58 protein-coding genes (2 of these 58 cut by a window edge) are annotated in these 55,751 nt (G+C 60.1%); 25 read left to right on the top strand and 33 right to left on the bottom strand.

Annotated features, from left to right (window positions below; translation table 11 throughout):
* The 9 genes from DXT96_RS22280 to DXT96_RS22240 all read right to left on the bottom strand — a co-directional run.
* Nucleotides 1–223, bottom strand: partial view of an urease accessory protein UreD gene (locus DXT96_RS22280; protein WP_371418971.1) — the beginning only. It extends 629 nt beyond the left edge of the window; only the first 223 of its 852 coding nucleotides appear in the window; its start codon is at nt 221–223; the stop codon falls past the left edge of the window.
* On the bottom strand, nt 130–1,383 hold the full coding sequence (locus DXT96_RS22275; protein WP_153516510.1) for a PHB depolymerase family esterase: 1,254 nt from the start codon (nt 1,381–1,383) through the stop codon (nt 130–132). The genes DXT96_RS22280 and DXT96_RS22275 overlap by 94 nt, the downstream gene beginning before the upstream one ends.
* Before the next feature lie 254 nt (nt 1,384–1,637).
* Complete coding sequence (gene urtE / locus DXT96_RS22270; RefSeq protein WP_153516509.1) at nt 1,638–2,333, bottom strand: urea ABC transporter ATP-binding subunit UrtE; 696 nt, start codon at nt 2,331–2,333, stop codon at nt 1,638–1,640.
* Between the two features lie 14 nt (nt 2,334–2,347).
* Nucleotides 2,348–2,866: a hypothetical protein gene (locus tag DXT96_RS22265; RefSeq protein ID WP_153516508.1), complete on the bottom strand. Its 519-nt coding sequence runs from the start codon at nt 2,864–2,866 to the stop codon at nt 2,348–2,350.
* Nucleotides 2,867–2,942: 76 nt separating this feature from the next.
* A complete protein-coding gene (gene urtD / locus DXT96_RS22260; RefSeq protein WP_153516507.1) occupies nt 2,943–3,704 on the bottom strand; it encodes an urea ABC transporter ATP-binding protein UrtD in 762 nt (253 codons plus the stop codon).
* 4 nt (nt 3,705–3,708) lie between these two features.
* Complete coding sequence (gene urtC, locus DXT96_RS22255; RefSeq protein WP_153516506.1) at nt 3,709–4,881, bottom strand: urea ABC transporter permease subunit UrtC; 1,173 nt, start codon at nt 4,879–4,881, stop codon at nt 3,709–3,711.
* Nucleotides 4,878–6,491 carry an urea ABC transporter permease subunit UrtB gene (gene urtB, locus DXT96_RS22250; RefSeq protein ID WP_153516505.1) on the bottom strand — a complete coding sequence of 538 codons (1,614 nt, stop codon included), beginning with the start codon at nt 6,489–6,491 and terminating at the stop codon, nt 4,878–4,880. Before urtB ends, urtC begins: the two co-directional genes overlap by 4 nt.
* 277 nt (nt 6,492–6,768) lie before the next feature.
* The gene (urtA, locus tag DXT96_RS22245; RefSeq protein WP_153516504.1) at nt 6,769–8,058 is read right to left on the bottom strand and encodes an urea ABC transporter substrate-binding protein; all 1,290 of its coding nucleotides are present in this window, start codon (nt 8,056–8,058) and stop codon (nt 6,769–6,771) included.
* A 351-nt stretch (nt 8,059–8,409) separates the two neighbouring features.
* Nucleotides 8,410–8,616 (bottom strand): DUF2735 domain-containing protein, encoded by a 207-nt coding sequence (locus DXT96_RS22240; RefSeq protein ID WP_174373243.1) that lies wholly within the window; start codon nt 8,614–8,616, stop codon nt 8,410–8,412.
* 481 nt (nt 8,617–9,097) lie between these two features.
* Between DXT96_RS22240 and DXT96_RS22235 the strand changes: the two genes are divergently transcribed.
* From DXT96_RS22235 to DXT96_RS22215, 5 genes are all read left to right on the top strand, one after another.
* Nucleotides 9,098–10,132, top strand: coding sequence for a glutamine synthetase beta-grasp domain-containing protein (locus DXT96_RS22235; protein ID WP_153516503.1), 1,035 nt, complete (start codon nt 9,098–9,100; stop codon nt 10,130–10,132).
* 157 nt (nt 10,133–10,289) lie between these two features.
* A complete protein-coding gene (locus tag DXT96_RS22230; protein ID WP_153516502.1) occupies nt 10,290–11,060 on the top strand; it encodes an SDR family oxidoreductase in 771 nt (256 codons plus the stop codon).
* A gap of 31 nt (nt 11,061–11,091) precedes the next feature.
* Nucleotides 11,092–14,490, top strand: coding sequence for an ATP-binding protein (locus DXT96_RS22225; protein ID WP_153516501.1), 3,399 nt, complete (start codon nt 11,092–11,094; stop codon nt 14,488–14,490).
* Nucleotides 14,487–15,416 carry a response regulator gene (locus DXT96_RS22220; protein WP_153516500.1) on the top strand — a complete coding sequence of 310 codons (930 nt, stop codon included), beginning with the start codon at nt 14,487–14,489 and terminating at the stop codon, nt 15,414–15,416. Before DXT96_RS22225 ends, DXT96_RS22220 begins: the two co-directional genes overlap by 4 nt.
* Nucleotides 15,417–15,681: 265 nt before the next feature.
* On the top strand, nt 15,682–16,215 hold the full coding sequence (locus DXT96_RS22215; protein WP_153516499.1) for an AAA family ATPase: 534 nt from the start codon (nt 15,682–15,684) through the stop codon (nt 16,213–16,215).
* 203 nt (nt 16,216–16,418) lie between these two features.
* Here the strand turns inward: DXT96_RS22215 and DXT96_RS22210 are convergent, their stop codons facing one another.
* The 6 genes from DXT96_RS22210 to DXT96_RS22185 form a co-directional block, all read right to left on the bottom strand.
* On the bottom strand, nt 16,419–17,537 hold the full coding sequence (locus DXT96_RS22210; RefSeq protein ID WP_153516498.1) for a branched-chain amino acid ABC transporter substrate-binding protein: 1,119 nt from the start codon (nt 17,535–17,537) through the stop codon (nt 16,419–16,421).
* A 117-nt stretch (nt 17,538–17,654) separates the two neighbouring features.
* The gene (locus tag DXT96_RS22205) at nt 17,655–18,008 is read right to left on the bottom strand and encodes a DUF6867 family protein (RefSeq protein WP_149899890.1); all 354 of its coding nucleotides are present in this window, start codon (nt 18,006–18,008) and stop codon (nt 17,655–17,657) included.
* A gap of 170 nt (nt 18,009–18,178) precedes the next feature.
* On the bottom strand, nt 18,179–18,907 hold the full coding sequence (locus DXT96_RS22200; RefSeq protein WP_153516497.1) for an ABC transporter ATP-binding protein: 729 nt from the start codon (nt 18,905–18,907) through the stop codon (nt 18,179–18,181).
* Nucleotides 18,907–19,809, bottom strand: coding sequence for an ABC transporter ATP-binding protein (locus tag DXT96_RS22195; protein ID WP_153516496.1), 903 nt, complete (start codon nt 19,807–19,809; stop codon nt 18,907–18,909). Before DXT96_RS22195 ends, DXT96_RS22200 begins: the two co-directional genes overlap by 1 nt.
* Entirely contained in the window at nt 19,809–21,206 is a 1,398-nt protein-coding gene (gene livM / locus DXT96_RS22190; RefSeq protein ID WP_153516495.1) for a high-affinity branched-chain amino acid ABC transporter permease LivM, read from the bottom strand. The genes DXT96_RS22195 and livM overlap by 1 nt, the downstream gene beginning before the upstream one ends.
* Nucleotides 21,207–21,210: 4 nt before the next feature.
* Nucleotides 21,211–22,113, bottom strand: coding sequence for a branched-chain amino acid ABC transporter permease (locus DXT96_RS22185; protein ID WP_046797796.1), 903 nt, complete (start codon nt 22,111–22,113; stop codon nt 21,211–21,213).
* 333 nt (nt 22,114–22,446) lie between these two features.
* On the opposite strand from DXT96_RS22185, the gene cysQ reads away from it, so the two are divergent.
* The 4 genes from cysQ (at nt 22,447) to DXT96_RS22165 (ending at nt 25,595) form a co-directional block, all read left to right on the top strand.
* Nucleotides 22,447–23,235: a 3'(2'),5'-bisphosphate nucleotidase CysQ gene (cysQ, locus tag DXT96_RS22180; RefSeq protein WP_153516494.1), complete on the top strand. Its 789-nt coding sequence runs from the start codon at nt 22,447–22,449 to the stop codon at nt 23,233–23,235.
* Nucleotides 23,236–23,580: 345 nt separating this feature from the next.
* Entirely contained in the window at nt 23,581–24,624 is a 1,044-nt protein-coding gene (locus DXT96_RS22175) for a DUF2793 domain-containing protein (protein WP_153516493.1), read from the top strand.
* 191 nt (nt 24,625–24,815) lie between these two features.
* Complete coding sequence (locus tag DXT96_RS22170; protein ID WP_004430042.1) at nt 24,816–25,091, top strand: DUF1153 domain-containing protein; 276 nt, start codon at nt 24,816–24,818, stop codon at nt 25,089–25,091.
* 222 nt (nt 25,092–25,313) lie between these two features.
* Nucleotides 25,314–25,595, top strand: coding sequence for a GNAT family N-acetyltransferase (locus DXT96_RS22165; protein WP_153516492.1), 282 nt, complete (start codon nt 25,314–25,316; stop codon nt 25,593–25,595).
* A gap of 231 nt (nt 25,596–25,826) precedes the next feature.
* Here the strand turns inward: DXT96_RS22165 and DXT96_RS22160 are convergent, their stop codons facing one another.
* Nucleotides 25,827–26,030, bottom strand: coding sequence for a DUF1059 domain-containing protein (locus DXT96_RS22160; protein ID WP_142840532.1), 204 nt, complete (start codon nt 26,028–26,030; stop codon nt 25,827–25,829).
* Nucleotides 26,031–26,316: 286 nt separating this feature from the next.
* Nucleotides 26,317–26,667, bottom strand: a complete 351-nt coding sequence (locus DXT96_RS22155) for a flagellar export protein FliJ (RefSeq protein ID WP_149899887.1) — start codon at nt 26,665–26,667, stop codon at nt 26,317–26,319.
* Between the two features lie 479 nt (nt 26,668–27,146).
* Between DXT96_RS22155 and ctrA the strand changes: the two genes are divergently transcribed.
* Both ctrA and DXT96_RS22145 read left to right on the top strand, forming a co-directional pair.
* A complete protein-coding gene (ctrA, locus tag DXT96_RS22150) occupies nt 27,147–27,851 on the top strand; it encodes a response regulator transcription factor CtrA (protein WP_006314973.1) in 705 nt (234 codons plus the stop codon).
* Between the two features lie 137 nt (nt 27,852–27,988).
* Entirely contained in the window at nt 27,989–28,504 is a 516-nt protein-coding gene (locus tag DXT96_RS22145; protein ID WP_153516491.1) for a GNAT family N-acetyltransferase, read from the top strand.
* Between the two features lie 71 nt (nt 28,505–28,575).
* Here DXT96_RS22145 and DXT96_RS22140 read toward each other — a convergent pair whose 3' ends face one another.
* From DXT96_RS22140 to chpT, 3 genes are all read right to left on the bottom strand, one after another.
* Complete coding sequence (locus DXT96_RS22140) at nt 28,576–29,622, bottom strand: alpha/beta fold hydrolase (RefSeq protein ID WP_153516490.1); 1,047 nt, start codon at nt 29,620–29,622, stop codon at nt 28,576–28,578.
* A 106-nt stretch (nt 29,623–29,728) separates the two neighbouring features.
* Nucleotides 29,729–30,268: a GNAT family N-acetyltransferase gene (locus tag DXT96_RS22135; protein ID WP_153516489.1), complete on the bottom strand. Its 540-nt coding sequence runs from the start codon at nt 30,266–30,268 to the stop codon at nt 29,729–29,731.
* Between the two features lie 83 nt (nt 30,269–30,351).
* Nucleotides 30,352–30,999, bottom strand: coding sequence for a histidine phosphotransferase ChpT (gene chpT, locus DXT96_RS22130; protein WP_149899883.1), 648 nt, complete (start codon nt 30,997–30,999; stop codon nt 30,352–30,354).
* Nucleotides 31,000–31,250: 251 nt separating this feature from the next.
* On the opposite strand from chpT, the gene DXT96_RS22125 reads away from it, so the two are divergent.
* Together DXT96_RS22125 and DXT96_RS22120 are read left to right on the top strand one after the other, a co-directional pair.
* Complete coding sequence (locus DXT96_RS22125; RefSeq protein WP_174373231.1) at nt 31,251–31,847, top strand: DUF1134 domain-containing protein; 597 nt, start codon at nt 31,251–31,253, stop codon at nt 31,845–31,847.
* A 310-nt stretch (nt 31,848–32,157) separates the two neighbouring features.
* Nucleotides 32,158–33,393: a hypothetical protein gene (locus tag DXT96_RS22120; RefSeq protein ID WP_371418970.1), complete on the top strand. Its 1,236-nt coding sequence runs from the start codon at nt 32,158–32,160 to the stop codon at nt 33,391–33,393.
* Between the two features lie 248 nt (nt 33,394–33,641).
* On the opposite strand, the gene DXT96_RS22110 is transcribed toward DXT96_RS22120, so the two are convergent.
* Together DXT96_RS22110 and DXT96_RS22105 are read right to left on the bottom strand one after the other, a co-directional pair.
* Entirely contained in the window at nt 33,642–34,502 is an 861-nt protein-coding gene (locus DXT96_RS22110; RefSeq protein WP_153516487.1) for an RNA methyltransferase, read from the bottom strand.
* Nucleotides 34,492–34,884 carry a hypothetical protein gene (locus DXT96_RS22105; RefSeq protein WP_153516486.1) on the bottom strand — a complete coding sequence of 131 codons (393 nt, stop codon included), beginning with the start codon at nt 34,882–34,884 and terminating at the stop codon, nt 34,492–34,494. Before DXT96_RS22105 ends, DXT96_RS22110 begins: the two co-directional genes overlap by 11 nt.
* 38 nt (nt 34,885–34,922) lie before the next feature.
* On the opposite strand from DXT96_RS22105, the gene DXT96_RS22100 reads away from it, so the two are divergent.
* The 3 genes from DXT96_RS22100 to rpoH all read left to right on the top strand — a co-directional run bounded on the left by DXT96_RS22100 (nt 34,923) and on the right by rpoH (nt 38,126).
* On the top strand, nt 34,923–35,945 hold the full coding sequence (locus tag DXT96_RS22100; protein ID WP_149899878.1) for an RluA family pseudouridine synthase: 1,023 nt from the start codon (nt 34,923–34,925) through the stop codon (nt 35,943–35,945).
* A gap of 285 nt (nt 35,946–36,230) precedes the next feature.
* Nucleotides 36,231–37,055, top strand: a complete 825-nt coding sequence (locus DXT96_RS22095; RefSeq protein WP_153516485.1) for a class I SAM-dependent methyltransferase — start codon at nt 36,231–36,233, stop codon at nt 37,053–37,055.
* 168 nt (nt 37,056–37,223) lie between these two features.
* Nucleotides 37,224–38,126, top strand: a complete 903-nt coding sequence (gene rpoH / locus DXT96_RS22090; RefSeq protein ID WP_149899876.1) for an RNA polymerase sigma factor RpoH — start codon at nt 37,224–37,226, stop codon at nt 38,124–38,126.
* Between the two features lie 439 nt (nt 38,127–38,565).
* Here rpoH and DXT96_RS22080 read toward each other — a convergent pair whose 3' ends face one another.
* Together DXT96_RS22080 and DXT96_RS22075 are read right to left on the bottom strand one after the other, a co-directional pair.
* Nucleotides 38,566–40,857, bottom strand: coding sequence for a hypothetical protein (locus DXT96_RS22080; RefSeq protein WP_153516483.1), 2,292 nt, complete (start codon nt 40,855–40,857; stop codon nt 38,566–38,568).
* Between the two features lie 70 nt (nt 40,858–40,927).
* The gene (locus DXT96_RS22075) at nt 40,928–42,226 is read right to left on the bottom strand and encodes an adenylosuccinate synthase (protein ID WP_153516482.1); all 1,299 of its coding nucleotides are present in this window, start codon (nt 42,224–42,226) and stop codon (nt 40,928–40,930) included.
* A gap of 241 nt (nt 42,227–42,467) precedes the next feature.
* On the opposite strand from DXT96_RS22075, the gene DXT96_RS22070 reads away from it, so the two are divergent.
* The gene (locus DXT96_RS22070) at nt 42,468–43,355 is read left to right on the top strand and encodes a DMT family transporter (protein ID WP_371418969.1); all 888 of its coding nucleotides are present in this window, start codon (nt 42,468–42,470) and stop codon (nt 43,353–43,355) included.
* A gap of 54 nt (nt 43,356–43,409) precedes the next feature.
* On the opposite strand, the gene DXT96_RS22065 is transcribed toward DXT96_RS22070, so the two are convergent.
* The gene (locus tag DXT96_RS22065) at nt 43,410–43,943 is read right to left on the bottom strand and encodes a transglutaminase-like cysteine peptidase (protein ID WP_149899872.1); all 534 of its coding nucleotides are present in this window, start codon (nt 43,941–43,943) and stop codon (nt 43,410–43,412) included.
* A 671-nt stretch (nt 43,944–44,614) separates the two neighbouring features.
* Between DXT96_RS22065 and DXT96_RS22060 the strand changes: the two genes are divergently transcribed.
* The gene (locus DXT96_RS22060; protein ID WP_153516481.1) at nt 44,615–45,199 is read left to right on the top strand and encodes a hypothetical protein; all 585 of its coding nucleotides are present in this window, start codon (nt 44,615–44,617) and stop codon (nt 45,197–45,199) included.
* A gap of 73 nt (nt 45,200–45,272) precedes the next feature.
* Here the strand turns inward: DXT96_RS22060 and DXT96_RS22055 are convergent, their stop codons facing one another.
* From DXT96_RS22055 to DXT96_RS22035, 5 genes are all read right to left on the bottom strand, one after another.
* Nucleotides 45,273–45,887 (bottom strand): alpha/beta hydrolase, encoded by a 615-nt coding sequence (locus tag DXT96_RS22055; protein ID WP_153516480.1) that lies wholly within the window; start codon nt 45,885–45,887, stop codon nt 45,273–45,275.
* A 255-nt stretch (nt 45,888–46,142) separates the two neighbouring features.
* Nucleotides 46,143–47,087: a VOC family protein gene (locus DXT96_RS22050; RefSeq protein WP_153516479.1), complete on the bottom strand. Its 945-nt coding sequence runs from the start codon at nt 47,085–47,087 to the stop codon at nt 46,143–46,145.
* Nucleotides 47,088–47,251: 164 nt separating this feature from the next.
* Nucleotides 47,252–48,328 carry a siderophore-interacting protein gene (locus DXT96_RS22045; RefSeq protein WP_153516478.1) on the bottom strand — a complete coding sequence of 359 codons (1,077 nt, stop codon included), beginning with the start codon at nt 48,326–48,328 and terminating at the stop codon, nt 47,252–47,254.
* Between the two features lie 70 nt (nt 48,329–48,398).
* The gene (ung, locus tag DXT96_RS22040; protein ID WP_153516477.1) at nt 48,399–49,112 is read right to left on the bottom strand and encodes a uracil-DNA glycosylase; all 714 of its coding nucleotides are present in this window, start codon (nt 49,110–49,112) and stop codon (nt 48,399–48,401) included.
* A gap of 30 nt (nt 49,113–49,142) precedes the next feature.
* On the bottom strand, nt 49,143–49,538 hold the full coding sequence (locus DXT96_RS22035) for a VOC family protein (protein ID WP_153516476.1): 396 nt from the start codon (nt 49,536–49,538) through the stop codon (nt 49,143–49,145).
* A gap of 252 nt (nt 49,539–49,790) precedes the next feature.
* Between DXT96_RS22035 and DXT96_RS22030 the strand changes: the two genes are divergently transcribed.
* A complete protein-coding gene (locus DXT96_RS22030; protein ID WP_153516475.1) occupies nt 49,791–50,147 on the top strand; it encodes a YbaN family protein in 357 nt (118 codons plus the stop codon).
* A gap of 11 nt (nt 50,148–50,158) precedes the next feature.
* Here DXT96_RS22030 and DXT96_RS22025 read toward each other — a convergent pair whose 3' ends face one another.
* Genes DXT96_RS22025 through DXT96_RS22015 form a run of 3 tightly spaced genes read right to left on the bottom strand, consistent with a single transcriptional unit; the run spans nt 50,159 to nt 52,916 of the window.
* Nucleotides 50,159–50,941, bottom strand: a complete 783-nt coding sequence (locus DXT96_RS22025) for a heme ABC transporter ATP-binding protein (RefSeq protein WP_153516474.1) — start codon at nt 50,939–50,941, stop codon at nt 50,159–50,161.
* Entirely contained in the window at nt 50,938–52,026 is a 1,089-nt protein-coding gene (locus DXT96_RS22020) for a FecCD family ABC transporter permease (RefSeq protein WP_371418968.1), read from the bottom strand. Before DXT96_RS22020 ends, DXT96_RS22025 begins: the two co-directional genes overlap by 4 nt.
* Nucleotides 52,023–52,916, bottom strand: coding sequence for a hemin ABC transporter substrate-binding protein (locus DXT96_RS22015; protein ID WP_153516473.1), 894 nt, complete (start codon nt 52,914–52,916; stop codon nt 52,023–52,025). Before DXT96_RS22015 ends, DXT96_RS22020 begins: the two co-directional genes overlap by 4 nt.
* 196 nt (nt 52,917–53,112) lie before the next feature.
* Here DXT96_RS22015 and DXT96_RS22010 point away from each other — a divergent pair, with 196 nt between their 5' ends.
* From DXT96_RS22010 to DXT96_RS21985, 6 genes are all read left to right on the top strand, one after another.
* Entirely contained in the window at nt 53,113–53,460 is a 348-nt protein-coding gene (locus DXT96_RS22010; RefSeq protein WP_149899862.1) for an antibiotic biosynthesis monooxygenase, read from the top strand.
* 10 nt (nt 53,461–53,470) lie between these two features.
* On the top strand, nt 53,471–53,995 hold the full coding sequence (gene hutX, locus DXT96_RS22005; protein ID WP_153516472.1) for a heme utilization cystosolic carrier protein HutX: 525 nt from the start codon (nt 53,471–53,473) through the stop codon (nt 53,993–53,995).
* A 194-nt stretch (nt 53,996–54,189) separates the two neighbouring features.
* Complete coding sequence (locus DXT96_RS22000; protein WP_246670628.1) at nt 54,190–54,576, top strand: hypothetical protein; 387 nt, start codon at nt 54,190–54,192, stop codon at nt 54,574–54,576.
* 141 nt (nt 54,577–54,717) lie between these two features.
* On the top strand, nt 54,718–55,257 hold the full coding sequence (locus tag DXT96_RS21995; protein ID WP_153516471.1) for a DUF2975 domain-containing protein: 540 nt from the start codon (nt 54,718–54,720) through the stop codon (nt 55,255–55,257).
* 9 nt (nt 55,258–55,266) lie between these two features.
* A complete protein-coding gene (locus tag DXT96_RS21990; RefSeq protein WP_371418967.1) occupies nt 55,267–55,509 on the top strand; it encodes a helix-turn-helix domain-containing protein in 243 nt (80 codons plus the stop codon).
* 83 nt (nt 55,510–55,592) lie between these two features.
* On the top strand, nt 55,593–55,751 hold the 5' end (the start) of the coding sequence (locus tag DXT96_RS21985; RefSeq protein WP_153516470.1) for a YbaY family lipoprotein. Its footprint extends 618 nt past the window's final position; 159 of the gene's 777 nt are visible here — the first part of the coding sequence; it begins with the start codon at nt 55,593–55,595; its stop codon lies beyond the right edge, outside the window.

Raw genomic sequence — 55,751 nt, 5'->3', positions numbered from 1 at the left:
CAGTCAGCCCGCCGGAGGAGTTGATGAGAATGGCTTCCATCTCATTCGAAAACGTATCCGGCAGGCGGATTTTGGCGCAGCCTTCCTGAAACAGCTGGTCCAGCCGGCTGCGCCCTTCGACGGCTTTGGTTACAATGCGTCCTCTGCCACGGGCGCGCTGCTGCCGGACAGGTTCAGCGTCTTCACAACCGGAAGAGCCGATGGCTTGCTGTTGCTGCTGCACGCGGTCTCCGATGTACTTGCGGAAGCGGACGAGGCCTTGGCGCCACAATCCTTCTTGACGACGGCGTCCACCACCAGCTGCCCTTCCGTGTTGCGGAAGAAATCCCACATTCTTTCGGCCGCATCAACCGTGCGCATCACTTCGCCTGTGGGCATCTTGCGCTCCACCGCGGGTTCGGCCTTCGGCGTCTGCTCGCCACCGGGCTTGCGGGTAACCACGGCGCTCGCGGCCAGCACTTCCGCCTTCATGGTGGCGCGCGGCCAGGCATGGTCCCAGTTTTCGATGACATAGGACTGAATGCGCGCACCGCCCTTGCAGACATCATAGGAATTAACGGTAAAGCTCTCGCCCGGCTTGCTTTTCGCGCCGCCCTTGCAACCGTCCATTTCGGCCCAACGCTTCAGCGCCGTTTCACCGCCATATTGCCAATAGGACTTGCCGCCGCCCTGATAGGGATTGGCAGGATCCTTCAGGCCCGCAAAGGCGATGATCGACATCGGCCGCGCCGGCTGGCAGCTTGCCGTATCCGGTCCCCATTTGCCTTCGGTCTCCAGCGGATAACCGGCGCGCAGCGATGCGACAAAGCCGGCGGCGTTAAAATCCTTGGCTCCGGTGCAGATGAATTGCGACAGCATGCGCCCGCCGCCGGAATAACCTGAACCGTAAAAGCGCTCTTCATCCACGCAGAATTTGCCCTTGACCATGTCAACCGCATTGCGAATGAAGCTCACTTCATCCAGCCCGCCCGGACGCGTGGTAACACCCGGAACATTCCAGGCGTGAGTGCCGGGCATTTCGCCATTAAGGCTGCCCGCCAGCGCCACGACCATCAGACCGTCGCGCTCGGCAAGCTTGTCCCAGCCGCTGCGGTTCAGCTGGCCGTGCGGATTGCTGTTGGAGCCGTGGAAATCGAATACCACCGGCAACGGCTTTTTTCCGTCATAGGCCGATGGAACGAAATAGACGCCGTCGCGTTTCTGACCGTTAGAGAGAATGGAAAAATCATGCCGACCTGGCTCCATGCCGGGTCCGGGAAGCTGACCGCAGGTCGAGGCCGACGCTGCGGCGCCAGCGCTCGCACATATCACAAAGCCCAGAACCAGGGTGCGGGCGGAGCGGAACAGCCGGGCGGCCCGGCCAAGGGCAAAGTCTTGATGCATTGACACGCCTTTATTGGCACTATGTCTCCGACGATACGTCGAAGGTGCATGGAATGTAAGGGATCAACTGTCGCGGCGTGCGAATAGACTTTTCCTGTGTCTCGCATGCAGCATTTGCGCTGCCAATATCACAGCCTTTTATTCAACGAAATACTAAAATTGCGCATAAAAGCCATGCTCAGGCGCATAGGCTTTCAAAATATTAATCGGCCGTTCGCACGCCGTGATCGGCGCGCAGCATTTTTAGTCTCGATTTATACTGTCAAATGACGCCGCGCTTCCGGTGTATCCAGCGTTTCAGCCATCCCCTCATGCACGATTTCACCGCGATCCATGATGTAGACGTAATCTGCAAGTTCACGGCAGAAATCCAGATATTGCTCGACCAGCAGGATCGCCATGCCGGTAGAATCGCGCAGATATTTGATCGCCCGGCCGATATCCTTGATGATCGATGGCTGAATGCCCTCGGTCGGCTCATCTAGGACGAGGATTTTCGGCCGCGTCACCAGCGCCCGGCCAATGGCAAGCTGCTGCTGCTGGCCGCCGGAGAGATCACCGCCGCGCCTCCCCAGCATGATTTGCAGCACCGGAAACAGGCTGAAAATATCGTCAGGAATGAAACGCTCCTTGCGCGGCAGCGGCGCATAACCGCTTTCGAGGTTCTCCTGAACGCTGAGCAGCGGAAAGATCTCCCGCCCCTGCGGCACATAACCGACACCGCGCTTGGCCCGGTGGTACGGCGCCAGCCCATCCAGCGGCGCGCCGCCGAAACTGATCGAGCCGGCACTGATGGCGTGCTGGCCGGTCACGGCGCGCAACAGCGAGCTTTTGCCGACGCCGTTGCGGCCGAGAACGCAGGTGATCTTGCCCATCTCCGCATTGAGCGACACGCCGCGGAGCGCTTGCGCTGCGCCGTAGTGGAGGTTGATGTTTTCGACTGTCAGCATGTCATCCACCTGTTCTAGTTCAGTAATGTTCGTCGCAACGCCTGCAGGGCAAGGTCCTGCCCGGAGGTCTTGTCACCCCCCACCCGGCTTACCTCTTCGGCAATATCGATCAGTTGGCGTCTCTCATCGAAATCGAGCGCATTTGCCCACAAATCGCGAAATCTGCGGATAGGGTCTTCGGGATTAACGACATTTCTGGACGCCCATTCTCCAAAGACGATCACTTCCTCCATATCCGCGGGCGGGATGATGCCTTTCATCCTGTCGCGAACGACATTTTTGGCCATGTCGAGATACATCGGCTTTTCGTTCGCAAGGCACATGAAGAATGCCACCGCAGCAATGGCGGGATCGCGGATGGAGGCTATCGGAGCAACTTCGGCCTTCTTGCGAAACGATCTGCGCTTATAGGCGCCGCGCATTTTCTCGACGGTATCGATGATTTCGCTACCTGCCTCACGCACCATCTTCAACCGCCAATACCAGACTGCTGCAGCACCGATTGCCATAACCAGAATTCCAATCAACGCCATTAGATCAACTCCAGATTTTAAATTTTTCAACTTAAATCCGGTTATTATTACAGGCACAAGTAGAGGCCAGCTCTTTCTATCGCCCCAGATAATTCTCGATCACCTTCGGATCGCTGGACACGAAATCGATAGACCCTTCAGCCAGCACCGAACCTTCGGCAAGACACGTCACCTTCACGCCCAACTCGCGGATGAAGCCCATGTCGTGTTCCACCACCACCACCGAACGGGTCTTGGCGATTTCCTTCAAGAGCACGGCGGTTTCGGCCGTTTCCGCATCCGTCATGCCCGCCACCGGCTCGTCCACCAAGAGCAGCTTCGGCTCCTGCGCCAGCAGCATGCCGATCTCGAGCCATTGTTTCTGGCCGTGCGAAAGGTTGGCGGCGAGGTCGCTGCGGCGGTGGGCAAGGCGCACGGTGGCGAGGATTTCCTCGATGCGGGCCTTGTCTTCCTGCGTCAGCCGGTAGAACAGCGTGGCGAACACCCCGCGCTTGCGGTTCAGCGCCAGTTCCAGATTGTCCCAGACGGTGTGGCTTTCAAACACCGTCGGCTTCTGGAATTTCCGGCCGATACCGAGCTGGGCGATGTCGGCCTCGTCCTTTTTAGTGAGGTCGATACTGTCTTCGAACAGCACGGTGCCGCTGTCAGGCCGCGTCTTGCCGGTGATAATATCCATCATCGTCGTTTTGCCCGCGCCATTCGGCCCGATGATGGCGCGAAGCTCGCCCGGCTCCACCACGAAGGAGAGGGAATTCAATGCCCTGAACCCATCGAAGGAAACGGAGACGCCATCGAGATAAAGCAGGCTTTTGGTTCTGTTTTCGGAAACCGTGTTCATGAGCTTACTCCGCCGCCTGTTGCGCAACCGCGCTGTCATTGCCCGGCTGCTCACCGGCGCTTGCCGCCCGCGCAACCCGCTTGTCGCGTCGTCCGGCCAGATAATGCTGCACCGTGCCGACGATGCCCTTGGGGAAAAACAGCGTTACCGCGATGAACAGACCACCCAGCGCAAACAGCCAGAATTCTGGAAATGCCCCGGTGAAATAGCTCTTGCCGCCATTGACGAGAATGGCGCCGATGATCGGCCCGATCAGCGTGCCGCGCCCGCCTACAGCCGTCCACACCACCACCTCGATGGAATTGGCGGGCGAAAATTCGCCGGGATTGATGATGCCCACCTGCGGCACGAACAGCGCGCCGGCAATGCCTGCCATCATGGCCGAGACGACGAAGGTGAAGAGCTTGATGTTTTCCACCCGAAAGCCGAGGAACCGCACCCGGCTTTCGGCATCACGCACGCCCACCAGCACCTTGCCGAATTTGGAATTGACGATGCCGGACGCAATCAGCAGCGACAGCGCCAGCATGACGGCCGTCATGGCAAACAGCACGGCGCGGGTGCCATCCGCCTGCACGGAAAAGCCGAGGATATCCTTGAAATCGGTGAGACCATTATTGCCGCCGAAACCCATATCGTTGCGGAAGAAGGCAAGCAGCAGGGCATAGGTCATGGCCTGCGTGATGATCGAGAGATAGACGCCGTTGACCCGCGAGCGGAAAGCGAACCAGCCGAACACGAAGGCCAGCAGGCCCGGCACGACAAGCACCATCAGCGCCGCAAACCAGAACATGTCGAAGCCCTGCCAGAACCACGGCAGTTCCTTCCAGTTGAGGAACACCATGAAGTCAGGCAGCACCGGATGGCCATAAACCCCGCGCGTGCCGATCTGCCGCATCAGATACATGCCCATGGCATAACCGCCGAGCGCGAAGAAGGCGGCATGGCCGAGCGAGAGAATGCCGCAATAACCCCAGACCAGATCGAGCGCCAGCGCAAGCAGCGCATAGGCCAGATATTTGCCCAGCATCGACATGATGTAGGTCGGGATGTGCAAGGCGCTGTCTTGAGGCAACAGCAGGTTGGAGGCGGGCACCAGCACGGCAATGGCGAGAATGATGCCGATGGCGATGGAAATGCGGCGATCAAGCGCGCGCAGGAGGAAGCCGGTAATCATGCTTCGATCGCCCTTCCCTTGAGTGCGAAGAGACCGCGCGGCCGCTTCTGGATGAACAGGATGATGAGGACGAGCACGAGGATCTTGCCGAGCACGGCGCCCACCGTTGGCTCCAGAAACTTGTTGAGCACGCCGAGCGACAATGCCCCGACCAGCGTTCCCCAGAGATTGCCGACACCGCCGAACACCACCACCATGAAACTGTCGATGATGTAGCTCTGGCCAAGATTGGGCGAGACATTGTCGATCTGCGACAGCGCCACCCCGGCAAGGCCGGCAACGCCGGAGCCGAGCGCGAAGGTGAAGGCATCCACCCACGGCGTGCGGATGCCCATGGAAGACGCCATGCGGCGGTTCTGGGTCACGGCGCGCATCTGCAAACCGAAGGCGGAGCGCTTCAGAAGCACCAGCAGCGCGAAAAACACCGACAGCGAGAAACAGACGATCCACACCCGGTTCCAGGTGAAATTGAGATAACCGACGCTGAAGGAACCGGACATCCAGCCGGGGCTGCCGACTTCCCGGTTGGTGGGGCCGAAAATGGAGCGTACGCCCTGTTGCAGCAGGAGCGAAATGCCCCAGGTGGCCAGCAGCGTTTCCAGCGGCCGCCCGTAGAGATAGCGGATGACGCCACGCTCCATCACGAGACCGACAAACGCCGTCACCAGAAAGGCGGCGGGCAGCGCGATGGCCAGCGACCAATCAAACAGGCCGGGGAAATGCGAACGGATCACCTCCTGCACCATGAAGGTGGAATAGGCCCCGATCATCACCATCTCGCCATGCGCCATATTGATGATGCCCATGACGCCGAAAGTGATGGCAAGGCCGATGGCGGCAAGCAGCAGCACGGAACCGAGCGACAGGCCATACCAGATATTCTGCACGTAATCCCAGAAGGCGAGCGCGCTTTCAATGCTGGAAATCGCTTCATCGACATTGGGCTTCAGGCTCGGATCGACGGATGGCGTCGCCGCCATCAGGATACTGATCGCATCGCGCCCGCCAAGCTTCTTGATGGTGGCGATCGCTTCTTTCTTCAACTCGAGGGGGCGGTCGGAGGAGAGCAGCGAGACAGCCCGCGCCTCCTCCATCCGGGTCCGCACCTCGTTGTCAGTTTCCTTTGATATGGCCGTTTCCAGCAATTCGAGATTTTCAGCGCTGGGGGCCTTCAACACGGCGTCTGCCGCCGCAAGCCGCACGGATTTTTCCGGGCTGAGCAGCGTCAGCCCGCCAAGGGCAGCGCGGATGGCGCGGCGCAGAGTGTTGTTGACCCTGATCTTGGAAACGGCAGCCTTCGGTGCTTCGCCGGCGCTTTCGCCGGTCAGCGGATCGACAAGCGTGAAGCTGGAGCCGGCGGGCTTGGTCATGAAAACGAGATTGTCGGATTTGCGCACGTAGAGATCGCCCGCAGCGAAAGCCTCCAGCGCCGGAACCACGCGAGCGTCGCCGGTGGCGGCGATCTGGCCGATCAACACTTCGGCCTGCTTGAAGTCGGCCGTGCCGAGCTGGTCGACCAATTGTTTTGGGTCGCTTTGCGCCAGGGACTGGGCTGCGATCCCCATGGTGAGCCAGAGGAAGATGGCTCCGAGAAAAGATCGGATCGTCATGTGGGGGTCCTTGGAGCGGCGGTGTATTTTATCTGGCGATGAGTATGCTGCGTTACCCCCCTCTGCCCTGCCGGGCATCTCCCCCACAAGGAGGGAGATCGGCGAGGTGCGCTCGCATCGCTCTATCTCGACCGAAGAGAAATGCGAGACCTCGCCACTTGCCGATCTCCCCACCTGTGGGGGAGATGCCCGGCAGGGCAGAGGGGGGCACGCTTGTTCAGTTTTCAACTATCGAAGCACCGCCCCCACCAAAGGGAGCGGCACCCAACCCAACTAATCAGCTACCCTTGCCACCGCACTTACCCGTGGCCACATTGAAGTTCCCGCAAGACATCGGCTTCCTCCAATCCGAAATCAGATCCTTGGAGTCCGGCAGATAATCCGACCACTCATCACCCACCACCTGCGGCGTCTGCTGCACGATCTCGAATTGCCCATCGGCCTGGATTTCTCCGATCAGCACCGGCTTGGTGATGTGGTGGTTCGGCATCACAGTCGAATAGCCGCCCGAGAGGTTCGGCACGGAAACGCCGATGATCGAGTCCAGCACCTTGTCCGTATCGGTGGTGCCGGCGGATTCGACGGCCTTTACCCAGGCGTTGAAGCCGATATAGGCGGCTTCCATCGGGTCGTTGGTCACGCGCTTGTCGTTCTTGGTAAACGCATGCCAGGTCTTGATGAACTCGGCATTAACAGGAGCATCAACGGACTGGAAGTAGTTCCAGGCGGCAAGGTGGCCGACCAGCGGTGCGGTATCGAGACCGGCAAGCTCTTCTTCGCCAACCGAGAAAGCGACGACCGGAATGTCTTCCGCCTTGATGCCCTGGTTTGCCAGTTCCTTGTAGAACGGCACGTTGGCGTCACCATTGATGGTGGAAACCACGGCGGTCTTCTTGCCGGCTGAGCCGAATTTCTTGATGTCGGACACGATCGTCTGCCAGTCGGAATGGCCGAACGGCGTGTAGTTGATCATGATGTCCTCTTCCTTGACGCCCTTCGACATCAGGTAGGCCTTCAGGATCTTGTTTGTGGTCTGCGGATAGACATAGTCCGTGCCGGCCAGAACCCAGCGCTCCACACCTTCGGTGCTGGCAAGGTAATCAACGGCCGGAATGGCCTGCTGGTTCGGCGCCGCACCCGTATAGAAGATGTTGCGGGAGGATTCTTCACCCTCATATTGCACGGGGTAGAAAAGCAGCGAATTCAGTTCTTCAAACACCGGCAGCACGGATTTGCGCGACGACGACGTCCAGCAACCGAAAACGGCGGCGACCTTGTCCTGCGAAATCAGCTGGCGGGCCTTTTCGGCAAACAGCGGCCAGTCGGAAGCCGGATCGACCACCACGGCTTCGAGTTTCTTGCCGAGCACGCCGCCCTTCTTGTTCTGCTCGTCGATGAGCATCAGCATGGCGTCTTTCAGCGTCGTCTCTGAAATCGCCATGGTGCCGGAAAGCGAATGCAGCACGCCGACCTTGATCGTATCGTCAGCGGCGAACGCACCGTGGAAGGCGGTGGTGGACATGATCGCGCCGAGCAGCGCGGCGCTAAGCGTCTTGCGGAATATCATCGGAAGAACCCCTCTCCTTGTTGGCCTCTTGTGAAGGCTCAGCGGCATCTGCGGCCGCTGCTGGAGGGGACTATCGGTCTCACTGATGCCAAACCGTATACGTCAATTGACGTAGGCTGGGTGGCGAAAGCTGCAGGGGTGTTTGGGATTAAAACAGAAGAACGTTCACATATGAACGAGCGGCTTCCGCTTGTTTCTTCTCCCCGCCGGGGAGAAGTCCGCGGCAGCGGGATGAGGGGGCAAGGGTGCTGTCAATCGCTGGCGTTGCCCCCTCATCCGACCCTTCGGGCCACCTTCTCCCCGGCGGGGAGAAGAAATGCGCGGCGACGTCTCAGATCAGGAATGCGGCCATCAAGAATGCGGCTTGCCGTCCCGCTCTTCATCCCGGATCGCGTCATCATGATACCAGGAGCCAAAATCCACATGCGGCTCCCGTGCCTGACGCTCAAGCTCGCTAAGCCCGCTATTGTGGAACTTGGAAAGGCCCGCGCGCCCGCCGACCGGGAATTGATAGATCGTTGCCGTCTCGCGATGAAAGCCAGTTGCCATTTCGATCATCTCACTTTGGTTGCATCGAAGCACTTTGTTCAGGAAGCAAACCCACAAAGACCGGATTCGCTCCGTTTGATTAAAAAAAAATCACGTTGCGAAAAATATAGGCATTAAACGGCCAATCAGCAAGAAAAACCATTCCGAAAGCGCCGGTTTTTGGGGCAAATGCCGATCCATCGCGCGCAATCGAAATCACTGCACCGCAGCAGGGCATTTGAGGGCAAGGAGCCGGCTATCTATAAGGATTCAATGATGAAACTTGAGGGACGAATTTGCCTGCTGCGGCGCAACAAGCGGAGAAGGGAGCGGTAATGCGATGGGCTTGAGAAAGAGCCGCTGAAAGATTTTTCGAATAATTCGTCGGATATCGCCAATCTGGCACGCGGCATGCATCTAAGGGGTCAGCCCTTGAACGCGAATGTGCTTCCGGTGGCAAACGCCACGGCAAGCCTCAAGGCTTCGCATTGTTACCTATGAGAGGTTCGTAATGACTAAGTTCAAACTCGAGTACATCTGGCTGGACGGATACAAGCCGGTCGCAAACCTGCGCGGCAAGACACAGGTCAAGGAATTCGACGAATTCCCCACGCTCGAGCAGCTGCCGCTTTGGGGTTTTGATGGCTCCTCCACCCAGCAGGCTGAAGGCCATTCGTCGGATTGCGTGCTGAAGCCCGTCGCGATCTACCCCGACCCGGCCCGCACCAACGGCGCGCTCGTCATGTGCGAAGTCATGATGCCCGATGGCGTTACCCCGCATGCCTCGAACAGCCGCGCCACCATCGTCGAGGACGAGGATGCATGGTTCGGTTTCGAACAGGAATATTTCTTCTATCAGGACGGCCGCCCGCTCGGCTTCCCGGAACAGGGCTACCCGGCTCCGCAGGGTCCTTATTACACTGGCGTCGGCTTCAAGAATGTCGGTTCGGTTGCCCGCGAAATCGTTGAAGAGCACCTCGATCTCTGCCTCGAAGCCGGCATCAACCACGAAGGCATCAATGCCGAAGTGGCCAAGGGCCAGTGGGAATTCCAGGTATTCGGCAAGGGCTCCAAGCGCGCCGCCGACCAGATCTGGATCGCCCGTTACCTGCTGCTGCGTCTGTGCGAACAGTACGGCATCGACGTGGAATTCCATTGCAAGCCGCTCGGCGATACCGACTGGAACGGTTCCGGCATGCATTGCAACTTCTCCACCAAGTTCATGCGCGAAGTTGGCGGCAAGGAATATTTCGAAGCCCTCATGGCCGCTTTTGCCAAGAACTGGCAGGAACACATCGACGTTTACGGTCCGGACAACCATCTGCGCCTGACCGGCAAGCACGAAACCGCGCCGTGGAACAAGTTCTCCTACGGCGTGGCAGACCGTGGTGCCTCGATCCGCGTCCCGCACTCCTTCGTCAACAACGGCTACCGTGGTTACCTCGAAGACCGTCGTCCGAACTCGCAGGGCTGCCCTTACCAGATCGCTTCCGTCGTTCTGCAGACGATCGCAGAAGTGCCGCTCGCCAAGTCGGCTGCTGCCTGATAATCCAAGACATGGCGTCGCCCAACCGGGCGACGCCATTTTTGTGTCCAGCGAACGGACAGGCCGGACAGGCGACCTTTCGCCCCCTGCCCCGCGCGGCATATTCTTCCTTCGCAAACTCCAAGAAGTTGCAGCACGTCAAGCAAGAAGGTGAGCGATGGGCATTCTCCAGAAATTCTCTCTCGAAAACCGCATCGCCGTCATTACCGGCAGCGGCCGTGGTCTCGGTTTCGAAATCGCCAGCGCCTTTGCTGAGGCAGGTGCGCATGTGTGGCTGACCGGCCGCAACCCCGAGACGCTGCAACAGGCGGTCGACACGCTTCGCCAGGTCGGCGGAAAAGCCGACTACGCCGCTTTCGACATCGCCGATACCAAAGCCGGCAGCGCTCTTGTCCGCCGTATCATGGACGAATTCGGCCATCTCGATATTCTCGTCAACAATGTCGGCGCGCGCGACCGCCGCCCGCTTGCTGAATTTAATGACGAGAACGTGCTGGAGCTGATCCGCACCGACCTCACCTCCTCCATTTCGCTGTCGCGCGACGCGGCCGAGGCCATGAACACCAATGGTTACGGCCGCATCATCACCATCGCCTCCATTCTCGGCCATATCGTCCGGCCGGGGGATGCGATCTATCCCGTCGCCAAACAGGGGCTGACCGGGCTGATGCGGGCGATTGCCGTGGAATATGGCGCGCGCGGCATCACCAGCAACGCCATTGCGCCGGGCATGTTCGCCACCGAAACCAATGCCGCCCTTGCCGAAAACCCCGACATGGTCGCCTTCGCCAAGCTGCGCGTGCCGCTGGAGCGCTGGGGCCGGCCGGATGAAATCGCCGGTGCGGCTTTGTTTTTGGCCAGCGATGCGGCCTCCTTCGTCAACGGCCATGTGCTGACGGTGGATGGCGGCATGTCGGTGCGGCTGTGAGAGGCCCGTTGCGGAAAGGTGCTCGATAGGCATGGCCGCACGGCAACGCATCATCCCCGTCAGGCGCGAATATAACCGCTGGGTCGCCAACCAGACGCTGGAAGATTATGCGCTGCGCTTCACCGCCAAAAGCGCCCGGCAATTTTCCTCAAACCGCATTTCCCACACCGCCATCGGCGCGATTTCTTTTCTGGCGCTGGAAGCCATCGGCGGCGCGATCACGCTGTCCTACGGCACCACCAACGCCTTCTATGCCATCATCGTCGCCGCCATCGCCATGCTTGCCGTCGGCCTGCCGATCAGCCGTTATGCCATCCGCCATGGCGTCGATATCGATCTTCTGACGCGCGGCGCGAGCTTCGGTTACATCGGCTCCACCATCACCTCGCTGATCTATGCCGCCTTCACCTTCATGCTCTTTGCCATCGAGGCGTCGATCATGTCCGGCGCGCTGGAACTGGCGCTCGGCATTCCGCTCTGGATCGGCTACATCATCTCCGCCGTCATGGTCATTCCGCTCGTCACCCATGGCGTGCGCCTCATCAGCCGTTTCCAGATCATCACCCAGCCGTTCTGGATCGTTCTGAACGTTCTGCCCTTCATCTTCATCGCCTTGATGGACTGGGAAAAATACGATCTCTGGCGGGCCTTTGCCGGCATTCACCATGCCTCCGGCCCGCCGGGCACAGTCGCGGATTTCAATCTGGTGGAATTCGGCGCGGCGTCTGCCGTCATTCTGGCACTGATGTCGCAGATCGGCGAACAGGTGGATTTCCTGCGCTTCCTGCCGGCCGAAGGCCAGAGCCGGTTTCGCCACCGCATCGCGGTGTTTCTGGCCGGGGCCGGCTGGGTCGTCGTCGGCGTGCCGAAGTTGCTGGCCGGCTCCTTTCTCGTGGTGCTCACCTTCAGTTCCGGCGTCTCGGTAGACCGCGCCGCCGATCCGGCGCAGATGTATCTCACCGCCTTCGGTTACATGATCCCCAACGAAACCGCCGCCATGCTGCTGATGGTCGCTTTCGTGGTGGTCTCGCAACTGAAGATCAACGTCATGAACGCCTATGCGGGCTCGCTCGCCTGGTCGAATTTCTTCTCGCGCCTCACCCACAGCCACCCCGGCCGCGTCGTCTGGCTGGTCTTCAATGTGGCGATTGCGCTGCTGTTGATGGAACTCGGCATCTACCGCCTGCTGGAAGAAACGCTCGGCATCTTCTCCATCATCGCCATGGCGTGGCTCTGCACCATTTCCGCCGATCTTTTCATCAACAAGCCGCTCGGCCTTGCCCCGCCGGGCATCGAATTCAAGCGCGCCCATCTTTACGATATCAATCCGGTCGGCGTCGGTTCCATGGCGCTTTCGGCCACCATATCGCTGATGGCGCATTTCGGCACCTTCGGTCCGCTGGCCGCCTCGTTGGCCCCTTATCTGACGCTCATCGTTGCCTTCATCGCCTCCCCCGCCCTCGCCTTCGCCACCAGGGGCAAGTTCTACCTCGCCCGCAAGCCGCGCCAGCAATGGCGTAAAGAAAGCAGCATCACCTGCTCGATCTGCGAACACCCGTTCGAGCCGGAGGACATGGCGTGGTGCCCGGCCTATGCCGCGCCGATCTGTTCGCTCTGCTGTTCGCTGGACAGCCGCTGCCATGACATGTGCAAGCCGAAAGCCAAGCTCAATTATCAGGTCGCCACCGTCGCCAAAACCTTCCTGCCGCGACAACTGGTGGCCAAGCTCGCCACGCGCCTCGGGCGTTACGGCATGGCGGCGGCCATTGCCGTCACCGCCATCGGTGGCATATTGGCGCTCATCGCCCACCAGGTCGGCACCGCCTCGCCGGCGACGGCAGATGTGGTCAACCGCACCATCCTCATCGTGTTTTTCGTCTTCGCCGTCATTGCCGGCATCGTCTGCTGGTTCCTGGTGCTTGCCCATGACAGCCGGGTGGTGGCGGAAGAGGAATCCTCGCGCCAGAACACGCTGCTCCTCAAAGAAATCGCCGCCCACAAGAAAACCGACGCCGCCCTTCAGGACGCCAAGGAAACGGCTGAGGCCGCCAACCGCGCCAAGAGCCGCTACGTGGTGGGTCTCAGCCATGAACTGCGCACCCCGCTCAACGCCGTCCTGGGTTACGCCCAGATCCTCGAACGCGACGAGACGATCCCTCCACCCCGGCAATCGGCCATCCGGGTCATCCGCCGCTCCGCCGATCATCTCTCGGGCCTGATCGACGGGCTTCTGGATATTTCCAAGATCGAGGCGGGCCGCCTGCAGGTCTATTCCAACGAGATCAATATCAAGGATTTCCTCGACCAGATCGTCGATATGTTCCGCCCGCAGGCGCAGGCCAAGGGGCTGGAATTCCGCCATGAGCGCACCGCCGCTTTGCCGCAATATGTCCGCACCGATGAAAAGCGGCTGCGCCAGATTCTCGTCAACCTGCTCTCCAACGCCATCAAATTCACCGATGAGGGTGCCGTCACCTTCGATGTCGCCTATCGCAGCCAGGTGGCCAGTTTCACCGTGTCCGATACCGGCCGTGGCATTGCCGAAAAGGACCTCGCCCGCATCTATGAACCCTTCCAGCGCGGTGAGGCCGAAAGCGTGCGGCCCATGCCGGGCCTCGGCCTCGGCCTCACCATTACAAGGCTTCTGACCAATACGCTCGGCGGCGAGATTTCCGTCTCCAGCGAAAAGGACGAGGGTTCCACCTTCCGCGTCCGCCTCATGCTATCAGCCGTCCACCGGCCAAGCACGGCACCCGCGCCGGAGAAGACCATCCGCTCCTATTCCGGCCCGCGCCGCACCATCGTCGTGGTGGACGATAATGAGGATCACCGCGAGCTGATGCGGCAGGTGCTCTCGCCGCTTGATTTCGTGGTGCTGACGGCGCAGAGCGGGCCGGAATGCCTGACGCTCATCGAAGGCGTAAAGCCCGACCTCTTCCTCATCGATATTTCCATGCCCGGCATGTCCGGCTGGCAGCTCGTGACGAAGCTGCGCGAGGCCGGCCAGACCGCCCCGCTCATCATGCTCTCGGCCAATATCGGCGACGGGACAGTTGCGGGCGCGGGAGAGGACAATCACAATGACGCCATCGCCAAGCCGGTCGATATCCGCCACCTTTGCGACAGGCTCGCCGTGCATCTCGGCCTCAAATGGATTTACGAGGCCGACCTGCCCCCGGCACCTGCCCCGCAGCCAACGCCGCAGATCATCCATCCCGGCGCAATCCATATCAAGGATTTGCAGCAGCTTGGCGAAATCGGTTACATACGCGGCATCGAGGCGAAACTCGCCGATCTTGCCCGTAACACGGAAAACCTGCCCTTCACGCAGGAACTTGGCGCCTATGTGCAGGCCTTCGATCTCACCGGTTACGCCGATTTTCTCAAGCGATTTTCTGACGACAACAACAGGGGAGATGGCACGGCATGAGCGGTCAGGCGACAGCGGCTCCAAGAGACATCGTCCTGCTGGTGGATGACAGCCCGGAAGCGCTGGGGTTCCTGACCGATGCGCTGGAACAGTCAGGCTTTTCCGCCCTCATCGCCACCTCGGGACAGGCAGCGCTGAACATCGCCGAACGCATCACGCCCGATATCATCCTGCTCGACGCCGTCATGCCGGCCATGGACGGTTTCGAGACCTGCCGCCGCCTGAAAGCCAATGCGGCGGTGGCGCAGGTGCCCGTCATCTTCATGACCGGGCTGACGGAAACCGAACATGTGGTGCGGGCGCTGGAGTCCGGGGGTGTGGATTATCTCACCAAGCCGATCAATATCGACGAGCTGCGCGCCCGCATCCGCGTGCACCTCTCCAATGCCCGCTCGGCCCAGAGCGCCCGCGTGGCGCTCGATGCCGCCGGCCGCCATCTGCTCGCCGTGCGCGCCAATGGCGCCATCCACTGGTCGACCCCGCAGGCGACAAGGCTCGTCAATGCCGCCACCGGCCGCGATGACGGGCTGGAGATCGTCGTCGCCCATATTTCCGGCTGGCTGAAGGACAGGGCGACGGTGGATGCCGCCCGCGACACACCGCTGACGATCACGCAGGCCGGGCGGCCCGCTTTGCAACTCTCCTTCCTCGGCGCGATGGGGCCGGACGAATACCTCTTCCGCCTGACCGCCGCCAACGAGAAATCCGACGACCATCTGCTCAAGGACCACTTCGCCCTGACGACGCGGGAATCCGAAGTGCTGCTATGGATCGCCAAGGGCAAATCCAACCGCGACATCGGCGAAATCCTCGGCCTTTCCGCCAGAACCGTGAACAAGCATCTGGAACAGATCTATGTGAAGCTCGGCGTCGAAAACCGCGCCTCTGCTGCGGTCAAGGCGGCGCATGTTCTGCATCAGGGGTGAATTTCGGCGCGTAATGCGCTAAGCTTCCACTGATATCCCTCCGAACCACCAATATAGGCGAGCGACCGCCGCTTGTTTCTTCTCCCCGCCGGGGAGAAGGTCGCAGCAGCGGGACGAGGGGGCAAGGGTAGAGATAAACCGAGAGCCAGCCCCCTCATCCGGCCCTTCGGGCCACCTTCTCCCCGGCGGGGAGAAGAAACAAGCGGCCCCCATATCCCCCAAAAATCACCACAGAGCCACATACCCCCGAAACAGGAATCCCCCCATGGATCGCTTCATCATCCTTTCCGGCTGCTCCGGCGGCGGCAAATCCACCCTGCTTGCCGAACTTGCAAGGCGCGGTTTCGCCACCGTCGAGGAACCAGGCCGCCGTATCGTCATCGAAGAAACCCGTAACAACGGCACCGCCCTGCCCTGGATCGACATTGAAGCCTTCGCCCGCCGCGCCATCGCCGTTGCACTCGAAGACCGGCAAAAGGCGCCGCCGGAAGGCCTCGTCTTCTTCGATCGTGGCCTGATCGACGCCGCCTCCGCGCTGCGGCATGTCAGCGGCGATGCCTTCATCGATACGTTACGCCGTGCGCACCGCTACAACAGGCTGGTTTTCCTCACCCCGCCTTGGCCGGAAATCTACCGGGGCGATGGCGAGCGCAAACATGATTTCGATTCGGCCATTGAGGAATACGAGCGCCTGCTCACGGACTATGCCCGGCTGGATTATGAAACGGTGATAGTGCCGAAGGTGCCGGTATCGGAGCGCGCCGAGGTGGTGCTGGAGCGGTTGGCGCAAGCCATCTGAAAGATGACATAGTATCTTCACCTCCATCACGCCGGCCTTGGGCCGGTATCCAGCCGGCATGCGTCTGCTTGGTGGAGGGAGGCCTCACCGCCCAAGGACTTGGGCTGGCTTGATGCCGACATGACTGAGGTCGGGAGGCTTTACATCGAAAACAAAAAAGCCCGGCATCGCTGCCGGGCTTCGATCGTGTATCGCAGAAGGGCTTAGCTGCCCTGCTGGATGTAGGTGAACTTGCCGTCCGGACCCTTCTTCCACTCGTACATGACGTAGCCGGGAAGCTTCGGGTCGCCCTTCTCGTCGAAGGAGATGTCGCCGAGCGCCGTCGGGAAGGTGCCCTTCTTCAGAGCTTCGGCAACCTTTTCCGGCTCAATGGAGCCGGCGGCCTTTGCCGCGCCTGCGATCGACTGCAGGGCTGCGTAGGAGTAGAGCGTATAGGCTTCCGGGTTGAAGCCGGCGGCCTTGAACTTCTCAACCAGCTCCTTGTTTTCCGGGCGCAGTGTCGGATCGGGGCCGAAGGTGTTGAGCGTGCCTTCGACGGCGTCGCCGGCGATGGAAGCCAGTTCGTTGGAGACGATGCCGTCACCCGAAATCAGCTTCGCCTTCAGGCCCTGATCGGCCGCCTGGCGGATGATCAGACCGGCTTCGGTGTGCAGGCCGCCCCAATAGATGACCGTAACACCGGCTTCCTTCATCTTGGAAATCAGCGCCGAGAAGTCCTTGTCGCCGACATTAACGCCTTCATACATGACTTCCGTCACGCCGGCGGCATTGGCTGCCTTCTTGGTTTCATCGGCAAGGCCCTGACCATAGGGCGTCTTGTCGTGAATGACGGCGATCTTGGCGTCCTTGAAGTGGTCGGCCAGATACTTGCCGGCAATGCCACCCTGCTGGTCGTCACGACCGCAGGTGCGGAAGGTGTTCCACAGGCCGCGCTCGGTAAAGACCGGGTTGGTTGCAGCCGGCGTCACTTCGAGAATGCCGTTTTCGGCATAAACTTCGGAAGCCGGAATGGAAACGCCGGAGTTGAAGTGACCGATGACGAATTTCACGCCGTCGGCAACGAATTTATTGGCAACCGAAATACCCTGCTTCGGGTCGGATACGTCGTCGCCCAGCACGATCTTGATCTGCTCGCCATTGATGCCGCCGGCGGCATTGATGTCTTTTGCAGCCTGTTCGGCACCCTTCTGGATCTGAGCGCCAAAAGCAGCGTTCGGGCCGGTCAGCGGTGCGCCGACAGCGATCACGACATCGGCCCAGGCCGAACCGCCGAAGGCGACCATGGCGGTCAGCGCGACAGCGGAAAGAAGAGACTTCTTCATTACTTTACTCCCAGTTCCTTGGATGGGTTGATTGCAAGGACCTGTTCGGTACCCACCTTAACCGAACAGAAACCGTTCCACTCTGACGAGCATTGTGCAGCCGGAAAAATCCGCCTGTCAATCTTTCTTCTTGTAGGAAAATGCCGACGTCCGGTCGTAAAGCCAATAGTAGTTATTGACCATCTGGCTCGCCCGGCGCATGCGGAAACCGATGCTGGAAAAGACCAGAAGAAGAGCGACGTCAAACACGTAGTAGAAGCCGTTGATGAACGGCCCGTTGAAGAGTGCGTAATGCAGGAAGCGCATCACGAGCCCCAATGCCAGCGTGTAGATCACCACACGCGTATAATCGCCCCAGCCATCGGCGACGGATCTGCCCGTGCGCCACGCCGTCCAGAAACCCAAGAGAACAACCAGTGCGCGCAGAACATAACGCACGCCGTTATCGGTTTCGAAAAAAAGGCCCTGCATCTCTTTCCCCATCAGTGCTGGGCGAAAACGCCCGCGCCCTGCCTTGTCTGTCGTCCCGCCGTTTTGCCGGTGGGCATTTTATTGTTTGCGTCCCGCCATGGTCCCAGAGAGTTAGGCTGAACACCGTTTGCAGTCTTGCGCCGCAAAATTTCCGGCGCAAGTAAAATCTTTCAGTGCCGTCCGCCTTCGAGATAAGCGGCGCGCACCTGCGGATCGGCGAGCAATTCCTTGCCCGAACCGCTCATCGTCACGCGGCCGTTGACCATCACATAGGCGCGGTCGGAAAGCTTCAGCGCGGCAAAGGCGTTCTGCTCCACCAGGAAGACGGTCAGCCCTTCCTCCTGGTTGAGTTTCTTGATCGCCGCGAAAATGCCCTTGACGATCAGCGGCGCGAGACCCAGCGACGGTTCGTCGAGCAAAAGCAGCTTCGGCCGTGCCATCAGCGCGCGGCCGATGGAGAGCATCTGCTGCTCGCCGCCGGAAAGCGTGCCGCCGCGCTGGCTCTGGCGCTCTTTCAGCCGCGGGAACATCACGAAGATCTTCTCGACGTCTTCCTTGAAATATTTGAGGTTGTCGAGATTGGCGCCCATCTGCAGGTTTTCCAGCACCGTCATGCGCGGGAAGATCCGGCGGCCTTCGGGTGACTGGGCGATGCGTTTGCGGGCGATCAGATGTGTCGGCAGCTGGGTAATATCCTCGCCGTCGAAGATCACCTGGCCGGCACGGGCCTGCGGGCTGCCGCAGATGGTCATCATCAGCGTCGATTTGCCGGCGCCGTTGGCGCCGATCAGGCTGACGATTTCACCCTTGTTGACTTCGACATCGACACCGGCCAGAGCGCGGATATTGCCATAATAGGTTTCGACACCCTGAACTTTGAGAAGCGATTCACCGGACATCAGGCCGCTCCTCCGTCGAGTTCTTCCGCAATCACGTCTTCCACTTCATCATCCTCGACACCCAGATAGGCGGCGATGACCTTCGGGTCGTTCTTCACATGGTCCGGCGTGCCGTCGGAAATCTTCTGGCCATATTCCAGAACCACCACATGGTCGGAAATCTGCATCACAACGGACATGTCATGCTCGATCAGCAGCAGCGACGTGCCTTCATCGCGGATGCCGCGCAACAGTGCATTGAGCGCCAGCGATTCCTTCGGGTTGAGACCGGCGGCCGGCTCATCGAGGCACAAAAGCTCCGGCCCCGTGCACATGGCGCGGGCGATTTCCAGACGGCGCTGCGCGCCATAGGGCAGATCGCCGGCCGGATCGTCGGCGCGGTCGGTCAGATCGGCCTTGTCCAGCCAGTATTTGGCCTTCTCGATCGAACTCGCGACCGCCCTTTTATAGGCGGGCAGGCCGAGAAGACCGAGAATGGTGTAACCCGAGGCCTTCATCAGCGCATTGTGCTGCGCCACCAGCAGGTTTTCCAGAACCGTAAGACCCGAAAACAGCCGGATGTTCTGGAAGGTGCGCGCCACCTTCGCCTTCTTGGTGATTTCGAAATCCGGCAGGCGCTCGAGAAGATGCGCCTCGCCGCTTTGCTGGCGCATGGTGATCATGCCCATCGTCGGTTTGTAGAAACCGGTGATGCAGTTGAAAACCGTGGTCTTTCCAGCACCGTTGGGGCCGATCAGCGCGGTGATCTCGCCGCGCTTCGCCTCGAAGGAGAAGTCGTTGATGGCCATCAGGCCGCCGAACTTCATCGAGAGATGTTCGACCTTGAGGATCGTGTCGCCAGTCGTATTGCCAGTGGTATTGCCAGTGGTATTGGATGTCATGTTCATCGTTCCGGAAGCCATCAACCGTGACCTTCCTTGGTAAAGCTGCCGGAGACGGCCTTGCGTTCCTTAAGGAAGGCCGTGGGTTCACGCGAGCCGACAAAGCCGCGCGGCTTGAACAGCATGACGATGACCATGGCGAGGCCGAACAGCAGCATACGGTAGAGTTCCGGCGTGAAATCAGGCCCGAAGATGTGCTTCAGGAATTCCATTTCGCGCAGAAGCTCGGTGCCGCCAACCATGACGAGGGCGGCGATGGCGATGCCGGTCAGCGAGCCCATGCCGCCAAGCACGACGATGGCGAGGATGACGGCGGACTCGAGGAACACGAAGCTTTCCGGAGACACGAAACCCTGACGCGCGGCGAAGAATGAACCGGCAAAACCGCCAAACATCGCGCCCGTCGCAAAGGCGGTGAGCTTGGTGATGACGGTATCGATGCCGAGCGAACGGCAGGCGATCTCGTCTTCGCGCAGCGCTTCCCATGCGCGGCCAATCGGCATGCGGCGCAGTTTGATGGTGACGTAAGCCGTCAGCATGCACAGGAACAGGATCACGTAGAACAGGAAGATCTTGTAATAGGCCGACGACATCGACAGGCCAAAAACCTTGGCGAAGTTGTTCGGCGCGCCGACATCGAAGGACCAGATGCCGAAGACTGAGGCCTTGGCGATACCCGAAATGCCGAATGTGCCCTTGGTCACCGCCGTCCAGTTCAACAATACGAGACGGATGATTTCACCGAAGGCAAGCGTAACGATCGCCAGATAGTCGCCGCGAAGCCGCAGAACCGGAAAGCCGAGGATGATGCCCCAGAAGCCGGCGAGGATGCCGGCAAGCGGCAGAAGCACCCAGAAGGACAGGCCGAAATAGCTCGACAGCAGCGCATAGGAATAAGCGCCGACCGCATAAAAGGCCACGTAACCGAGATCGAGCAGACCGGCCAGCCCAACGACGATATTGAGACCCCAGGCCAACATCACATAGATGAGGATCTGGATGCCGAAATTGTCGACGTATTTCAGCGAGCCCTGAAAGCCGAACAATTGCACTGTTATGACAGGATAAAGCAGCAGCAGCGCCAGCGCCAGCTTCAGAAAGTGCTTGTGGAAAAAGCCCTTTTCTTCGGAGATTTCCAGAATGCCGGTTTTCGCCTTGGCAAGCCTGCGGCGATCCATGGACGGCTTGAAAAAGCCGACCACGAGGAAACGGCCGATGGCGGCGACAGCGACGAAGATTGCCAGCAGCCCCCAGCGGGTGCCCCAGATCAGCTGGTTGTTGATGTCCTGATAGGTGATGATGCCGATGTAGAGAATGAACATGCCGAACGAGATGACGCCGGCAATCAGCCCCTCCTTCACAGCCGTCGCCATCAGGCTCGGGCTGGAAGCGGCATTTTCGGAAGCGATATTGGTCATGGGATCACACCTTCTCGACTTCCGGACGACCGAGAATACCGGTCGGCTTGAAGATCAGCACGAAAGCCAGGATGCCGAATGCCGCGACGTCCTTGTAGGCGATGGAGAAATAGGCCGACCACAGCGATTCGATCAGACCGATCAACAGGCCGCCGAGAACGGCGCCCGGAAGCGAGCCGATGCCGCCGAGAACGGCCGCGGTGAAGGCCTTGACGCCGGGAACGAAGCCGTCGCTGAACGAGGCCACGCCATAATACATCAGATACATCGTACCAGCGACGGCAGCCAGCGCCGCACCCATGATGAAGGTGATGGAAATCGTCTTGTCGACATCAACGCCGAGCAGGGCGGCCATCTTGCGGTCCTGTTCGGTGGCGCGCTGCGCCCGGCCGAGCGGGGTCTTGTTGACGATATACCAGAAGGCGAACAGCAGAACGGAGGTAACCACCATGATGATCAGCTGCTTCAGCGATACGGTGATGGCGCCGAAGTGATAGCTTTCCGTCACCATTGACGGGATCGGCTTGTTGCGCGGACCCTGTGTCACCTGAATGAAGTTGGACAGCGCGATCGACATGCCGATGGCGGTAATCAGCGGCGCAAGCCGGAATGAGCCGCGCAGCGGCCGATAGGCGACGCGCTCGATGACCCAGTTCCACAATCCGGTCATCAGCATGGCGACGACCATCATCAAAAGCAGAAGAAGCGCCACCGGAATGCCGGCGAAAAACGATGTTGCAATCAAAAAAACGATCAGCGCGGCAAAGCCGCCAAGCATGAAAATATCGCCATGGGCGAAGTTGATCATGCCGATAATGCCATAAACCATCGTATAGCCGATAGCGATGAGGCCATAGATCGATCCAAGAGTCAGCCCGTTGATGAGCTGCTGGATAAAATACTCCATGTCTTTCCCCCGGGTATGGCCTCAAATGAGCCACGCCTCGTTATGTTAATTATCGGGGGAACCCCTGCGAGCATCCCCACTCCCAAAATGCATATCGTGTTCGTTAAAAATGTGAAGTCAAAAACGGGCGATCCTGCACAAAATTTGGAATTTCCACATGGACTGCCCTTTTCCCGATCAAAAGAGCCATGATTTTGGCAGGAAGTGCTGAAAAAATGACGTCGGAATGCTTATTTTAGTCTTGTCTACCGCCATTATTTGACGGGCGACGGGCAAAGGAGTAGCGACATTGAGGATCGAAAGATCCCGGCACGGGATGGCAACGGCAAAGAGATGATCGACATATTGACGAAAGCGGCGCTGGACGCCGGGCAGGCAATCATGGCGGTCCATCGCGCCGGCCCGCATGTGTCGTACAAGGATGACTGCTCGCCGGTGACCGAGGCTGATCAACGCGCCGAGACGATCATTCTTGCGGCGCTGGCGACCCATTTTCCCGACATTCCTGTCATCGCCGAAGAGGCCGTCTCGAACGGCATCCAGCCGGAAACGGGCCAGGAGTTCTTTCTGGTCGATCCGCTTGACGGAACCAAGGAATTCATTTCCGGCAAGGACGATTTCACCGTCAATATTGCGCTTATCCGCAATGGCGTTCCGGTTGCCGGCGTGGTTTACGCGCCCTGCCGTGGACAGGCGTGGACGGGCGAAGGTAACGAGGCCGAAAAGCTCGCCATTTCCGGGCAAGGCGCGATCCTTTCGCGCCACCCCATCCGCGCACGCCAGCGCGGCGCTTCTCCCGTCGCGCTCATCAGCCGCTCGCACTGTACGGCGAAGACGGAAGCTTTCGTGGCCGAACACGGTCTGAAAGACTGCATTTCCGTCGGCTCCTCGCTGAAATTCTGCATGCTGGCCGAAGGTGCTGCCGATATTTACCCCCGCTTCAGCCGCACCATGATGTGGGACACAGCAGCCGGCGACGCCGTGCTGCGCGCCGCCGGCGGCCGGACGCTCGATTGCGAAGGCCGGCTGCTTGCCTATGCGGTGAGGGGCGATGGCGAGGATGCGCTGGCCAATCCGGATTTTATTGCTGAAGGCGCGATGGCGGTGGAAATCGCGCCATAACTGAAGGGATGATCGGGCAGGTTTGTTCGCTTCGGCGTATGCGGCTTACCCCCCTCTGCCCTGCCGGGCATCTCCCCCACAAGGAGGGAGATCGGCAGGAGGCTCTTTCACCACTTCATTTTCTACCGTCGAGATGAGCGAGGCTTCGCCGCGGGTCGATCTCCCTCCTTGTGGGGGAGATGCCCGGCAGGGCAGAGGGGGGTAAGCCACGCACGCCGAGGCCGCAAAGCCCGGAAAACACCCCCATCCCCATCACCAAAAAATAATCTCATCCCCACTCATCCCCGCCCCGCCAAACCGCATCAAACTCTCTCGCAAATGCCCCCCGAGCGCGAAAGAGACACCATGACGGACCAGACGGCGAAACTTCACCTTCCCTATATCCTGCCCTCGCAGGCACAGAAACACGTCACCCACAATGAAGCCCTGCAAAGGCTCGATGCGGTCGTGCAGCTCACCATAAAGGACGTGGTCGCCGCGCCACCGGACAATTCGCCGGAGGGCGACTGCTTCCTCCTGTCCATGGACGCCGCCGGCGAATGGGCCGGCAAAGCCGGAAAGCTTGCCTTCCGGCAGGACGGCGCATGGCTCTCGATAACGCCGCAGCCCGGATGGACCGCCTGGTTTGCCGCTGAGGGCAGATATCGCCTCCTGCGGGACGGCGCATGGCGGGACATGCCCTTGCCCGCCACAGGCAGGCTCGAAAGGCTGGGTATCGGCACGGACGCCGACGCCACCAACCACCTGGCGCTCGCCTCCCCCGCCAGCCTTTTCACCCATCCGCCGGAAGACGGCAGCCACCGCCTGACGGTCAACAAGGCGGGCAAGGCCGATACCGCCTCGCTGCTGTTCCAGACCGACTGGAGCGGCCGGGCCGAGATGGGGCTTGCCGGCAATGACGGGTTTTCAATCAAGACCAGCGCGGACGGAACCTCCTGGCACACGGCGCTTTTATGCAGCGGCGACGGGCGGGTCTCGATGCCGAACCGCCCGCTCGCCGTCGCCGGCCTGCCGGCGGGCACGACGAAGCCCGCCAACGGTTCGGCGGCGGGTTTTTCGCTGCTGTTCGTCAATGAGGGCGGTTTTGCTCTTGGCGATCCGGTCGGCGCGGGGGGCGGAAGGGAACTCGTCGCTCCCGCAAAGGGTCTCTATCTGGCCATCCTGTCGCTTGCCGTGGTTTCCTCGTCCGGCCACCGCGTCTCGCTCTCCGTCAATGGCGCAGCGGGTGTCTTCGGCATCGCCGGCAACACATCGAATACGGGCACCTCGCAGTCGGCTAACTTCATCCTTCCCCTCAACGCCGGCGACCGCCTGCGACTACAACATGAAGGATCGGCGGAATTTACCCAGGGCAACGGCAAAACGTGCCTTTCGCTTGCAGCGCTGTGAGGAAAACAACCGACAGACGATAAAAATTATGATTTTTGGAAAAATTTTTTCCCGGCAAAATAAGGCGACTCGAACAAATCGAGTGAAACCATTCAAATTCTTAACAAATTGTCACGACCTGCTTAGGCAATTTTTAAAGGTACGGGGCTAAAGTTCCCGTCATATGGTCTTGAGTTTGTATAGAGTGTCCAATGACCGAAATGATACGCCCACGAGTTAAATATGTCATCGGCCCCGATGGCAGCCCTCTGACGATCGCGGATCTTCCGCCTGCCAATACCCGACGCTGGGTCATTCGCAGAAAGGCGGAGGTGGTTGCAGCGGTACGCGGAGGACTGTTGAGCCTCGAGGAAGCCTGCGAGCGTTATACGCTTACCGTTGAAGAATTCCTGTCCTGGCAGTCCTCGATCTCCGATCATGGCCTTGCCGGCCTGCGCACCACGCGCATTCAGCAATATCGCCACTGATATTGCGCCGGCGCGGCAACGCGCCCAGACCGAATTATCAAAATGCTCCGTCGGATTTTCGACGGAGCATTTGGTTTGATTTCGGATTTCCCCGCATAGCATGCCAGTCCCACGGTAAAATGATTGTCGCCGGTTTGTGTCCGCTGCGTTCGCTTTCCCGCTGTTTCAATTCAGGCGCAAGCCGTTACAGTGGCAAAAACGAACAGCAAGGAGGCGCACATCATGGATATCAAGACAACCGAAACCGGATCGCACGGCGAATATTCGGCAACCGTCGATGGCCATAAGGCCGAGATGACCTATTCGCGCACCTCCCCTTCCCTTATCATTATCGATCATACCGGCGTGCCCGATGCCTTGCGCGGCAAAGGTGTCGGCCAGGCTCTCGCCGCCCACGCGATCGATGAGGCCCGCAAGGGCGGTTGGAAAATCATTCCGCTCTGCCCGTTTTTCAAGGCCCAGACGCTGCGCCATAAAGAATGGGCGGATGTCGTCCAGGGATAAGCCGGCAGAATAGTCACAAGCGTCGCCGCGCGTCTCTTCTCCCCGGCGGGGAGAATGTGGCCCGAAGGGTCGGATGAGGGGGTAACGTTGCCGAATATTTCTACCCTTGCCCCCTCATCCCGCTGCCGCGGACTTCTCCCCGGCGGGGAGAAGAAACAAGCGGCATACGCCCCGGTCTTTCGCAACCCCTTCCCATATTGCGTCATTCATAAATACGTGTCGGGCCTCCCGTCACGCCACCTTCAGCGGCGGCGTCCCCGCATGCATGCTGTGGCGGACTTCTTCGCGAAATTCGGGCGTATCCTTGGCCCCATGCACCGCCACGGCATGGTGCACCGCTGCCTCCATCAACTCCTCCGGAGAATCGGCGGAGATGGCGATCGTGCATTTGCTGTCACTGGGGAATTCGCGGCAATCAATATATTGGCGGGCCATTTTTCCCTCCCTGCCATAGCCGTGCGCGCCCGCTTGAGGCGCGCACGCAAAGCCTCCGGCTCACGGTCGGAACCCCCTTAAATTACGCCTTTCCCCACCCCCGGACAATAAAAATCAGGCGACGCCGTCCCGCGAAAAGACACGGAGCATCGCGCCAAAACAAAAGGCCGCCCTTTGCGGGGCGACCTTTCAAAAAAACGCATGCCGTCCCGTCATTGAAAGCCGCCTCCTGATCCACCGGCAGCCGTCAATGAGGACGATCATTCGTCCGATTTCGCGCCAGTTGTCAGGCGCGGGCGCGGATTGCTCCGTCGCGGTTTTCGAGGGCAGCGGCCTTTTCATATTCGGCCTGCACTTCTTCCAGCGAAGCTTCGGCGGCTTCCTGCTGGGTCTTCAGCTCCCGAATGGAGACCTGAAGATTATCCGCACGCTGGCGCGCGGCCTTGGCAAAGGTCGGATAGGCAAAATGCGAGGGATCGGTAATCCCCGATTTGCTCTCTTCCAGCGAGATCTGATGCACCAGTTCCTTTGCCATCCGCTCGAATTCGGACATCATCTGCTGCAACTGGTTAAGTTGCCGACGTTTTTCGTTAACCTGAAATTCCTTCAGGCGAACCAGGCTGTCACGCGACTTCATACGCAATACTCCATGGATAGCGAGACCCGGATCAAAAAGGCACTATGCCCCCCTGATCGGCCCGTTTAACCCGCCCGTCATTCCGCAAAGGTTAATCCCTGTGCCGGAATGATTCCTAAAAGTTACCCGACGTTAATAAAAAACCACCGTCGTTAACCTTTCGTTTACGGGCATCGTTAATGATAAACACGATCATTTAAGGGTCGGTAAATGCCAGGTCCAAAAAATGGGCCAGACGATGTAAGAGTCGATTGAATCACTTAGCGAGAAATCCTCACGTTAAGCTTCAATTTTGGCGATGGTGGATTCACGTGCAAAAACAGCGAAATGCCTTCTTTGCTTAATAAATTCGATACACCTTGCCAAAGGCAATTAGAATTTGTTAACCATTTGGTGGCAGCCTGCAAATCAGGCAACGTCTGGATCCGCATCGCGCGAGGCAATGTTTTACCGGTTCGCGGGCGGCAAAGGGGATAATTATGCGGGTTCTACTGATTGAAGACGACAGCGCGACAGCGCAGAGCATTGAACTGATGCTCAAGTCGGAAAGCTTTAACGTCTACACGACCGACCTCGGCGAGGAAGGCGTGGACCTCGGCAAGCTCTACGACTACGACATTATTCTTCTCGACCTCAACCTGCCTGACATGTCGGGTTACGAAGTCTTGAGAACCTTGCGCCTTTCCAAGGTCAAGACGCCGATCCTCATCCTCTCCGGCATGGCCGGCATCGAGGACAAGGTGCGCGGCTTGGGCTTCGGCGCCGACGATTACATGACGAAGCCGTTCCACAAGGACGAGCTTGTCGCCCGCATTCACGCCATCGTCCGCCGCTCCAAGGGCCATGCGCAGTCGGTCATCTCCACCGGCGAACTGATCGTCAATCTCGATGCCAAGACGGTTGAAGTGGGTGGCCAGCGCGTTCACCTGACCGGCAAGGAATATCAGATGCTCGAGCTGCTTTCGCTGCGCAAGGGCACGACGCTGACCAAGGAAATGTTCCTGAACCACCTTTATGGCGGCATGGACGAGCCGGAACTGAAGATCATCGACGTCTTCATCTGCAAGCTGCGCAAGAAGCTGGCAAACGCCGCAGGCGGCGCAAATTACATCGAAACCGTCTGGGGCCGCGGCTATGTTCTGCGCGAGCCGGATGGCGCTGCGGAATTCCTCGAAACCGCCTGATCTTATCGGGACAGGACAGTTTTAAAAGACCCGCTGGCGACAGCGGGTTTTTTGTTGTGCGTCACGGCCGAAACATGCCCGCTTCATTCAGACGCAACAGAAAGCGCATATTGGCACTCCCAAAAAGGACCAATGCGATGAACCACCCTATCCCCACTCTCAAAACCCAACGCCTGACATTGCGCCCGCAGACCATGGCGGATTTCCCCGCCTATCTGGCCTTCATGGCCTCACCGCGCTCTCTCGGTGTCGGCGGACCCTATGACCTCTGGAAAACCTGGGGCGTTTTTTGCCACGATCTGGCCAACTGGCACTTCTTCGGACACGGTGCGCTGATGATCGAACTTGGCGAGACGGGTGAATGCATCGGCCAGGTCGGCATCAATCACGGCCCGCTATTTCCCGAAAAGGAACTGGGCTGGCTGCTTTATGACGGCCACGAGGGCAAAGGTTATGCCGCCGAAGCCGCCATAGCGCTGCGCGGCTGGGCTTTCGAAACCCTGCAGCTGCCGACGCTGGTCAGCTACGTATCACCGCAAAACAGCAAATCCGCAGCCGTCGCCACGCGAATCGGTGGTTCTCTCGACCCGTCTGCGCCTCGCAGCGACCCGGAAGACCTCGTTTTTCGATATTACCCACGCAATGAGGCTTGAAAGATCGGGACGCCGCGCAAGACCGAAAAGTTTCAGCGAGGCGTCCCCCATCTATCAGGCGCATAGCTTTCTTAACGCAGTTTCTCTTTGAGAAAGCCGCCGATTATCTCCGCGATTTGCGCGTGGATTTCAGCGCGGCCCCTGCCCCCGCCATCCCGGCACACGAAACCTTCGCCCGGTGACAGCGCCTCGACGATTTTTTCACCATTGGCTTTGCAGAGCTGCATGAAGCTGAAGTGGCTGGCATCCGGTATTTCCCGATAGACCGTCGTGGTTTTTGGCAGATGCCGGGCGATATAGTCGGAATCGGCCCTGATCGCCGCGATCTCGGGCGTCTCCACACCGGCAGCCAGAACCAGAACCGGCACGTCGATCCCCTCAAGCGTTTCCGGCAGAAACCCGGCGGCCGGGCCGAGATCAAGCGCAACGGCCGCGCGGATGCGGATATCCCGCAAATCCATCGAAAGGCGCGGATCAGCCTTGCCACCGCCAACAATGCCAACCTTGGCCAGGAGCCGGGGCGCCTTGCATTGCGGTGGCGCTTTCTCCGCATTGCAGCCCTTCAAGGCAAGTTCGGCGCTATAACGGCCTCCCACCAGTTCCATAGCGGTCCAGCCGCCAAGGGAATGGCCAATCACGGCGATGCGCGTCCTGTCGATCTCGCCGGCAAGCTGATTGTCCCCAAGAAGTGCCGTCAGCGTTCTGCCGATATCACGCGGCCGCTCCCATAAGGGGACGACCTCGGCTGCATTTTCTTCGGTAAATGATTCGCCCTGATGATCCGGCGCGGCCACGACATAACCGTCCTGCGCAAGCTCCCCGGCAAGCCAGTTCAGATTGCGCCAGCTTCCGCCAAACCCGTGCGACAACAGCACAAGAGGACGAGAACCGGCTGGAATGGAAGCATCCGGTTGAACCTCAAGACCGTATAGGGCAGCGTTTTCACCCACGACCTCGGTTTTTCCCGATGGAATGGCCGGATACCATAATGAGACATTGAGTGCTCTTGCACCGGCATCATCCGGCAATTTGATCTGCCTGAAACCGATGGTGCTTTCCGCCATCGCGGCGGGGGCAAGGGAGAAGATGACAATTGTCGCCAGAAGAAAATTGCGCATGAGGTGCTCCAGGAGTTGATATGCACCAACCCCTGGCTCAAACCGCCGCCGCCCGAGACCTCAAACGGGTTTCAGGACGGACTGAAACACGATCAAGGCAGCGCCTTCACCCGCTCACCTGACTGCCGCCCACACGCTCGAAAAGCCGGATGGGGTGTTCACGGAACGTCGTCTCGCGGAATGGCCGAAAGCCGAATCGGGCAGCAATGGCCAACGAAGGGCTGTTCAGCGGATCGATCATGCAGACTGTTCGCGGCGAAATTCCGCTACTGTCGAACCACCGTGTTGCCGCTTCCACCGCCTCGGTCGCGACGCCCTTGCCGTTCAGTCCTCCGTCGATTTTCCACATCGCCTCGGGCGCAGTATCGAAATCAGCGCCGTTTCCGCGGCGCATATGGGCAAAACCCACCTCGCCGACGATGCGCCCCGTGGCAAGCTCCTCCACCACAAAGGGGCCGAATCCATAAACGGACCAATGGCCGATAAACCGTAAAAGCCGGGCGAAAGCGAGTTCCGCATCCAGCGGCGTAATCGAGGTAAGCCCCTCGATCGGTGGAACATCCGCCCCCCAGAATGCGCGATAAAGCACTTCATCCCCGATGGCGTGCGGCCGAAGGAGAAGGCGAGCGGTTGTCAGACGTACCATGAACGTGCCCCCCAAAACGAAAAAAGGCCGGCGCGTCGGCAGACGCGGTTCCGGCCCTTAAAATCACGTCCGCAATTGAGCGGTCACTCGGCAGCCATCTTTGCGGTAAAGACGATGCGATCTTCATGCACCTTGTATTCCACCGTCATATTGGCCTCTTCCGCCAGAAGCAGCGTGTAATAGGGCTGCACGGAATGGGCATCGACCGCCTCTTCAAGCCGGCCTTCGTAAATCTCCACGAACTTGGCCGGAACACGCATCATCCGGCCCTTGACGGCGATTTCGAACCTGGCGTCACCGTCAGGGTTTTCCAGCACCACATCCACATTGCCACCGCGCGGGATTGCGCCGTAAGCGACGAGGAACAGGTTGAGCAGCAGTTTGACACGATTTTTCGGAACGATGGCGCGCGGACCGCTCCAGCTGACTTCAGCCTTCTTTTCGGCAGCGGCGAAATCCTGCGCGGCCTTTTCGGCCTCGCCGGTATCGATGGAGGCGCCGGCGGAACCGGAAGCGCCGAAAGCAAGTCGGGCAAACTTCAGCCGCACGGATGCGTTAACGGCTGAGGTGCGGATGAGATCGAGCGCATCGTCATCCGTGCCGCCCTCGTCCAGCAATTCGAGGCCGTTATTGATGGCGCCGACAGGAGAAATCACATCATGGCACACGCGACTGCACAAAAGAGCCGCCAGATCGGGACCGGACAGCGTGATATTGAGTTTGCTCGTCATAAAATTCTCTCCTGCGCAAGGGAGGCGCGGACGGTGTGGAAATTGTTAAGCCATAATGACACCATATTTGGTAAACCGATTGTTAATAGGATGGTTTCAAAATGCCAAATGCCTTAACAGGCCACATTGGAGCCCCGTGTATCCGCCAGGATGCACGACAGATGCTGTAGAACTTTGACTCTACGCCTCGGCCCTTGCGAAAATCGATTCGGTTTTTCGGGCTGATGCGTTAACGAAACAGACGGACGGACATGACGATGCGCCTTACGAAAACCCGCACCATTGCACGCCTCGGACTGGGAAAGATTGTCGCGCTCCTTGCGAGCCTCTTGATGTGGGTCGCACCGGCCTTTGCCCAGACCAGCGATCAATATTCCATCCAGGAAGTCGTGGATGCAGGCCACGGATTCTTCGGTGAAACCACCGGCGGCCTTGCCAAGGTGGTGGAGCGCGCCTTCCAGCAATACGGACTTCCGAACGGTTATATTCTTGGCCAGGAAGGCTCTGGCGCTTTCGTTGCCGGCCTCACCTATGGCGAAGGCACGCTTTATACCAAGAATGCCGGCCAGCATCCGGTCTTCTGGCAAGGCCCGTCGCTCGGGCTTGATTACGGTGGCCAGGGCACCCGCGCCATGATGCTGGTCTACAATCTGCCATCGGTCGATGCGCTTTACCGCCGTTACGGCGGCGTCAGCGGTTCCGCCTTCATCGTCGCCGGCGTCGGCATGACCTATCTGAAGAGCAGCGATGTGACGCTCGCCCCCATCCGCACCGGCATCGGCGCGCGCCTCGGCATCAATGTCGGTTACCTGAAGCTCACCCAGCAGCCGACCTGGAACCCCTTCTGATTCGCTGAGGTCTAAGCGGAGCTAAGGGTGCTCTATAGGATGAAGCATTGCGGCAGGTTTCTTCTCCCCGCCGGGGAGAAGGTGGCCCGAAGGGTCGGATGAGGGGGCACCGTCGCCGTATCTCACGACCCTCGCCCCCTCATCCCGCTGCCGCGACCTTCTCCCCGGCGGGGAGAAGAAACAGGCGGCAACCTCCCGCCCTGCTAATTGCCTAGGGAAACCCCTCCCCACGGTTGCAATAATAGCGTAACGTGCTTTCGCGCTCCTCTTTCCGAATGCGCGCGTATCTGAGTTTCGGAGACTGTCCCGCGTGATCGAATATGCCATTCTTTTCGGATTGGGTTTTCTCACCGCAACCCTTTTGGCCCTGTTGATCGCGCCCGCGATCCACCGCCGCATTGTCGCCTATACGGAAAACCGCCTGCGCGCGACCATGCCCATCAGCCCGCAGGAAGTCCGCGCCCAGAAGGATATGGCGCGCGCGCTTTACGCCGCCGAAAACGCCAAGGTCCGCCAGGAACTGGATACCGAGCGGGAGAAAAACACCTCGCTGCGCCTCGCCAACGAAGCCGCCTCCAGCGATGCCTATCGCCTTGGCGAACAGAACCGCGGCTTTTCCCTGAAAATCGAGGAATTGACGCTGGAAATCGGCGAATTGCGCGCCGCCCTCGATACCAGCGAAGAACGCGCCAATGCGATTGCCACGAACCTGACGCAACAGGAACAGGCCGCCAATGAGCGCGCCGCCCAGATGTCTGATCTCACCGCCCGCCTTACCAATCTGACGCGCGAGCTGGATGACACGAAAATCACCTCCGCCACCCGCGATCTGGAGGCCGAGCAGGCAAAACAGAGCGCCACGCGTTTTCGCAAGGAAGGTGAGACCGCGACCCGCGAACTGCAGGATGTGGCGGCCCGTAACAAGGAGGCCATGACGGCGGTTGCGCGCGAAAGCCGCAAGGTCACCCGACTGGAAGACCAGGTCGCTACCGTGATGGCGAAAAATGCCGATCTTGATACGATGCTGACGCTGCGCAATCAGGAAGTCGCCCGCCTCAAGGAACAGCTTGCGGCAACCGGCGGCCGCGCCAACGACATGATCATTCGCCTGCCGAACCCGGCAGTGCCGGTTGAGAAAGCAGCGAGCGAGTTGCCACCGGCAGCCCCTGCCGCAGCCGACGCGCCCGAAACCGTACCCGTCGTTGCGGAGGACGTGGCGCAGGCGGTGACGACAGAGGAGGCCGCAGCCTCCGCCGTGGTTGAGCCAACGGCACCGTCGCCGGAAGGTCTGGAGCAGGAAATCGAGGATATCCGCAATCAGGGAACGGCGCTCACCGAACGCCTGCTGAATGTGCGCGGCACCGGCAATGACGAACCGATCCGCCGCGAAATCGCGAGGATCGCTGCCAGGATGATTGCGCTGACGGCGGCACAGGAGGGTGAGAAATCGCCTATTCCGGGGTTGCTGGCCAAGGCCTCTGGTGCATCAGGGCGCGAGAGCCTTGCGACGCGGGCGGGTGCGTTGATGGGGAAGCAGAAACAGTAAGGCTGGTGGGTGCGGCTTACCCCCCTCTGCCCTGCCGGGCATCTCCCCCACAAGGAGGGAGATTGATACGCGGCAAGGTCTCGACCATCTCAACGTTTGTGAATTCGGCTATCTCGACACTTAAGAATGAAGTGGCGGTCGTGCGTCTTGCCGATCTCCCTCCTTGTGGGGGAGATGCCCGGCAGGGCAGAGGGGGGGTGAAGCGGCACACACCGACGCTCGCTGTAATCCCCCCTGAAGCCGCCCGATCACACCCGCCCCATCACACCCGCCATCTGATAAAGCGCCAGCCCCGAAGCCGTGCCCGCATTCAAGCTATCCAGCTGCGGCGATTGCGCAATCCGCGCGGTATGAAACCGCGACAGCACCGATTGCGGCAACCCCTCGCCTTCCGTGCCGATAACCAGCGCCATGCGCTCGGAGCGGGGAATATCGCGGATCTCGGTCTCGCCGTTTGGCGAAAGGCTCCAGATCGCAAATCCGGCCTCGGATAGCTGCTCGAGCATCTCCACCGCCCCGCCGCCGCGATGATAGGGCACCGACAGCACCGAACCGACGGAAACCCTGAGCGCCTTGCGATAAAGCGGATCGCAGCATGTCTCATCTAGCAACACCGCATCGGCGTAAAACGCCGCACCATTGCGGAACATCGCGCCGAGATTGTCGTGGTTGGAAATGCCGCAGCCCACCAGCACCAGCGAAGAGGCGGGAAGCGCTGCCGTCATTTCCTCAAGCCGCTCATCACGCACCCGGCGGCCGAGCGCCAGAACGCCGCGATGCAGGTGGAAACCGACGATACCATCAAGCACCGGCGCTTCCGCCACATAGACGGGAACATCGGGCGGGAAATCGGCAAGAATATCGGCGACGCCGGCCAGCCGATTCTTGAGGATGAGAATGCTCTCCGCCGCAAAGGCGCCACCCGCCTTGTGGGCGGCGGCCAGCATGCGCAGCACCACCGTGCCTTCGGCGATGAAGCGGCCCTGCCGGCCGGTCAGGTCCCGCTCGCGAATATCGCGAAAGGCGGCGATGCGCGGATCGGCCGGGTCATCGACCGGAATCAGCGCCCGCCCATCCAGCAGCACACCCTCGTTACCCTCACTGGGCATCAACAGTCACATCAGCCAGAAAACGGCCCGCCGCGACGTTGAAGACCAGCGCCTTGCGGGTGCCATTGGCAAGCCGGCCGTAAAACAGCATGTCGCCGCCGGAATAGCTGACATTGTCGATCGTAAAGCCCTGCGGCAGGCTGGCGGTGACGGCCAGCGGGCCGTTACCGGTGGGAACGGCAAGATTTGGCGCAGCACTCTGCGTTGCAACGGTTTTCGACGGCCCCATCGCCTTGTAGACAACTGCGCCGAAGACGGCCATAAGGCTGATAAACATCACGGAGCCCGACACGATCTGCAAACGGATCATCTTGCGGCGAACTTTTTCCACGGCCGGATCAAGCGGCTTGTCTTCCTGTTCGTCTGGCTCGATCTGCGTCATCGGGTTCCCTGAAATGCTGATGGATCGGAAAAATAACAATGAACGACCCCTTTAAACAAGGCGGAGACGCAAGGAAAGTCCTGATTGCCGGGGAAGACGCCGAAGGCCGCATTGATGTGTGGCTGGTGGGCGAAGTTGGCAGCGATCTGTCCCGCAGCCGCCTGAAAGCGCTGATCGAACAGGGCGCGGTCCTCCTCAATGGAACGCCCGTGACCGAGCCGAAAAAGAAAGTGCATCCGGGCGATCGCATCGAAATCGTCATGCCGGAGCCGGAAGACCCTGAACCCAAGGGCGAGGACATTCCGCTGGTTGTGGAGTATGAGGACGAAGACCTGATCGTGCTGGTCAAGCCCGCCGGTCTCGTCGTGCATCCGGGTGCCGGCAACTGGACGGGAACACTGGTCAACGCCCTCATCCACCATTGCGGCGACAGCCTCTCCGGCATCGGCGGCGTCAAGCGCCCCGGCATCGTGCACCGGCTGGACAAGGAAACCTCCGGCGTCATGGTCGTGGCGAAAAACGACAATGCCCACCGTCATCTGGCCGCGCAATTTGCCGATCACGGCCGCACCGGGCCGTTGGAACGCGCCTATAAGGCCGTCGTCTGGGGCCGCCCGCGCACGCTGCGCGGCACCATCGACGCCGCACTCGGCCGTGGCGCCGACCGCACCAAACGCACCGTCAAGCGCGAGGATACCGATGACGCCCGCGAGGCGATCACCCACTACGAGGTGATCGAACGGTTCCACGAAAAGCCAGATGCATCCTGCCTCGCCTCCATGGTGGAGTGCCGTCTGGAAACCGGCCGCACCCACCAGATCCGTGTGCACATGGCCCATATCGGCCACCCGCTGATCGGCGATCCCGAATATGGCGCAGCCTTCCGCACCAAGGCGAACCTGCTGGAAGAACCGGCGAGATCCACCGTCAACCGCTTTCCCCGACAGGCGCTGCATGCCTATCTGCTGGCCTTCGAACACCCCCGCACCGGCGAGGTGATGGAGTTCGAAACCGATATGCCTGACGATATGCAAGAGCTGCTTGAAGCTCTGCGCAGCTGAAAACTGGTATGGCGCGGTCAAAAAACCGCGCTATATATCTCGCCGGAAGTCCCGGATAATAAAAAAAGATTAGCGGATAGCGATATTCCGCAGTCGGTCCTTTTTGTAGACCGCCCCAATTTCGCTTCAATCGTCGCACCTCCTCGGCCCCGGAAAGCTTGCAACCGCTCCGGTGAACGCCGTGTCCGCATGCCGAGCTTGCCGAATAGCCGACGCCGCAAGCAACGCCGTCCGTTCGATGCTAAAGCCTCAGCGGAACCGGCATGATGACGGGATCTATCGCGCATGAATATCGAAGACCGCCGGTTCATATTTCAGGATCTACGCAGCATAGAAGGTTATATCGACCCGCCCGATGCGCTTGTGTTCAAGGCGCTGCTGCAGGCGCAGACAAGAGACGGCCTCAAGGGCGGCATGGCGGAAATCGGTGTCTATTATGGCCGCTCTTATTTCCTGCTGCGCAAATTCGCCCAGACGCAGGAAAAGGTGCTGGGCGTCGATCTGTTCGATCTTGATCCGCCCGAAGATGGCAGTCTCGACCAATATGAGCGGCTGATGGAAAACGGCCGCCGGCTGGGTTTTGCCATGGATGAGAACCTGATCATCAGGGGCGACAGCACCCGGCTGGCTCCCGCCGAGATCACCGCGCGCATCGGCCCGGCGCGCTTCTTCAGCATCGATGGCGGCCACCATCTGCATCACGTGCTGGCAGATGCGAAACTGGCGATGGAGGTCATCGCACCGCACGGTGTCATCGTTTTTGACGATACTTTCAACCCGGCATGGCCGGAAGTGACGGTGGGTGTGGCGGATTTTCTGCGCACCCATGGCCACAGCCTCGTCTGCTTCGGCATGACCAAATATAAAACCTATGTCTGCCGCCGGGAATTTCACGCGACCTACGCCAACGCGATCACCGCTGACCCTGATTTACAGGCGCTTGGTCATGGGGAAACGCAATTCCTCGGCTCCAACGTCGTGCGCCTGCACAATCCCATGCGCCGGCGGGTGATGTATGAGCTGATGGTGCGCTCCGGCCTCGGCGGTTTTTCGGAACGAATCTACCGCTCGAAAGTTAAACAGGTCAGAGACAGTGTGGCCGGAACATAACGGATGTGTGAACGCAGCGTTCGCTTGAAACGCGGCGGGCGCGTACATATCTGTCACATGGGTTCGTGCGGGGTCGGTAACGACCCGCAGCTTACGGTGTGCCTCGGGCGGGTGATTTTGCCACGCCAGAGAGGGTGCCGTTCCAGACCATAGATAAGGGGGTGCTTTATGGCCCGCAATAGTTTGCCTACGATTACGGCCGGCGAAGCCGGTCTCAATAGATATCTCGACGACATCCGCAAATTTCCGATGCTGGAGCCGCAGGAAGAGTACATGCTTGGCAAGCGTTACGCCGAGCATGGCGACCGCGACGCCGCCCATCGGCTCGTCACCAGCCATCTGCGTCTCGTTGCCAAGATCGCCATGGGTTATCGTGGTTACGGCCTGCCGATCGGCGAAGTCGTGTCCGAAGGCAATGTCGGCCTGATGCAGGCGGTCAAGAAGTTCGATCCGGAACGCGGTTTCCGTTTGGCCACCTATGCCATGTGGTGGATCAAGGCTTCGATCCAGGAATATATCCTGCGCTCGTGGTCGCTGGTGAAGATGGGCACGACCGCCAACCAGAAACGCCTGTTCTTCAACCTGCGCCGGCTGAAAGGCCGCATCCAGGCGATTGACGATGGCGATCTGAAGCCGGAACACGTCAAGGAAATCGCCACCAAGCTGCAGGTTTCCGAGGAAGAAGTCATCTCGATGAACCGCCGCCTGCATGGCGACGCATCGCTGAATGCGCCGATCAAGGCCTCCGAAGGCGAGTCCGGCCAATGGCAGGACTGGCTGGTGGATGACCATGAAAGCCAGGAAGCCGTGCTGATCGAGCAGGACGAGCTGGAAACCCGCCGCCGCATGCTGGCCAAGGCCATGGGCGTGCTGAACGACCGTGAACGCCGCATCTTCGAGGCCCGCCGCCTTGCGGAAGACCCGGTGACGCTGGAAGAACTCTCCTCCGAGTTCGACATCAGCCGCGAACGCGTGCGCCAGATCGAGGTTCGCGCCTTCGAGAAGGTGCAGGAAGCGGTGCAGAAGGAAGCGCTGGAAGCCGCGCGCGCCTTGCGCGTGGTGGATGCTTAAAGCATATCCAACAAAAGTGCGGAGCGGTTTTGCGTCCGGACCATCGATCATCCTCGGCCCTCGGCCGGGGATTTTTTGTTGGTAATGACGACTGGAAATGGTCTGCCATCCGAGACCGGCGATTGCGCTGGAGCAAAACCGGCCGGAAAAATATCCATGCTTCGGGGGATGCCGCTTACCCCCCTCTGCCCTGCCGGGCATCTCCCCCACAAGGAGGGAGATCGGCAAGACGCTCTACCGCCGCTTCATCCTTGACCGTTGAGTTGGTCGAGACCTCGCGGCATATCGATCTCCCCCCTTGTGGGGGAGATGCCCGGCAGGGCAGAGGGGGGTGAGCCACACCCACCAGCACCAACTAACCCACCCATCACCCGACAAACGCAAAGACACCGCCGTAGCCATATAACGAAAAGGGCGGCCCGAGCCGCCCTTTCAATCCTTATTGACCGCCCGCCGCCGGGGCAGCCGCCGCCCATTCGCTGAGCGCCTTGTCGAAGGCGGCGATGCCGTCATTGCCCTTTTGCAGGGTCAGAAGCGCGCGGCGACCGTTGCGATAGGAGACCGGAATATCGATCCAGTTGCGGCTCTTCAGCAGCTCCAGATTGGTTTTCATCGCATCAGGGAAGTCGTTGAGCGCAATCATGTGGAAATCGTCGGTGATCTTGGCCGGAACCGCGATCAGGGCATTGCCGCGATCCTGCTCGGTGCTCTTCATCGCGATACGCTGGACGCTGTCGATCGCCCCGCCTTCAAAGCCGGGCGAAACCGAGAAGACGATCTCGATCAGGTGGCTGGCCGGCAACGACGGATCGGTGTTGCGCTTGAAGGTAATAAGCGCACTCAAGCCCCGGCCGGGAACCGTGATCTGGCCCTGAACGGTCGGAGACGGCTTGCCTTCCGCATCATTTTCCTGCTGCAGCGACCAGGAAACGCTGCCCTGAATGGCTGTCGGAACCGTCTGGCCCAGCACTTCCTCGTAAAGGAACATGCGATCGCCGGTGGCGGCAGCGGCAGGCTGCTGGGCCGGCGGCGTGCCGGCCGGTGTTCCATTGGGCGTTCCGGCGGGCGCACCGGCAGGATTGGCAGGAGCCTCACCCGCAGGCGGCGGCGCAACGTTCTGTTCGTAAACCGACTGGCCTTCTGCCGTAACCGGCTGGCCGTTCGCGCCCGGCGCTGGTCCCTCGTCACGCTCGGTCCCGTCAGCCAGAAGCCGCTGGGTGAACTTCGTGCCGGTCACGGAACCATCGTCGCCATGCGTCGGCGCCTGGTGATTTGCCGGCTGCTGCCCGGTGGCGGGCGGCGGCTGGGTTGCAGGCGGCGTCGATGTCTGCGCCTCACCTGTCGGAGTATTGGCCGGAGGCGTCTGGGTCTGACCGCCATTCTGTGCCGATTGCACCAGCCCGCCGACCATGTCGTTCAGGGCGTCGCGGTTCATCCACAGCGCATAACCGCCACCTGCCAGAAGCCCGGCACCGACAAGGGCAAGCACCAGCGAAGCATAGTTGCGGCGCGGCTTCTTTTTGACCATGTAAGCGGGCGTCGCAGCACCTGCGCCCAAAGCGGGCGTATCGTCCGCAGTTGCCCGGCTGGACGACGACGCGCCGTCATAACCGATCAGCTCGTCCAGATCGTCCCAGGGGGTGCGTTCCTTGTTGTCCCTGGTCGATGCCTGATCGCCGAAGGGATCGTTATCGGCGCGGGGCAGCGCAGGCGCATCCTTTGCAGGAATGGCAATATCCGTGTCCTGGAAATAGGACGAGAAATCCTCAACGACGGCCGACTTTTTCGGGGTCGTATCGTCCGTCTGACGCGGTTCGGAAAAATCATCCTGCCGGCCGAAGACCGGATCGTGATCCACTGCCGCATGGCCGAAGCGGTCATCCGCATCGCGCTTTTCCGGCTCGAAATTCACCGCCGGGTCCTGATAATGCTGCGCGGCATAACCGGCAACCAGCGGGCGCTCGTCCGTCTCGGCACGCACATCGGCATAGTCGTCAGCAGGGCGCACATCATCGTCGGCCTGCGTTTCTTCAAGCTTGCGCCAGTCGTCCTCATCCACGGGCTTTGCCCAATGGGCGGGAACGGACGTGTCTTCTTCGCGCGGCGCGGTCTCGAATTCGCGATCGTGCTCATCCGCCGAGCGATAGGCCGGTTCTTCCTCCGCACGGGTGAAATAGGTTCCGTGCGTCTCATCGGAAACGACAGGAGCTACCGGAGCGGGCGCTTCATAGAGCTCTTCCGGTTCACGGTCTTCTTCCCGCTGCTCCTCGTAAACCTGCTCATCCTGCTCGGCTGCCGCGGAAACGGGCGCCTCGTGGCGAGGCTCTTCCTCAACGGCGGGTTCTTCATAAGCTGGCTCAGGCTGTGCGATCTCAGTCGCGGCCGGCTCTTCCGCCTCGACAGGCTCGGGGGCATGGGCCACCCGATCTTCGTCGATATCGTGCTGATGGTAGGGCGCAGGCGCTGCCGCCTCTTCGGCAGTGGAAGAGAATGCATCATCCTCCTCCAACGCCGGAAGCGCCTCGGCATATTCGCTGTCCACTTCGGCAATGGCGGCGTCCAGCTTGGCGATCTGCCGGCGCAACAATTCTTCCGGCGGACGTGGCTTCATATTCTCGAGTTGGCGCACAACCGCACTGCGCGCCTTGTCGTAAACCTTCGCCCGGTTTTCGGGAGTATTGCTCGCCAAGCCATCCACGGCCTTGCGAATGACTGCTACAAAATCCGCCATAAGCACTTTCTCGTCGCGGCCGGCGACGTACCGGCCCGATATGGTTTATGAATCTAGATCGCCGAGGACATTAATCCTCAAACGGATCAGTCACAAGTATGGTGTCGTCACGCTCCGGACTTGTCGACAGGAGTGCGACAGGCGCTCCGATCAATTCCTCGACCTGACGGACATATTTGATTGCCTGAGCAGGCAAATCCGCCCATTTTCGGGCACCGACGGTCGATTCTTTCCAGCCTTCCAGCGTGATGTAGATCGGCTCGACCCGCGCCTGCGCGCCCTGGCTTGCCGGAAGATGGTCGATTTCCTGCCCGTCGAGCTTGTAGCCGACGCAGATTTTCAGCTCATCGAGACCGTCAAGCACGTCAAGCTTCGTCAGCGCTATGCCGGTAATGCCGTTGGTGGCGACCGACTGGCGCACCAGTGCTGCGTCAAACCAGCCGCAGCGGCGCTTGCGGCCGGTGACGGTGCCGAATTCATGGCCCTTTTCGCCCAGGAACTGGCCGATCTCGTCATTCAGCTCGGTCGGGAATGGGCCTTCGCCAACGCGGGTGGTGTAAGCCTTGGTGATGCCGAGAATGTAACCCAGCGAACCCGGACCCATGCCCGAACCGGCAGCGGCCTGGCCGGCAACAGTGTTGGACGAGGTCACATAAGGATATGTGCCGTGGTCGATATCGAGCAGCGACCCTTGAGCGCCTTCGAACAGAATGCGCGCACCGGCGCGGCGCTTCTTGTCGAGCAGCAGCCAGACGGTTTCGCTGAACGGCAGGATGCGCTCGGCAATCGAGCCAAGCTCTTCCATGATGGTTTCATGCGCAACTTCGGCAGCGCCGAAACCGCGACGAAGCGCGTTGTGATGCGTGAGAATGCGATCGACCTTGGCGGAAAGCGCCTCCATGTCGGCCAGATCCATGACGCGGATGGCGCGACGGCCGACCTTGTCTTCGTAAGCCGGGCCGATGCCGCGACGGGTGGTGCCGATCTTGGTGCCGCTGTTGGAGGCGGCGTCTTCACGCATGCCGTCCAGTTCGCGGTGCAGCGAAAGAATGAGGGTGGCATTGTCGGCAATGCGCAGGTTTTCCGGCGTGACCTTGACGCCCTGCACTTCCAGACGGCCGATTTCAGCGATCAGCGCATGCGGATCGACCACGACGCCATTACCGATGACGGCGAGCTTGCCGGGACGCACGACGCCGGACGGCAGAAGCGAAAGCTTGTAGCTGATGCCATCGATGACAAGCGTATGGCCGGCATTATGGCCGCCCTGATACCGCACGACGACATCTGCCCGCTCGGACAGCCAGTCGACAATCTTGCCTTTGCCTTCGTCGCCCCATTGCGAGCCGACCACCACAACATTCGTCATTTCTTGCTTTCCTGCTCATGGCGCTTGCGCGCCCGATAACCCGATGGGAAACCCAAACCCGCGAATGTATACTGTGTTGTTTTACGGAAAGCGACCCTGTTTCTTATGGAGAATTTTGCTTTTTCCGTGACAAGGCGCGGATTTCCCGCATTATCTCGCCCCGTGGGGGGCAAGCGCGGGCGCAAGACCGCCATTCACCCCTTAGCCGTTATCCCGCCCCGTGAAGAAGCGAAACATCAGCGTGCCCTCCAAAGCCTACATCGCCCTCATCATCGCCACGCTCTGCTGGGGCGGCAACACCGTTGCCGGCAAACTGGCCGTCGGCCACATCAGCCCCATGGCCTTCACCTTCCTGCGCTGGGTCTTCGCCGTCGCCATCATCTTCGCCATTTCCGTGCCGCAGCTGATCAAGGACTGGCCGGTGGTGAAAAAGCGCCTGCCCTATTTTTTCGTGCTCGGCAGCGTCGGTTACACCGCCTTCAACGTGTTTCTCTACACGGCCCTGCAGCACACCTCGGCCATCAATGCCGCCGTCATCCAGGCCGGTATTCCCATGGTCATTTTCGTGCTGAATTTCATCCTGTTCCGCACCCGCGTGCTGTTCGGCCAGATCGCCGGCTTCTGCCTCACCCTTGCGGGCGTGGCGCTGCTCGCCTCGCATGGCGATCCGGTCTCGCTGCTGCAACTGGAAATGAATGCGGGCGACGCCATCATGCTGCTCGCCGTGCTGGTCTATGCCATCTACACCGTTATCCTGCGCTGGAAACCCACCGTCGACTGGCGCACGCTGATGGCCATACCCGCCTTTTTCGCGCTGCTCACCTCCGTGCCGCTGGTCTTCTGGGAAATATCGCGAGACAGCGTCGTCTGGCCGGATCAGAAGGGCTGGGTGCTGGTGGTCTATGCCGCCATTTTTGCGTCACTCATCGCGCAGATCCTGTACATCAAGGGTGTAGAACAGATCGGCGCCAACCGCGCCGGCCTCTTCATCAACCTCGTGCCGGTCTTCGGGACATTGCTGTCAGTTGTCGTCCTCAGCGAAACCCTGCACACCTACCAGATCGCAGCACTCGTCATGGCGCTGGCCGGCATTGCCGTGGCCGAACGAAAAAAATCGCCGGCTCCCTGATCTAAACAGGATCAGGAGAAACCGGCGCAGTCTGGCAGGCATGAAAAGATGGGCTTAAAGCGCGGTTTCGCGCTCAGCAGGAGAGAAGTGGGCATTGCCGAGAACAATGTCGCCCTTGTCGGTGGTAACGATCAGCACTTTTTCGAGCGATCCGTCATTGTTCAGCGAAAAGGCAAGGCGCAGTGCGCTCGAAGACCAGCCGGCACCGGCAAGGGCCGTGCGCTTGATGGCGGCGCAATCACCACAATCCCCAAGGCTTAACGAAGGCGTTGCCGGGACATCGGTTGCGAGGCCGGAAAAATAATCATCGAGCGCGCCCATGGTGGCGTTCACATCGCGGTTGACGCGCAGCAGCTCATCACGGCGCTCGCCGTTGAGCGGCGCAGCAATCGTCGAAACACACTGGCCGGCGGCAAGAACGCAGCCATCGAAACCGCCGGGAGCCGAAACACCGATCTGCGTTACCGCACTCTTTTCGACGGCGGCAAAACCACGGGCAAAACCGGCAGCACCCGCCGCATCGGCATGGGTGGACATGGAAGCAACGACAATTCCGCAGATGGCAGCAGCAATAATCTTCTTCAACATTTCACACCCCGTTTGGCGATCCGCCGACTTGTGCCGGTCTCGATTTCTGTTTTTGGAAGCGTCTCTTTTCAAAGGCGCTCTCCGTCTGTGATCCCACAATGGCACACGACTGTTTTCGACCGCTTTAAGCCGATTGCTACAATTTTATCGGTTTTCATTTTTGTACAGCGATCGCTTTTTATTCAAATATGCGCCGATATCACCGCCCCAATTCGGAAGCAGTGTTGAGAGGCGATAAATGGGCCGCATCGCTGCGGGGTATTGAACGGATGGTTGAGGGTTTGCAGGCGATGCGGCCCCGGTCTCAACATATACGCCGCCCGCCAAACCGGTTCCTGTTTGGAGGATGGACATATGCCGGCCGCCTCAACCGTGACATCGGGAAATTCCCCGGTTTTGGCCGCCTGCCCCGCCCATCTTGCGCCGCGCGCACGCTCGATGACCGGATGCGGCGATTATAGCGGGGCAGACCGGGCCGGGAATGCGCGGGGATGAATGTCTTGAAAAAAGGCGCGCAGGCGAAGCTGAGCACACGCTTTCGCCCCATCCCGGACACAGGAATTTTCAGCGGGTTAACAGGCTCTTGATCGGCGGCATTTGAATTAACCTTGTCTTAAAACCCGACGTTAATGGTTAGCAATTTAAGAATAGCGGAACGAAAGGGTTCCGTTATGCGTGGCGTATTGGCCGTAGTTTTTCTGATGCTCGTTCTTGCCGGCTGCGCCACCGCACCGTCGCAGGTCACCAATGCCTGTGCGATTTTCGAGCAGCGAAACGGCATCTTCAACAACTGGCGACGTGATGCGAAAGCGGCTGAACGGGAGTTCGGCGTGCCGGTGCCTGTGATGATGGCGACGATCTATACCGAATCCGCCTTCCGCCCCTATGCGCGGCCGCCGCGCACCAAGCTCCTGGGCTTCATTCCCTGGACGCGCCAGTCCAGCGCTTATGGTTATGCCCAGGCGCTGGATGGCACATGGAGTGTCTACCAGCGTGAAACCGGCCGCCGGGGAGCAAGCCGCACCGATTTCACCGATGCCATCCACTTCGTCGGCTGGTATCACGCCAAAAGCCGCCGCGAAAACGGCATTTCGCTGAACGACCCCTATAATCTCTACCTCGCCTATTATTCCGGCCATGCCGGTTACGCCAAGGGCAGCTGGCGCAACAATTCCGCCGTCCAGAAGGCCGCCCGCCGCTCCGCCAACATGGCGCTGCGTTACGAGGCGCAGTTGCAGCAATGCGGGTATCGCTGAGGTTGGGCGGGAAGAGGCTCGCTGATGTGGAGCCGAAGCCCCCACCCGGCGTAGAACGCCGATAGTGCAAGTGTTACTCCCCGTAAACCGCCAGAAATTCCCGCACTGCATCGATCTCGCTCGAGCGGATTTCATGCCCGCCCGGATGCCATAGCGTTTCCACGGTTCCACCCTGCGCCTGAAGGCTCCGTTCCAGCGCTGTCGTCAGCGGCACCGGGCAGATCGGATCGCGCTCTCCCGCCGTGATCAGCACCCGGCGTGACGATTTGGCTGGGGAGATCTTCGGCTCGAACGGGATCAGCGGATGCATCAGCACTGCGGCATCGAAAAGCTCGGGCTGTTCGATCAGCACATTGGCGAGAATATTCGCGCCGTTGGAAAAGCCGAGACCGATGATTGGCCCGGACTGGTAATGCGCACGGTTCGCCTTGACGAAATCGGCCATCTTCACCGTTGCGCGGGCAAGATCGGCCATGTCGTAAACGCCCTCTCCCGTGCGCCGGAAGAAACGCGCCGCGCCATGTTCGGACACATCGCCGACGGGTGAGAGGACGGTGGCCTGCGGCAACAGCCGTGCTCCGAAATCAAAGAACTGGTTCTCATCGCCGCCCGTGCCATGGAGCACGAGGAAAAGCGGCGCGCTGGCCGCACCAGCGCGGGATTTGTGGAAATAGGTGTCCTTGGTCATGGGATAATCCTTTCTGGAAGGAAGAGGTTCAGCGATACCCCGCGGCTTTTTTCAGCCAGGCGGAGCAATCATGTTGAGGGAGCGAGCGCCGCTTGTTTCTTCTCCCCGCCGGGGAGAAGGTCGCGGCAGCGGGATGAGGGGGCAAGCTCTCGATCTATCGCTGGCGTTGCCCCCTCATCCGACCCTTCGGGCCACCTTCTCCCCCTCGGGGAGAAGAAAGACGCGGCAACGTCCTGGCAAACGCAATCGAGGGGATTAAACCGCCTTCTCATCACCCAGCGGCTCCAGCTGCTTTTCCAGCTGGGCGCGCAGATGCGCATGCTGGCTCGGCAGCTTCAGCGCCTCGCCGAGATGGGCGGTGTCCTCGTCACGGTCGAAACCGGGTTCGTTGGTGGCCACCTCAAACAGCACGCCGCCGGGGGTGCGGAAATAGATCGCCCAGAAATAATCGCGGTCGATGACAGGCGTCACCTGATAACCCGTATCCATCAGCGCCTTGCGCACTTCCAGCTGCGTCGCCCGGTTTTCAACCGCGAAGGCGATGTGGTGCACCGACCCTGCGCCCAGCCGTGCGCCGGAGATATTCGGCATGGTTTCGATGTCGATGACATCAGCACCATTGCCGCCCGGAATGCCCAGACGCAGCACGCCGTCTTGACGGTCCACTTCCTGATATCCCATGAATTTCAACAACTCGGCAGTCGCCCCTTCATCGCGAAGACGCAAGGAGGCACCCTGAAAACCGTGGATCGCCTGATCTTCACCAACGCCATTGCCGGTCCATTGTGCGCGGGCATCATCCTTAATCTCGACCAGCGCAAAACCGTCTCCGTCAGGTCCGGCAAAATGCAGACGTTTATTGCCGAAGGCTTCATCGGCCTTCAGGCCATCCACGCCGGCCTTCGAAAGACGCTCCTGCCAGTAGCCGAGCGAGCCTTCCGGAACGGAAAACAGCGTCGAGCCCACTTCGCCGGTGCCGGGACGGCCACGGGCAATATGCGGGAATGGGAAATAGGTCATGACGGAGCCGGGCGTGCCGAGCTCATCGCCATAATAGAGGTGATAGACGTCAGGCGCGTCGAAATTGACGGTCTTCTTCACCCGGCGCAGGCCGAGCGTATCGGTGAAAAAGCCATTGTTCTGGCGCGCACTGGCCGCCATTGACGTGACGTGGTGTAGGCCCTTGATCTGGTTGAGCATGATAAACCCCTTTTCGCCTGGCAGGCCTCGCAATCGGGCCTGCCCTGTTCATGGCGTAAAGATGGGGCAAGGGACGCGCCGGGGATAGATCGAACAACAGGAACGGATTGTTCCCGATCAGTGAACAATAAAATTGACTGTTCAATCAGCCGTCCAAGGCAACCTCAATGATCGTCGGCAGCGCCCATCGTCCAGTAACCGACAGCGCGCAGCGACGCCTTGGGGAAGGCGATCTCGTCGGTCAGGAAGGATTTGGCCGCCCTCGCCTCGGATTTTTCGCAGGCGACGAAGACATGCAGGCCCTCGTGGTCCGCACTCCAGGCATGCTCGCGCAGCGCCTTTTCGATGAGGCCGGAGGTGCCGGCAGGCTTGCCGCGACGATAAAGCCATGTCCATTCAACATTGGCGGCGCAGACAATCTCCTGCCGCTCGGCCTCGTCGTCAATTTCGGCGTAGACGCTGAGCGTCTTGCCAACAGGCATTTCGGCTGCCATGCGCAGCATCACCGGCAGCGCGGTTTCGTCACCGGCAAAGACGTAACGCTCCGCTTCCGGGCAAGTGCCGCTCGGGCCGATGATGCCGAGAACATCGCCCGGCTTTGCCGTCGCGCCGAAGGTTGCGCCCGGCATGTCATCACCCTCATGCATGACGAAATCGATATCCACCTCGCCACGACCAATATCGCCGGAACGGATGGTATAAACGCGCCGCATCAGAAGATCGTCGCCGGCCGGCCAGACGATGGCGCCTGTGGGTGCGAGATAAGGCCAGACCGGCGCGCGGGCCTGATCGGGCACCAGAAGCAGGCGCACATGCATGCCGCCGGTCACAAGTCTTTCGATGCCGCTTTCAACCGATACCACCAGCCGGCGCATATGCGGCGTGAGGTTATAGGCGCGGGCAACCTTGCCGATGAAGAGATTGGGCAATTCACGCTGATAGGCCCCATGGCCGCTCCAGCGGAAATCCAGCCCCGTTTCGCCGGAAAACTCGACAATATGCTCGGCCACCATGGCCTTCACCGACATCAGTATATGTTCGGAAATGCAACTGACCCGCGCGGCAAACCGGCCACCTTCGGCACTAAAGCTGCCATGGCCATATTCGGTCTTGAAGCGCACCGTCGGCCCCTCTCGCTCCATCTCCATATGCTCGGAAAAATGATCTTGGAAAGCGTCAACGATCGACAGCGGATCGGGCAGCGAGACGGAGGTTTCTGCAGACAGGAGAGACACGGGCATAATCCTTCACTTTGTAGTCCGGTTATCTTTAATCCCGACAACCGCAAAGCGTAAAGGTATTTATGAGTATCTAAAGAAGGTTTTTATCGCTTCCCGCCGTTTCCGGCAATTGCCAGTCGATCGGCTGGCGACCGTGGGAGACGAGAAAGGCATTCGCCTTGGAAAAATGGCCATTGCCGAAAAAGCCGTTATGGGCCGAAAGCGGCGAAGGGTGCGGCGAGCGCAGCACCAGATGTTTTTTCTGGTCCACGAAGGCCGCCTTTTTCTGGGCATAGGAACCCCAGAGCAGGAACACCACATGGTCGCATTCGTCATTGACGGCGCGGATGACGGCGTCGGTGAATTTCTCCCAGCCCTGCCCCTGATGCGAGGCGGCGCGGGATTCTTCCACCGTCAGCACGCTGTTAAGCAGAAGCACGCCCTGTTTCGCCCAGCTTTCCAGAAAACCGTGCCCGACCGGGCGAATACCGAGATCGGCCTGCAATTCCTTGTAGATATTGACGAGCGAAGGCGGAATGCGCACGCCGGGCTGGACTGAAAAACACAGGCCATGCGCCTGGCCCAGCCCGTGATAGGGGTCCTGCCCCAGAATGACGACCTTGACCTCATCGAGCGGCGTCAGATCCAGCGCCCGGAAATACTCGGCGCCCTTGGGAAAGATACGCTTGCCGGCGGTTTTTTCGGCAAGCAGGAAGTCTTTCAACTTGAGCATGTAGGGGCTGGCGAATTCGGCGGAAAGAACGCGTTTCCAGCTATCCTCAAGTTTGACGCCTGCCTCTGCCATGCCCGCCTCTCCCATGATCTTTCCTCTAACCTATTTGAACCGGTTGCCGCGCTGCAATACCTCGATCTTGTAACCATCCGGGTCGCAGATGAAAAAGTATTTCGCGAAAGGCTGGCCCTTGTGTTCAGCCTCGATGATCTTGCCGGGAGACAGGCCGATCTCGGTGAAGCGCTGATGCTCCGCATCCACATCGGCAACGCTGACGGCGAGATGGCCGTAACCATCACCCAGCGCATAGGGCACTTCGCGCGCCCGGTTGACGGTCAGCTCCAGCTCGAAATCGCCCTCGGCATTGCTGAAATAAATCAGCGTGAAATTCTCGAACTCGGCGCGTTCCGCAATCTCAAGCCCGAAAGCCTGTTTGTAAAATTCCACCGAACGCTTTTCGTCCAGCACCCGGACCATCGAGTGGATCAGCTTGGCCATGGTGTTTCCTTCTTCTTAACCCGTGGTGGTCCGGTTATGCTCCGGACATCGCGGCCCAAGGGGATAAAGACTGAGCGTCGCGCTTTCAACCCTAAAGGCGACCTGCGACGGCGCGTAACGGTTCGATCACGCCAAATGTGATGGCAAAAACCGCCGGTTTTCCCGGTCTGGCGAGGGCCTGCGGCAACAAGGCTCGCGGTTTTCTCACACCCGCTCTATCATGAGTAGATAAGTCATGATACCGGCATAGCCATGCGCCTTCTGTACCTCTGTCTTGGCTGGCTTATGGTCGCGACCGGCATTGTCGGCGCGTTTCTCCCCGTTTTGCCCACCACGCCGTTTCTGCTTCTGGCGCTCTGGTGTTTTTCCCGCTCTTCACCCAGGCTCGAGGCATGGCTTCTCAGCCACCCCAGATTCGGCCCTTCGCTTCGGCGTTGGCGCGAACGCGGCGCAATTGCCCGCAAGGCAAAGATCGCCGCGCTTTCGGCCATGACGGCAAGTTTCGCCGTTTTCTGGTTCTTCAGCGACCCGCCGCTTCTGCGCGCGGTGATCGTCGGTGCCGTCATGCTCGGTTCGGCGCTCTTCATCGCCACCCGCCCGGAAAGCTGAGCGGTTTTCTCCTAGCGATGCCGCGACTGCGGCAGAACGTAAGGAATATGCCGCGCCGGCAACCGGCTGACGACGCCGCCAATACCATAGACCCTTGCAATCGTCTCATCGCTGATCGTGTCGAGCGAGGGACCGCTCGCCGTCACCTGACCGCCATGCATGACGATAAGTTGATCGGCAAATTCCGCCGCCAGGTTGAGATCATGCAGGATGGCCAGCACCAGACCGCCACCGGCTGCGAAATCGCGGGCCGTTTCCAGGACTGCGATCTGGTGGCCGATATCGAGACTTGCCGTCGGCTCATCGAGAAACAGCGCCCGCACCTCGCCGTTTTCCACCGGAAAAGGCACCTGTGCCAAGGCGCGTGCAAATTGCACCCGCTGCTGTTCACCGCCCGACAGCATGTTGTAGGAGCGCTGCTCGAAACCCCTCAAGCCGGCCTTGGCAAGCGCCCGGCGGGCCTGTTCATCCGGTGCACGCGAGCCTTGCGCCACCGCCCCCATGCGCACGATTTCAAACGCGGTGAAAGGAAAGGCAAGTTGGGTATTCTGCGGCAGCACCGCGCGCAGGCGGGCAAGCTGCACCGGCTTGAACAGCGGCAGGGCGATGTCGTTATAGGTAACCGAACCATGCTCTGGAGGCAGCTCACCGCACAGAACCTTCATCAGCGTGGATTTACCCGCACCGTTTGGGCCGATGATGACATTGACCTTGCCCGGTTTCAGGTCGACGCTGACGTCGTCCAGCAAGCGGCGACCGGAGCGGATGAGGGTGATGTTTTCGGCCCGGATCATGACGCGTTCCGCATGGAAAAGCCGCCGCGCCCAAGCAGCAGAAACAGGAAGACCGGTGCGCCGATCAGCGCCGTGACGACGCCGATGGGCAATTCCGCCGGTGCCGCCACCGTTCGGGCGAAACTATCGGCCAAAAGCAGCAATGCGGCACCACCCAGCGCCGAGGCCGGCAGCAGGAAGCGATGTGAAGGACCAATGGCAAGCCGCAACAGATGCGGCACGACGATGCCGACAAAACCGATGGAGCCAGCCGCCGCCACACTCGCCCCGCAGGCGGCGGCAACCGCCAGAATGACGATCCGCTTCAACCGCTGCACCGGAATGCCCATGTGGAAGGCTGCCGCATCACCCAGAATCAGCGCATCCAGCCCGCGTGCGACGAAGGGAATGATGGCAAGCACGATGATGATGAACGGCAAGGTGGCGAGCACCTTGGCGGGCGTCGCCCCGCCGAGCGAACCGAGCGACCAGAAGGTGATGTCGCGCAACGCCCGATCATCGGCCATGAAGATCATCAGCCCGGTCAGTGCGCCGCTGATTGCCGCAACAGCAATACCGGCCAGAATAAGCGTGGTGGTGGAGGTGGCGCCGTCCTTCGTAGCGATCAGATAAAGCACCCAGGTGTTCAGGAGCCCACCGAAAAACGCCATCAGCGGCAGAAAATGCGGGCCGAAAAACACAGCGACCGTGGCAAGCGCACCTTCCCCGAGAGAAATGGCCGCGACTGCAAAGAGCGCGGCACCCGAGGTGACGCCGACAATGCCGGGATCGGCCAACGGATTGCGGAACAGGCCCTGCATCATCGCACCGGAGACGCCAAGCCCCGCGCCGATCAACATGCCGAGCGCCGTGCGTGGCAGGCGCACCGCTTCGAGAATGATTTTGTCACGGGCGTCGAGCTCAGCCGCACCGCCGGTAAGATAAGCGAAGAGTTCAGAAATGCCGACGCCCGTCGGGCCGCTGACAAGCGACACACCACAGGCAAACAGAAGGATGCCGACAAGCACGGCAAGCGTGACGACCCCCTGCCGGGATCTGTCGCCGGCAACCCTGTCCTCAGCGGAACTCAAGGCAGCAAGGCTCACGGCTTTACCGTCTCCGGGTAAAGCTTGGCTGCCAGCTCACGGCCGGCAGCAGGCGTGCGCGGGCCAAAACCGATGAGATAAAGCCCGTCCATGCTGATCAGCGCCTTTTCAGCGGCGGCCGGCGTGGACTGGAAGGCGGGCAGCGCAAAAATCTCGGCCATCTTGCCGGCATGGTCGCCGCGCGCCATCGTCAGCACGACATCGGGTGCGGCGGCGATGACCGCCTCATCCGTCAGCGGCTTGTAACCGCTGATTTCCTGAGCGGCATTGATACCGCCGGCCATTTCGATGATCGCCGCAGCTTCCGTATCCTTGCCCGCCGCCATGACGCGGCCGCCGGCGCTGGAGAGCACGAAAAGAACGCGCTTCCTGTTCTTTTCAGGGACAGTCGAAACATCCTTGGCAAGCGCATCCAGTCCGGCCCTGGTCTCCGCCGCCAGCGCCTTAGCCTTGTCAGAAAGCCCCACAGCCGCGCCGATATCCTCGATCTTCTTCGGTATCGCATCGCCGCTTGGCGGCGTATCGACGGTGACGAAAGGCACCGCGCTTGCCTTGAGAATAGCAACGACATCCGCCGGACCGGAGCCGTCTTCGGAGAGGATGAGATCCGGTTTCTGCGACAGAATGCCTTCCGACGACAGCGCCCGCATATAGCCGATGTCAGGCTTGGAGAGCGCATCAGCCGGATAGCTGCTGGTGCTGTCGCGCGCCACGATACGGTCCTGCGCACCCAGCGCATAGAGGATTTCCGTCACCGTTCCGCCCACCGCGACAATACGTTTCGCCTCCGGATTACCCTTGTCCGAAGCCGTGGCAGCCGGCGCGGCAAAGGCGATTGCGGCGGGCACAAGTGCGGCGAAAACAAGCGGGCGAAGGCGAAAATTCAACATGGCGTTATCCTGAAACACGACCAAACACGGGCGGGCGCGGCTTTGCCCGCACCATTTAACTTGAGTTATTTGCACATGTTTATGAGCCGCGCAATCAATAAGTGGAGTAATTTTGTTCGCTTTGTCGTGAGCCTCTTCCCAACGTCGCCGCGGCTGGATATCCTGACTGAAACAGGAAACTTAAAGGGAGAATTCCATGTTTATCGCAATGAACCGTTTTCGCGTCGTACCGGGTTACGAAGAAACCTTCGAATCCATCTGGCGCGAGCGCAAATCACACCTCAGCGAATTGCCGGGCTATATCGAATTCCACATGCTGAAAGGCCCGAAGGCGGACGACCACACGCTTTATGCCTCGCACACGCTCTGGGCCACCAAGGACGATTTCCTTGCCTGGACGAAGTCCGAACAATTCCGCGCTGCCCACGCCAAGGCCGGCGAAAACCGCGGCAAGGTCGAATATCTTTCCGGCCCGCATTTCGAAGGTTTCGACGTCATCATCCATGAAGACAAGAATGGCGAACGCCGTTCGATTGCCGCCTGAGACCCGCCCGATGAGCATTGCAGCCCAAAAGACCGACGACGACAGGCAGGCCCGCGCCATCGCCGCCCTTGCCGAAAAGCCTGACGGCATCGTCGAAGCCATCGCCGCCAAGGCCGAGGTGACGCCGGCCGAAATTCTGGCGATCCTGCCGCAAGGTGCGGCCGTTTCCGCTGCCGCGGATCAGTTCGACGCGATCTGGAACGAGATGCGCGGCTGGGGCGAAGTCCTGATGATCGTGCAGACCGGCGATATCGTGTTCGAAGTGCCCGGCCACCTGCCGGAAGGCACGGAAAGCCATGGCTGGTTCAACATCCACGGCGACAGCCCGATCGGTGGTCACATCAAGAAGGACAATTGCGCCACGATCACCTTCGTCGATCGCGGTTTTCACGGCCGCCGCTCCTGTTCCGTCTGGTTCATGAATGCCGCCGGCAGCGCCATGTTCAAGATTTTCGTCCGCCGCGACGAAAACAAGGAATTGCGGGCCGAGCAGCTGGCGAAGTTCGAAACGCTGCGGGACGGTTTTCGCGACTGAGGCTTCTGGGAGGCCGCCACGGTAAACGGGGTGGCCTCTCTCGCGGTCCGTCGGTGATCAGCAACGAACGAAACAATGACATAGAACAATTAATTATCGTTTTACAATAAAAAATATTGCAAAATCGATATTCCTGATCGAGATTGGCCGTCGTCGGCCGAGCCGGTCGTCATTTGTACAAAGGAATTTCGATAATGAAGAAATTACTTGCCATCGCTGTGGCGAGCGCCCTGCTGCAAGCCTGCATTTTGTTGGTTCCCGCCCAGGCAGCGGGTGGTCAGGACCCCGCTGCGGCGGAACGCACCTTGCGGACCGTTCTTGAAGAAGCGCGTAGCGGCAGCCTCAACCTTTCGCGCTTCGAAGACGATATCGTCGCCGACGTCAGGGCCAATGCGGGCGCGGTTTCCGGAGACCTGAAACGCCGTGGCAAAGTGATGGCTGTGCAATACCTTGGAAAAGAGACGACCGAAGCGGGCGATCTCCATAAATTCAAGGTTACCTTCGAAAAGGGCCAGATGCTCTGGTCGCTCAGCCTCAACGGCCGGGGCCAGATCACCAATATCGACATGCAAGCTCGATAGGCCTAACCAAGCATGCTGGCGGGAGAGGGTGCAACCCTCCAGCATGCGTAACAGGATTTCGGCGCAGGGTGCGACCTCGATTGACGTTATAAATTTATCGCCCTACATGAATTGGAGGAACAGGAACCACGGGATCACCTGATGACCGACCCCTCCGCCAGCCACCGCATAGCGCGTGTCAGCCGTATGCTGATATGCCTCGCCTTCCTTCTCGCGAGCCTCCTCATCGCCAGCTATGCCGCCATGTGGACGGATGCGGAAAGCCTGCGGGAGGTGATCGAAAAGCAGATCCTGCCGCCCGCCACCCCTTATCTGCTGACGGACTTCGTTCGCTTTTCCGGTTTCGTCATCGGGCTTCTGCCGCTTCTGGCAGCACTCGGGGGCCTGTGGTTCGCCACCCATCTTTTCCGCCTCTTCGAAAGAGGCGAGATATTCACGCAGGCCTCGGGCAAGAGACTGATCCATATCGGGGTTACCCTCACAGCACTCCTGCCGGCGCAGATCATCATGACCGGGTTGGTGTCCTTCCTCCTGACGATGGGCAATCCGGTTCCGAGCATCTCCTTTTCTTTCGAGAGCACGCAAATGCTTGCGGGCTTTGCCGGCGGTCTGCTGATTGTGGTGGGCTGGGTGCTTGGAGAAGCGGCGCGCATCGCTGACGAAAACCGTGAATTCATCTAGGAAACGCCCGTGCCGATTATCGTCAATCTGGATGTCATGCTTGCAAAACGGAAGATGCGCTCGAAGGAACTCGCAGCCCGTATCGGCATCACGGAACAGAACCTGTCGATCCTGAAATCCGGCAGAGCAAAAGGCGTGCGCTTCGAGACCCTGGAAAACATTTGCCACGCGCTGGATTGCCAGCCCGGCGACCTTCTCGAATACAGGCGGGACGCTCTTGCTCTGGCGGAAGATACCGAGGACGAAGCCTGAAGCGCGCGAACAGACACCTTTGGTTCATCGCCCGTTCAGTGCCGTTTTCTATCATCCGCTGAAATTCGAACGGAGCAAGCACCATGAACGACCGCCAGCCTCTTCTTTCGCGCCGCAGTTTTGCCGGGCTTCTCGCGCTCGCCCCGCTTTTTGCGGCGGGCAGCGCGGCGGCCGCACCGGCAAGCCTGCGCGGCAGCGTTTCCTATCGTGAGCGCATCGCTCTGCCGCCGGGCGTGACCGTG

Source organism: Agrobacterium sp. ICMP 6402, from assembly GCF_009498615.1.
Lineage (GTDB): Bacteria > Pseudomonadota > Alphaproteobacteria > Rhizobiales > Rhizobiaceae > Agrobacterium > Agrobacterium burrii.
Note: the sequence above shows the minus strand (reverse complement) of the source record. Positions and strands in the feature narration are given on the sequence as shown.

Coding starts and splice junctions, on each gene's coding strand:
- DXT96_RS22105 (WP_153516486.1), bottom strand. CDS start 34,884: ATGACGCAGATCGAGCCAGACGAACAGGAAGACAAGCCGCTTGATCCG.
- DXT96_RS22275 (WP_153516510.1), bottom strand. CDS start 1,383: ATGCATCAAGACTTTGCCCTTGGCCGGGCCGCCCGGCTGTTCCGCTCC.
- ctrA (WP_006314973.1), top strand. CDS start 27,147: ATGCGGGTTCTACTGATTGAAGACGACAGCGCGACAGCGCAGAGCATT.
- DXT96_RS22140 (WP_153516490.1), bottom strand. CDS start 29,622: ATGCGCAATTTTCTTCTGGCGACAATTGTCATCTTCTCCCTTGCCCCC.
- DXT96_RS22225 (WP_153516501.1), top strand. CDS start 11,092: ATGGCCGCACGGCAACGCATCATCCCCGTCAGGCGCGAATATAACCGC.
- DXT96_RS22210 (WP_153516498.1), bottom strand. CDS start 17,537: ATGAAGAAGTCTCTTCTTTCCGCTGTCGCGCTGACCGCCATGGTCGCC.
- DXT96_RS22195 (WP_153516496.1), bottom strand. CDS start 19,809: ATGGCTTCCGGAACGATGAACATGACATCCAATACCACTGGCAATACC.
- DXT96_RS22060 (WP_153516481.1), top strand. CDS start 44,615: ATGCGTGGCGTATTGGCCGTAGTTTTTCTGATGCTCGTTCTTGCCGGC.
- DXT96_RS22080 (WP_153516483.1), bottom strand. CDS start 40,857: ATGGCGGATTTTGTAGCAGTCATTCGCAAGGCCGTGGATGGCTTGGCG.
- DXT96_RS22175 (WP_153516493.1), top strand. CDS start 23,581: ATGACGGACCAGACGGCGAAACTTCACCTTCCCTATATCCTGCCCTCG.
- DXT96_RS22025 (WP_153516474.1), bottom strand. CDS start 50,941: ATGATCCGGGCCGAAAACATCACCCTCATCCGCTCCGGTCGCCGCTTG.
- DXT96_RS22045 (WP_153516478.1), bottom strand. CDS start 48,328: ATGCCCGTGTCTCTCCTGTCTGCAGAAACCTCCGTCTCGCTGCCCGAT.
- DXT96_RS22065 (WP_149899872.1), bottom strand. CDS start 43,943: ATGTTGAAGAAGATTATTGCTGCTGCCATCTGCGGAATTGTCGTTGCT.
- urtD (WP_153516507.1), bottom strand. CDS start 3,704: ATGAACACGGTTTCCGAAAACAGAACCAAAAGCCTGCTTTATCTCGAT.
- chpT (WP_149899883.1), bottom strand. CDS start 30,999: ATGACGAGCAAACTCAATATCACGCTGTCCGGTCCCGATCTGGCGGCT.
- urtE (WP_153516509.1), bottom strand. CDS start 2,333: ATGCTGACAGTCGAAAACATCAACCTCCACTACGGCGCAGCGCAAGCG.
- DXT96_RS22220 (WP_153516500.1), top strand. CDS start 14,487: ATGAGCGGTCAGGCGACAGCGGCTCCAAGAGACATCGTCCTGCTGGTG.
- DXT96_RS22265 (WP_153516508.1), bottom strand. CDS start 2,866: ATGGCGTTGATTGGAATTCTGGTTATGGCAATCGGTGCTGCAGCAGTC.
- DXT96_RS22100 (WP_149899878.1), top strand. CDS start 34,923: ATGAACGACCCCTTTAAACAAGGCGGAGACGCAAGGAAAGTCCTGATT.
- DXT96_RS22075 (WP_153516482.1), bottom strand. CDS start 42,226: ATGACGAATGTTGTGGTGGTCGGCTCGCAATGGGGCGACGAAGGCAAA.
- cysQ (WP_153516494.1), top strand. CDS start 22,447: ATGATCGACATATTGACGAAAGCGGCGCTGGACGCCGGGCAGGCAATC.
- DXT96_RS22230 (WP_153516502.1), top strand. CDS start 10,290: ATGGGCATTCTCCAGAAATTCTCTCTCGAAAACCGCATCGCCGTCATT.
- DXT96_RS22200 (WP_153516497.1), bottom strand. CDS start 18,907: ATGTCCGGTGAATCGCTTCTCAAAGTTCAGGGTGTCGAAACCTATTAT.
- livM (WP_153516495.1), bottom strand. CDS start 21,206: ATGACCAATATCGCTTCCGAAAATGCCGCTTCCAGCCCGAGCCTGATG.
- rpoH (WP_149899876.1), top strand. CDS start 37,224: ATGGCCCGCAATAGTTTGCCTACGATTACGGCCGGCGAAGCCGGTCTC.
- DXT96_RS22240 (WP_174373243.1), bottom strand. CDS start 8,616: ATGATCGAAATGGCAACTGGCTTTCATCGCGAGACGGCAACGATCTAT.
- DXT96_RS22030 (WP_153516475.1), top strand. CDS start 49,791: ATGCGCCTTCTGTACCTCTGTCTTGGCTGGCTTATGGTCGCGACCGGC.
- DXT96_RS22110 (WP_153516487.1), bottom strand. CDS start 34,502: ATGCCCAGTGAGGGTAACGAGGGTGTGCTGCTGGATGGGCGGGCGCTG.
- DXT96_RS22165 (WP_153516492.1), top strand. CDS start 25,314: ATGGATATCAAGACAACCGAAACCGGATCGCACGGCGAATATTCGGCA.
- DXT96_RS22050 (WP_153516479.1), bottom strand. CDS start 47,087: ATGCTCAACCAGATCAAGGGCCTACACCACGTCACGTCAATGGCGGCC.
- DXT96_RS22055 (WP_153516480.1), bottom strand. CDS start 45,887: ATGACCAAGGACACCTATTTCCACAAATCCCGCGCTGGTGCGGCCAGC.
- urtB (WP_153516505.1), bottom strand. CDS start 6,491: ATGACGATCCGATCTTTTCTCGGAGCCATCTTCCTCTGGCTCACCATG.
- DXT96_RS22095 (WP_153516485.1), top strand. CDS start 36,231: ATGAATATCGAAGACCGCCGGTTCATATTTCAGGATCTACGCAGCATA.
- ung (WP_153516477.1), bottom strand. CDS start 49,112: ATGGCAGAGGCAGGCGTCAAACTTGAGGATAGCTGGAAACGCGTTCTT.
- DXT96_RS22235 (WP_153516503.1), top strand. CDS start 9,098: ATGACTAAGTTCAAACTCGAGTACATCTGGCTGGACGGATACAAGCCG.
- DXT96_RS22010 (WP_149899862.1), top strand. CDS start 53,113: ATGTTTATCGCAATGAACCGTTTTCGCGTCGTACCGGGTTACGAAGAA.
- DXT96_RS21995 (WP_153516471.1), top strand. CDS start 54,718: ATGACCGACCCCTCCGCCAGCCACCGCATAGCGCGTGTCAGCCGTATG.
- urtA (WP_153516504.1), bottom strand. CDS start 8,058: ATGATATTCCGCAAGACGCTTAGCGCCGCGCTGCTCGGCGCGATCATG.
- DXT96_RS22015 (WP_153516473.1), bottom strand. CDS start 52,916: ATGTTGAATTTTCGCCTTCGCCCGCTTGTTTTCGCCGCACTTGTGCCC.
- DXT96_RS22000 (WP_246670628.1), top strand. CDS start 54,190: ATGAAGAAATTACTTGCCATCGCTGTGGCGAGCGCCCTGCTGCAAGCC.
- DXT96_RS22155 (WP_149899887.1), bottom strand. CDS start 26,667: ATGAAGTCGCGTGACAGCCTGGTTCGCCTGAAGGAATTTCAGGTTAAC.
- hutX (WP_153516472.1), top strand. CDS start 53,471: ATGAGCATTGCAGCCCAAAAGACCGACGACGACAGGCAGGCCCGCGCC.
- DXT96_RS22035 (WP_153516476.1), bottom strand. CDS start 49,538: ATGGCCAAGCTGATCCACTCGATGGTCCGGGTGCTGGACGAAAAGCGT.
- DXT96_RS22145 (WP_153516491.1), top strand. CDS start 27,989: ATGAACCACCCTATCCCCACTCTCAAAACCCAACGCCTGACATTGCGC.
- DXT96_RS22185 (WP_046797796.1), bottom strand. CDS start 22,113: ATGGAGTATTTTATCCAGCAGCTCATCAACGGGCTGACTCTTGGATCG.
- DXT96_RS22170 (WP_004430042.1), top strand. CDS start 24,816: ATGACCGAAATGATACGCCCACGAGTTAAATATGTCATCGGCCCCGAT.
- DXT96_RS22205 (WP_149899890.1), bottom strand. CDS start 18,008: ATGCAGGGCCTTTTTTTCGAAACCGATAACGGCGTGCGTTATGTTCTG.
- DXT96_RS22215 (WP_153516499.1), top strand. CDS start 15,682: ATGGATCGCTTCATCATCCTTTCCGGCTGCTCCGGCGGCGGCAAATCC.
- urtC (WP_153516506.1), bottom strand. CDS start 4,881: ATGATTACCGGCTTCCTCCTGCGCGCGCTTGATCGCCGCATTTCCATC.
- DXT96_RS22125 (WP_174373231.1), top strand. CDS start 31,251: ATGACGATGCGCCTTACGAAAACCCGCACCATTGCACGCCTCGGACTG.
- DXT96_RS22160 (WP_142840532.1), bottom strand. CDS start 26,030: ATGGCCCGCCAATATATTGATTGCCGCGAATTCCCCAGTGACAGCAAA.
- DXT96_RS22135 (WP_153516489.1), bottom strand. CDS start 30,268: ATGGTACGTCTGACAACCGCTCGCCTTCTCCTTCGGCCGCACGCCATC.